The following is a 57,671-nucleotide window of genomic DNA, read 5'->3' as shown; positions in this document are numbered from 1 at the left end:
CCCTGGTGGCGCGCGGCGAGGTAGAAGTGCTCCAGCACGAGCCCGCCGGGGACGGGGCGCACGGTCACGGACCCGGCCACCCCGTCGTGGTCGTCGCGATCGCCCTCGACGACGATGACCGAGGTGTGCTCCAGGGAGAAGGAGTCCCGCAGCCGCTGCCGCACCCGGTGCTCGTCGTACCGCCCGAGCCGCACCAGATCCGCCCGCATCACGGCGGCCTTCAGCTCGGCCACGGGCTCCACGTCCGCCGCCGTGGCGGCCCGTAGCGTCCACCGCGGCTCCGGGCGGGTCCCTGGGCGGGTCCCCGGCCGCGTCTCCGGGAGCGTCTCCGGCCGGGTTCCGACGGGCGCTCCGGGCCGCCGTATCCCGTCCTGGGCCGGTGGCGCCTCTCTGGTCATGTCCGGATCCCGTTCTCTTCCCGTTCCCGTTCCCGTTTCCGATTCCGTTCCTGTTCGCCCTCGCCCTCGCTGTCGCGCCGGTCCGGCGGGGCGGACCGGAAGGGGCGGCCGGTCACTTGACTCCCGCAGATGATGTCATGCGCCCGGTGCCGTGCGTCTGCTCCGGAGTCCGCCGCCGCGTGAGCCGCCGTGTGAGCCGCTCCCCCTCGATGTCCACGTCGGGCAGCGCCCGCCCCAGGGAGCGCGGCAGCCACCATGCCCTCTCGCCGAGGATCGCCAGCACGGCCGGTACGAGCGCCATGCGGACGACGAACGCGTCCAGCAGGACCCCGATGCCCAGCGCGAAGCCCATTCCCTTGATGACCTGCATGTCCGCGAAGACGAAGGAGCCGAAGACGGCGATCATGATCAGCGCGGCGGCGGTCACGACCTGCGCGCCGTGCCCGAACCCGTGGATCATCGCCTGGACGGGCGGCCGGCCGTGCGCGTACTCCTCGCGCATCCGCGAGACGAGGAAGACCTCGTAATCCATGGCCAGGCCGAAGAGGATGCCGACCAGCAGGATCGGCAGGAAGCTGAGCACCGGCCCGGTGTCCTTGATCCCGAGGAGGCCGGAGAGCCAGCCCCACTGGAACACCGCCACCAGGGCCCCCAGAGAGGCCCCCAGCGACAGCAGGAAGCCGAGCGCGGCCTTCAGCGGTATGGCGATCGCGCGGAAGACCAGGGTCAGCAGGACCAGGGCCAGGCCCATCACCACGAGGCAGTACACGGGCAGGGCGGCGGAGAGCTTGCCGGCCACGTCGATATTGACCGCGGTGGCACCGGTGACGTCGATCTCCGTGCCGGTGCGCCGCTCGACCGGCTCACGGAGCTGCCGTATCCCGGCCAGCAGCCGCTGGGTCGCCTCCGTCTCCGGGCCGCTGGACGGCGTGACGCTGATCAGGGCCGCGCCGCCGGACTCGGCGGGAACCACGGGGGAGACCGCCGCCACGCCCGGCAGTTTCCCCACGGCCGAGGCGAACTCCTGGGCGGCGGGGAGCACGGTCCGCTTCCCGCCCTGGACCAGGACGACCAGCGTGCCGCTGTACCCGGGCCCGAACCCGTCGTCGACGAGCTGCTGGGCGCGGGCAGCGGAGGTGTCGGGGTCCTGCGTCCCGCCGAGGCCGAGCCGGAGATCCGCCGCCGGTACGGCGAGGATGCCCAGGCCCAGGAGGGACACGACGAGCACGGTCCAGCGGCGCCGGGCCACCAGCGCGGCCCAGCGCCGGCCCGCGCCAGGCCGGTCCGTACGGCGGTCGGCGCGTTCCGAGGCGCGTTCCGAGGCCCGTTCCGCAGCCCTTTCCGTGGCCGCCCACGCCGTACTGGACGCACTGGATGTACTGGACGCACTGAACGTACCGGACGTACCGGACGTACCGCTGATGACGGCGGCGCCCAGCAGACCCAACACGGCCGGCAGAAGCGTGACGGCCACCAGCACGGAGACGACGACGGTCGCGGCGGCGCCCAGCCCCATGACGGTGAGGAACGGGATGTTCACCACGGCCAGTGCCGCGAGGGCGATCACGACGGTGGCGCCGGCGAACACCACCGCACCCCCCGCCGTCCCGTTGGCGAGCCCGGCCGACTCCTCCGGGTCCATGCCGTCCCTGACCTGGATCTGGTGCCGGGAGACGATGAACAGGGCGTAGTCGATCCCGACGGCGAGCCCGAGCATCACCGCGAGGATGACCGATGTGCTGTCCATCGTGACGACGCTCGTCAGGGTCAGCAGACCCAGCACGCCGACCGCGACACCGACCAGCGCGGTGGCGACCGGGACGATCGCGGTACGGAGGGAGCGGAAGACGAGGACCAGGACACCGAGGGCGATCACCACCCCCACCGCCTCCCCGGGGCCGACCACCTTGATCTCGACCTCCGAGAAGGCGTCCCCGCCGAGCTCCACCGCCAGCCCCGTTCGCCGGGCCGCCGCGGCGATGTCCTCGACGCCCCGCCGCGTGGCCTCGGGCAGCGTGCCGCCCCGCTCGGTCGCGAAGGTCAGCCCGGCGATCCCCGTCCCGCCGTCCGCCGACACGGTGCCGGCGGAGGCGGCCGGGGCCACGGCCGACGCCACGCCGGACACGCCGGCGGCCTCGCGGACGGCCGTGCTCACCGCCCGCCCCGCGCCCCCCTCGGTGAGGCTCCGCCCCTCCGGAGCCCGGAAGACGATCGTCCCGGTGAGGCGACCGTCGTCGGCGGGGAACTCCGTCCGGACCACGTCGAGGGTGCGCTGCGCCTCCGTACCCGGGATGGTCGTCGCGGAGGCGAACGGCTTCATCAGCCCCACGGCGGCGGCCACCGCCACCAGGAGAAGGACGCACCAGGAACCGATGACGGACCATTTCCGCCGGTAGGCGAAACGGCCCAGGCGGTACAAGAGTGTGGACACGCGAAGACTCCCGGACTGTCAGGGAAGGAAAGAAGGAAAAGAAAGCGGGGAAGGGCGAGCTGCCCGCGTGCTCCACGCTAGGAACGGCGCGCGGTCCACCCTGCGGAAAAGGCCCCGTGCGACCGGTCTTCACATACAACTCCCATGGAGCGCCGCCGAGCGGTCGGGCATGCTCGAACGGGCCCGCCTCACCACGTACAACCGGGAGAGGCCTCACCACGTACAACCGAGAGAAGCCTCACCGCGTACAACCGGGAGAGGCATCACCGCGTACAACCGAGAGAGGCCTCACCACGTACAACCGGGAGAGGCCTCAACGCGTACGACAGAGGAGGCGTCACCCCGTACGGCCCGGGGAGGCGTCACCCCGTACCACCAGGAGAGACAGAGACATCCAGATGAGCGATCGCACGTCCCCGGGGACCGCCGCCCCGCAGGGCGAGCCGTCACCCCGGCAGGGACGGCTCCTGCTGGTCGACGACGAACCGGCGATCCTGGACAGCGTCGGCCGCTTCCTCCGCTTCATCGGCTACGAGGTCCGGACGGCCGCGACCGCGCAGGAGGCCCTGACGCGAGCGCGTGACTTCCTGCCCGAGCTGATCCTCCTCGACGTGATGCTGCCGGACGGCGACGGCATCGACGTGATGCGGCGCCTGCGCGCCGACGGCCTGCCGCACGCCGTCATCTTCCTCACCGCCCGCGACGCCCGCGCCGACCGGGTCAAGGGCCTCACCGCCGGCGGGGACGACTACGTCACCAAGCCCTTCGGGCTCGACGAGGTGGCGGCCCGTATCAGCGCCGTGCTGCGCCGCACCAGACGAACCGACCGGGCCGACCCGGTCCTGCGCGTGGCCGATCTGGAGCTCGACACGGCCACGTACGCCGTGCGCCGGGCCGGTACCGCGATCGACCTCTCCCGCACCGAGTTCCGCCTCCTGCGCTACCTGATGCTGCACGGCGGACGGGTCGTGCCCCGTGCCCAGCTCCTCGACCATGTCTGGTCCTACGACTTCGGCGGGGACGACACCGTGGTCGCCACGTACATCAGCTATCTGCGCCGCAAACTCGACCGGCTGGGGCCGCCGTTGGTCCACACCCAGCGCGGTGTCGGCTACCGCATCGGGGAGCCGCGGTGCTGAGCCGGATCGGCCGGTGGCCGCTGCGGTCCCGGCTCAGCGCTCTCGTCACCGCCCAGTGCGCGTGCGCCATGGCGGTCACCGCGCTCACCTGGGTCGTCAGCGGGGACCCGGCCGCCATCGTCATCGTCGAGGTGGCCGGGCTGGCCGGGGTGGCGGCGGGCAGCACCGTGGTCGTACGACGCGAACTGCGCCCGCTGGAAAGGGCCGCGGCCACCGCGGACGCGATCGCGGCCGGTGACTTCGGCCGGCGCCTCACCGAGGCCGTGCCGGCCGCCCCGACCGGCGAGGTCGGCCGGCTCGCCGAGGCGTTGAACCGGATGCTCGACCAGATCGAGGCGTCCCTCGCCGCGCGGGAGCACTCCGAGGCCCGTATGCGGCAGTTCGTCGCCGACGCCTCCCACGAACTGCGCACCCCGCTGCAATCGCTGCGCGGCTACGCCGAGTTGTACCAGCGGGGCGCCTTCCCCGACCGGGCCTCGGCGGACGACGCCGTGGCGCGGATGCTCGCCGAGATCCATCGCATGACGCGGCTCGTCACGTCCCTGCTCACGCTGGCCCGGTTCGACGAGGAGGACGAACCGGAGCTGGAGCCGGTGGATCTGAGCCGGATCGTCGCCGACTCCTGCCATGACGCCGCGGCGGTCGAACCGGCCCGCCCGTTCCAGCCGCGCGTGGAACCCGGTGTGACCGTCCTGGGCGACGAGGCGCAGTTGCGCGGCCTGCTGGCCAACCTCCTCGCCAACGTCCGCATGCACACCCCCACCGGCACACCGTGCCGCGTCGAACTCCGCACGGCCGGGGACGAGGTGCTGCTCCGGGTCGAGGACGAGGGCCCGGGGATCCCCCAGGACGCCGTCGGCCACGTCTTCGACCGCTTCTACCGCGCCGACAAGGGCCGCAGCCGCGCCCGCGGCGGCAGCGGACTCGGCCTGCCCATCGTCGCCGGCATCACCAAACTCCACCACGGCCGCCTGACCCTCCACAGCACCCCCGCCCACGGCACCCGAATAGAGGTGACCCTCCCCGCCCCCCACGCCCTCCCCCCGAAGCCCCGCCCGACCGATGCCCGAACCCCGTCATGACCCTTCACCGGACATCCGACGCGGTTGCCATGGGATTCAGGGTGATCGACCAGATGTCCCCCGGCTGAAATGGTTCGTCCTCTCCAGGATTCCGGAGCGTGACGATAGACGCCGGGGTTCGGCGGACGGAGAATGTTGCGTATTCTCCCTGGGATTTCGCTCGATCCTCGTCAATTCGGCATCCGCCCCCCGTGAGGAGGCGGCGTACGGTTTCGAAGGGTACGCGGCTCGAGAAAGCGCCGTATCGATCGATCAGAGGGGCGGGAACCAGGTTGCCGTTGTCCCAGGCGAGCCGGTGCACCTGCAGGGAAACTCCCGTGCACTTCCAGGCGCGGCTTCTGGTGAAATGCACCTCGATCAATCCGTAGTCGCGCCGCATCCTGGACTTCTTGACGTCGTCGACGTATTCATGGCCGAGTGCCGCCTCCCATTCCTCTGGATCCGACAGCAGGTTTGCCCCCATCAATTCGCCGCGAATCATTGCGGTCGTGTAGAATTCAAGATCGCTCATTCTGTTTTCCCCAGGGCTTTGATGAGGAAGTGGATTTCGGCTGCCCTGTTTGAAGCCATGCCGAGGGAGAGGGGCTTCCCCCAGGTCGTCGCCGGGCGGCCCGCCGCGTCGTACGCCAGGCGGGACAGTCGGGTCAGGTGCTCCACGGCGAGAGGCGGGTCATTCCGTGGGATATCCTTCCAGGAATTCCAGATCGTCGATCGTGGACATTCTCGCCACGCCGCTCTCGCTATTCACCAGGACGGGCCAGCAGTCCAGCATGACGTCCATCTCGTTCCGCGTGGAAATGTATTCAGGGGAGTTGTATGGAATCACCCAGTACCCCTTGAGGTGCTCGATGTTCTGTGTGTCGATGACCAGTTTCGAATCGTCTGGGTGGCGCTCCCGCACCATTACTTCTTGGGCGATTCGCGCGGCGTGTTCTTTTGAGATCATCAATTGACTCGCATCATGAGGTAAGTGGTCCAGTTGGCTACATGAGGGCCCCGCCCGTCACCGCGATGCGGAAAACCCCGGCGGCGTACCGGCGGCGAGGAGGAGCTTCTCCCACCAGGGCCAGGGGCCGGGCCCGGCGCCGGTGCCGGTGACGGTGGACCGGCCGCGCCGCCACGCCTGCCGCAGGGAGAGGCCCCGCCACACCTCGGCGGTGGCGGTGGCGTCCAGGTGCGCGGTCCGGGTGGCGATGTCGTCGCGGAGGGCGGCCAGGAGGGTGGGGCGGGTGCGGGGATGGGCGGCGGCGTAGAAGAGGGCTCGGCGCTGGCGCGCGTACCGCAGGGCGATCAGCCACGTCCATGGGAAGCGCAGCAGGCCGTACGAGAGGAGCACGGAGAGCGCGTCCCGGCCGTTGTTCTGGCTGCCGTTCGGTTCGTACGGGGCCGACTCGCCGTGCGGTGCGGACTGTCCGTACGGCATCCACTGTCCGTACGGGGCCGACTGTCCGTATGGGACCGACTGTCCGTACGGGGCCGACTTGGCCTGGGCCGCAGGGGCGAACGCGTAGGCGAGGACGGACTCCAGCAGCGCGAACCCGGCGCCGACCGCCCCGCCCAGGACGACGAAGTCCGTCAGGCCCCACTGGATCCGGCCACGCATCGCCCAGACCGCGAGGAGCAGAGGGGCGATCTTCACCAGTTCCTCGACGGGCGGGGCGGTCGTCCAGGTGACCGTCGCGAGCACCTCGCTCAGCCGTGATTCGTGCGCCGCCGCCAACTGCCGTGCGGCGAAAAGCTCCAGGAGAACGGTGACCACACCGCAGCCGTACGCCCCGACCCCGAAGGCCAGCAGCACCGTTGGCCACCCCGACGACCGCAGCGGCCACGACAGCAACAGCAGTTGCAGTACGCACCACAGAGCCGCGGCCGTCATCCAGAACGCCACGCGCCCCACCCCGTTTTACTTGCTTGAGTTTATTTGCTTGAGCGAATGTCGATGCGAACGGGACGGTACGGGTGGGGTGGGTGCGTGTCAAGATTTCTGTGGCCGATCTCCGACGGTCGCGGGGGAGTTTGGCGGAACCATGGAGTGGTGGTTCGTTGGAAGTGTCCGGAGGGTGGGTAAAGGGCACCTAAGCGGCCCGGGGCCACACGGTGACGTGAGGGTGGGGCGCGGGCGGCGGAGTGCGGAGCGGGAGCACGGAGCGGGAGTGCGGAAGCACGGTCACCGAAGCCGGGTGCCGGGAGCGCCGTGGGAGTGCGGCGGCCCGGGTCTGAGAGGGGACGGCCTTGACTGAGGGCCAGGGGGCGTTGCTGTGGCGTAAGAGCAGCCATAGTGGTCCAGGCGAGGACAGTGATTGCTGTGAGGTCGCTCTCCTCGCCGGGGAGGTCAGGGTCCGGGATTCGTGGAGACCGGATGCCGAGGTGCTCTCCTTCACGCCGGATGTCTGGCGGCCGACCCTGGCGGCCCTGATCGCCGGGTGGACCCATGAGTGACAGGGGCCGGGAGCGGGCCGGGGGAGCTGTGGGCCGGGAGTTCCGTCGGGGGCTCCGGGGGGTCAAGGGAGGCGGCGTGGCAAAGGGGCGCGCGGGGACCGGGGAGCTGAAGATCCGGGACGCCGAGAGGTCCGGGCAACTCCTGGGCGGAGACCATGGGTTCGCCGGGTACTGCGTGGTCGCCGGTACGGTCGCGGTGGCGTCCGGGGCGGGTGCCTCGCTGCTCGGCGGCAGTTGGGCCGTACGGCTCGCACTGTGGCTGGTGGTGCTGGTGGGGGTCGCGGCGGCCGCCGGGTGGTGGTGGGCGCGGGTTCCGGTCACGGCGCGTCGCTGGACGGTGGGCCTTCTGGTGCGTCCGGCTGCGCGGACCGCACCGACTCGAAGGCCCTCGTGAACGTCCTGACCAGGAGCGCCGCCCCGCTGACACCGCCGGTGACGCACGCCGCCGGATGGATCCCCATGAGGATCCCGGCGTAGGTCACCAGGGAGAGCGTGCCCAAGGAGAAGGCCGTCAGGAACGCGAGGTTGCGCAGGATGCGTATCGCGTCGTCCGCGCGGGCCCGGTTGCGGTGGATGAACTCCGCGTTCTCCCTCGCCCTTATCCGCTCGAAACGTGCGCTGGCCGCGTCGCTCCTCATGGCCTGCTTGACCACGGAGTAGTAGTCCGCCTGCCCGGTGGGCCCAGTCTCCGCCGGAGCGCGACGCGCGGAGCCGGCGGTCGGGTCCTCGGGGGGCCCGGACCGTCCGCCTTGTCCGCCTCGTTTTCGTCTGTTCGTCGCCATGGCTTCCTCTGGGCCCCCGTTGGCACGCTGAAGCGACGTCAGTCGCTGTGGAAGTTCACGATCAGGTCATCGAGCAGTGCGATCGTCTCGTCCTCGCTCAGAGCCTTGCTGCTCAGATCCTCGAAGCACTCCTGGTAGCGGGCGACCATGGCGCGGTTGTCCCGATTGGTGAGGACGCCCCCCGGCCCCGCCAGATAGAGGACGTCCTCGTCGTCCCGGAAGCCCAGGAGAGTGAAGCTGCTGTCCATGCTGTCGTGGGCGCCCGCGGTGAACGGGAGCGCCTGGAGGGTCAGTTGGCTCCCGGACGCCAGTTCCTTCAGATGTGCCAGCTCGCGGCGCATGACGGCCGCTCCGCCGATCTGGCGGCGCAGTGCGGCCTCGTCGGCGATCACGTGTACGGCGGGACCGCCCTCCTGGAAGATCCGCTCCTGCCGGGCGGCCCGCAGGTCGATGCTCTGCCGGGCCGTGGGCTTGGGCTCTCCGGTGTCGAAGAGCGCGGTGACGTAGTCCGTGATCTGGAGGAGGCCGGTGATCAGGCTCGGGTGGTACGCGCGGATGGAGTCCGCCGAGCTCTCGTAACCGAGGTGCTGGGCGAACGTCGGGCTGATGATGTCGTTGTACTCGGACCACCACGACTGGCCCTTGCTGCCCCGGGCCGCCTCCTCCAACTCCGCGACCACGTCCGGGTCGTCCACGCCGTACTCGCGGAGCATCGCGCGTAGATCCGTGACCGACAGGCTGACGGTGCCCGCCTCGATGCGGATGATCTTCGACAGCGACCACTCCAGCGCGTCCGCCGCGTCGCGCTGGGTCAGGTTCGCCTTGTCGCGGGCGCTCCTGAGGGCGAGGCGCAGTTTGCGGCGGTTGAGGCTCGGGTCCACGGCCGTGGGCATGGCGCTCCTTCGGTGTGCTGCCGGACAACGCCAGAACGCGATGTGTCGTGGCGGAGCCAGCGAATTCGGTAGGGCGAACCGCCCAACCCTATGGGACCGACTCGCATCGACACAGCCGGAAAGGCGCCATCAGGATGGGTAGTACCCGAATGACACATGGCTAATCAACGTGTGCTGACGGCCTCACTCGAAAGTGGTGCAGACCACATGCCGGGCCGGACGCCACGGGGCTGAAGTGCCGGGCGGGCGGGGAGTGGTGGAGGAGGCGAGGCAGGGAAGGGCGCGGGGCATATCGCGGTGCGCCCCGTCTCCCCTGGTCGCACCCCCGCGCTCGTATGCTCAAGGAATGACTACGAGCGCACCGCAGGGGCCCGGGAACATGCCGTCGGGCGAGGGCGATCGGCCGACCGTCAGCTCCATGCGCCGGGCCCTCAAACGGGCCAGGGACGGGGTGGCGCTCGACGCGGGTGAGGCCGCAGTGCTGTTGCGGGCCCGGGGGGAGGATCTCGCCGATCTGGCGGGGTCCGCCGCGCGGGTCAGGGACGCCGGGCTGGCGGCCGCCGGGCGGGGCGGGATCGTCACGTACTCCCGGAAGGTCTTCATCCCGCTCACCCGCCTCTGCCGCGACAAGTGCCACTACTGCACCTTCGTCACCGTGCCCGGCAAGTTGCGCCGCGCGGGGCACGGCATGTTCCTCTCCCCCGACGAGGTGCTGGACATCGCCCGGAAGGGCGCCGAACTGGGGTGCAAGGAAGCCCTGTTCACCCTCGGCGACCGGCCCGAGGACCGGTGGCCCGAGGCGCGCGAGTGGCTGGCGGCCGAGGGGTACGACGACACGCTCGCGTACGTACGCGCCATGGCCATCCGCGTCCTGGAGGAGACCGGGCTGCTGCCCCACCTCAACCCCGGGGTGCTCTCCTGGACCGACCTCCAGCGCCTCAAGCCCGTCGCGCCCAGCATGGGCATGATGCTGGAGACCACCGCCACCCGCCTCTGGTCGGAGCCGGGCGGCCCGCACCACGGCTCGCCCGACAAGGAGCCCGCCGTCCGGCTGCGGGTGCTCGAAGACGCGGGCCGTTCCAACGTGCCGTTCACCACCGGGGTGTTGATCGGCATCGGCGAGTCGTACGAGGAGCGCGCCGACGCCCTCTTCGAGCTGCGCCGGATCCAGCGCGCGTACCACGGCCTCCAGGAAGTCATCGTCCAGAACTTCCGCGCCAAGCCCGACACCGCCATGCGCGCCATGCCCGACGCCGAGCTGGAGGAACTGGCCGCCACCATCGCCGTGGCCCGCCACATCCTCGGCCCCGCCGCCCGGATCCAGGCCCCGCCCAACCTCGCCGACGCCCACGAGTACGCGCTCCTCATCCGCGCCGGCATCGACGACTGGGGCGGTGTCTCGCCCCTCACCCCCGACCATGTCAACCCCGAGCGCCCCTGGCCGCACATCGACGAACTCGCCGCCCGCACCGCCGAGTCCGGCTTCGAACTCCGCGAACGCCTCACCATCTACCCGGAGTTCATCCAGCGCGGCGAGCCCTGGCTCGACCCCCGCCTGCTGCCCCACGTCCGCGCCCTCGCCGATCCGGAGACCGGGCTCGCCCGTACCGACACGCTGCCCGCCGGGCTGCCCTGGCAGGAGCCCGACGAGGGGTTCACCGCCACCGGCCGCACCGACCTGCACCGCACCATCGACACCGAGGGCCGCACCACCGACCGGCGCGAGGACTTCGACGCGGTGTACGGGGACTGGGCGGCGCTCCGCGAGGCCGCCGCCCCCGGCCTGGTGCCCTCCCGGATCGACACCGACGTACGGAGCGCCCTCGCGCAGGCCGCCGACGACCCGACCGGGCTCACCGACGACCAGGCCCTCGCCCTGCTCCACGCCGACGGGCCCGCCCTCGACGCCCTCACCCGGATCGCCGACGCGGTGCGCCGCGACACGGTCGGCGACGACGTCACGTACATCGTCACCCGCAACATCAACTTCACCAACGTCTGCTACACCGGCTGCCGTTTCTGCGCCTTCGCGCAGCGCCGCACGGACGCCGACGCCTACACCCTCTCGCTCGACCAGGTCGCCGACCGGGCCGAGCAGGCCTGGGAGGTGGGCGCCACCGAGGTCTGCATGCAGGGCGGCATCCACCCCGACCTGCCCGGCACCGCCTACTTCGACATCGCCCGCGCGGTGAAGGAGCGCGTCCCGGGCATGCATGTGCACGCCTTCTCCCCGATGGAGGTCGTCAACGGCGCCTCGCGCACCGGACTTTCCATCCGTGAATGGCTGACGGCCGCCCAGGAGGCCGGACTCGACTCGATCCCCGGTACGGCGGCGGAGATCCTGGACGACGAGGTCCGCTGGGTCCTCACCAAGGGCAAGCTGCCCGCCGCCACCTGGATCGACGTCATCAGGACCGCACATGAGTTGGGTATCCGGTCCAGTTCCACCATGATGTACGGGCATGTCGACCAGCCCCGCCACTGGCTCGGCCACCTCCGTACACTCGCCAGCCTCCAGCGGGAGACGGGCGGGTTCACGGAGTTCGTCACCCTCCCCTTCATCCACACCAACGCCCCGGTCTACCTGGCCGGTATCGCCCGGCCCGGCCCGACCGACCGGGACAACCGCGCGGTCACCGCGATGGCCCGGCTGCTCCTCCACCCGTACATCCCCAACATCCAGACCAGTTGGGTCAAGCTCGGCGCGGAGGGCGCGGCGGAGATGCTCCGCTCCGGCGCGAACGACCTGGGCGGCACGCTGATGGAGGAGACCATCTCCCGTATGGCGGGCTCCCGTTACGGCTCGTACCGCTCCGTCAAGGACCTCACCGCCATCGCCGAGACGGCGGGCCGCCCGGCGAAGCCCCGCACGACGCTGTACGGGGAGGTCCCGGAGGAGCGGGTCAGGGCGGCGGCGGCATCGGACGGACATCTGCCGGAGCTGCTGCCTCTGCTGGCAGACTGAACCGAGGGGGGAAGCCTCAGGAGGCGGAAGTCCCGAGGAGCGGCAAGGCGGGTACGGGCGGTACGGGCGGTACGGACACACGCGGGTAACAGGTACACGCGGGTACAGGTACACGCGGGTACAGGTACACGCGGGTACAGGTACACGCGGCTACAGGTACACGGGGATACGGGGAGTACGTACGTGGCGCAGGCGCGGGCGGACCAGCCGTCGATGGCCGAACTGATAGCGCGGCGGCGCAGATTCGTAGGCCGGGCCGCCGAACTTGCCTGCTACCGCGAGAACTTCGGCTATCCGCCGGAGGACGAGCGGCACCGCTACCTGTTCCATGTGCACGGCAACGCGGGCGTCGGAAAGACGTCGCTGGTACGGGAGTTGGAGCAGGTCGCGCGAGAGTGCGGCGCGCTGACGGCGTACGTGGACGAGTCGGTCAGCAGCGTCCCGGAGGCGCTGGCCGTGATCGCGGACCAGTTCGACCGGCAGGGGTATCCGCTCAAGCGGCTCGACCGGCAGCTCGACACGTACCGCCAGCGGCGGCACGAGGCGGAGTCGGCGGCGGGTGCGGCCGCCGGCCTCGCCACGGGCCCCGGCCCGGGACCGGGCCTCGGATCCGGCCCCGGGCCGGGACCTGGACCGGGGCTCGGCCACGGCTCCGGGCCCGGCTACGGCTCCGGTGCCGGTTACGGTCCCGGCCCCGGGGGTGGGCCGCCCATCGGCCCCTCCGCCGGTGCTCCGCCCGCGCCCCCCACCCCCTCCGCCGGCTCCACCGCCGCCGTCACCGCCGGGGTGATCGGACTCCGGATGGTCCCGGTCGTCGGGGCGTTCGCCGACGCGCTCGACACCCAGCACCTCGCGGCCGGCGCCGACCGGCTCCGCGCCACGCTGAGCGCGCGCTTCCGCGATCAGGAGGACGTCCAGCTCGTCCTGCGGCCCGAGCAGGTGCTGACCCCCGTCCTCCTCACCGAACTGACCGCCGTCTCCCGTGACATCCCCTGGCTCGCGCTCTTCTTCGACACGTACGAACGCACCGCGCCCTTCCTCGACACCTGGCTCCGCGACCTGGTCAAGGACGGCCGGTACGGTGACTTCCCGGCCCAGGCCGTCGTGACGCTCGCCGGGCAGCGCCCCCTCGACACCGCCGTCTGGGGCGGCACCGGGGGCTTCGCGACCGCCCTGCCGCTCGCGCCCTTCACCGAAGGCGAGGCGCGCACCCTCCTCGCCGCGAAACGGGTCACCGACGAGGCCGTCGTGGAGGAGGTCATCCGGCTCTCCGGCGGCCTGCCCGTCCTCGTCTCCACGCTCGCCGAGAACCAGCCCACCGACCCGGTCGACGTGGGCGACCCCAGCGCCACCGCCGTCGAACGCTTCCTCAAGTGGGAGCAGGACCCCGTCCGCAGGGCCGCAGCGCTCGCCTGCGCCCTGCCGCGCCGCCTGGACGAGGATGTCTTCCGCGCCGTTCTGGCCGAGGCCCCCGCAGGCCACCCGGGCGAGGCGGGGTACACCGGACCTGCGGGTCCGGAACGGCCCGCGGCGGATGTGGCCGTCCTGTACGACTGGCTGCGGGACCTGCCGTTCGCCCTCCGCAAGGACGGCGGGGTCACCTACCACGGCGTGGTGCGCGCCCCCATGCTCCGCCTCCAGCGCACCCGCTCCCCGCGCGGCTGGCGCGAGCGGCACACCGCGCTCGCCGCCCGCTTCGCCCGCTGGCGGGCCGAGACGGAGAGCGAACTGCCCGCCGACGAGGTGTGGGAGAGCCCCGAATGGCGCGCGTTGCGCTTCGAGGAGACCTACCACCGGCTCTGCGCGGGCCCGCGCGCCGCGCTCCCCGGCGCGCTGCGCGACGTCATCGAGGCGTGCCGTTTCGGCGAGGGCCCCGCGGAGGCCCGCCGGGCCGCGCGCGTGCTGGCGGAGGCCGGTACGGACACCGGTGACGAGACGGCCAGGGAGTGGGGCCGCCGGCTGCTGGCCGCGCTCGACGACGAGGAGGCGGGCGTACGGGCCGCCCTCGGCGTCCTGCTCGACCGGCCGGGCCTGGACACCCCGGGCCGGGCGGCGGCGCACCGGGTACGGGGCGCGGAGCTGCGCGAGGCGGGGGAGTACGAACGGGCGCTGGCCGAGTACGGCCGGTCGCTCGCCCTCGATCCGGACGAACCCCGCGCGTACTACGGCCGGGGCCTCACCCACGAGTCCGGCGGGGCCCATGAGGAGGCCGTGGCGGATCTGCGCCGTGCCGACGAACTCCTCCCGGACACCCCCTGGATCCAGAGCGCGTACGGAGAAATGCTGCGGATCGTGGGCAGGTACGAGGAGGCCGCCGCGCTGCTGGACCGGGCTCTGCTGCTCGACCCGACCGACGATTTCTCGCTGGCCTCCCGGGGCGCCACCCACCACGCCCTGGGCCGGCACGAGGCGGCCCTCGCCGATTTCGACCGCGCCGTCGAGCTGGACGGCGAGTTTCTGTGGGCGCTGGTCCGCAGGGCCCGTCTGTTGCTCCGGGCGCTGGGCGAGACCGAGCGTTCCTTCGCCGACCTGGACCGCGCGGCCGAACTGGCGCCGGACAGCGCCTGGATCGCCTCCGAGCGGGGTGAGGCGTACCGGATCGCCGAGCGGGACGAGGACGCGGACCGGGAGCTGACCCGGACCCTGGAACTCGACCCGGAACACGCCTCGGCGCTGGCGAGCCGGGGGTATGTGCGGCACCGGCTCGGGCGGGACACCGAGGCGCGCGCCGATTACGACCGCGCGATCGAACTGGACCCCGAGTACGCCTGGGCGCTGGGCCACCGGGCCGTACTGCGCCAGGAAGAGGAGGACACCACCGGCGCGCTGGCCGATCTCGACCGCGCCGTCGCCGCCGACCCCGACCTCCTCTGGGTCCGGCGGGAGCGCGGGGAGGTCCGGCTGGCGGCCGGGCGGTACGAGGACGCCGTCGCGGATCTCACCGAGGTGCTGAACCGGGAACCCGGCGAGACCTCGACGCTCTTCGTACGCGCTCTGGCCCACTACATGGGAAGCCGCTACGGTCAGGCCTTCGCCGATCTGGACCTGGTCCTGGAGCTGGACCCGGACCACCGTCAGGCGCACTACTGGCGGGGCAGGACGGCCCTGGCGGCGGGCCGCCCGGAGCAGGCGTACGCCGATCTCGTACGGCGCGTCGAGCTCTCCCCGGACCAGGGGGAGGACGCGGACCCGGCCCGGCGAGTCCTGGCGGGCGTGTGCTCGGTCCTGGGGCGGCCCGAGGAAGTCCTCCGGTGGCTGGCCGCGTTGACGGTCCCCGAGAGCGACGACGCGCAGCTCCGGTGCGAGGCGCTGCGCCGTACGGGGCGGTGGGCCGAGGCCCGTGCGGTGGCCGAGCGGTACGGCCCTGAGGCGCCGGTGTTCGGAGCCTTCCAGCGCGCCATGACCGGCACGGTGGCCGAGGGGGCGGACGCCGGGAAACCGCTCTGGCGGGAGGTGGAGGGACTGCCGTCGGAGGGAGTGGACCGCCCGGAGGAGATGGCCGTGTTCGCGGGCCTGTTCGGTGCGGTCGTACGGGGGGAGTGGGCGGCGGTGGACGCCGCGCTCACCACGCTGCTCGGCCTGGAGCACGACTGGGACGACCTCGCCGACTTGTTCCTCCACCTCGAAGAGGTGAGCCACGCCCCCGGCATCGACACCGCCCGACTCGCGCCCCGCCTCGCCCGCGTCGCCGCCGCCCGGGACGCCTTCGCCGCGCGGTGGGCGTGAGTCGCGACCGAAGACCCGGACGTGAGCCGCGACCGAAGACACCGACCGAGGACCCGGACGTGAGCCGTGACCGAAGACACCGACCGAAGTGACCCGCCCCGCTACTTTCGTCGGATGCGGGGCCCCGTCCGCCCTCCGTAACGTCACCGGTATGACCGCCGAGCCCGTACGCCCGTCCCCGCCGCCCGTACCGCCCGCACCCCCGTCCCCCACCGGAACCGCCGCCACCGGAACCACCCCCACCGGCCCCGCGCCCGGCGGCGGAACCGGATCCCTCAAGCGCCTCGCCGACGTCGACGCGCTCCGCGGCGTCGCGCTCTTCGGCATCCTGATGGTCAACATCCCGTTCTTCGCCAGCGGTTACACGCTCCTCGACGTCCCCGACCCGGCCCGGGACGCCTGGCACGACCATCTGGCCTCCGGGGTCGTCGAGTTGCTCTTCCAGTCGAAGTTCTATCTCCTCTTCGCCTTCCTCTTCGGCTACAGCTTCACCCTCCAGCTCGACTCGGCAGCCGCGCGCGGCCACTCCTTCCGGCCCCGCTTCCTCCGCCGCCTCGGCGGGCTCTTCCTGATCGGGGCCGCCAACGCGGTGCTGCTCTTCTACGGCGACATCCTGATCACGTACGCCGTCCTCGGCCTCGTCCTCTTCTTCCTGCGCGGGATCTCGCCGCGTACCGCGCTCCGGACCGCCGGGATCATCACCGGGGCCATCGTCTTCCTGATGCTGGCCCTGGGTGTCGTCGTGGCCGTGTTCGACGACTCCTCCGTCACCCTGACCGCCGCCCAGCGCGCCGCCGAGCTCGCCGAGGGGCGGGAGACGACCGAGGCGATGCGGGGCGGGTTCCTCTCCGTGCTCGGGGAGCGGGTCTCCACGCTGCCGCTCACCATTCCGCTCACCCTCTTCTTCCAGGGGCCGCTGGCCTTCTCCGCCTTCCTGGCCGGGCTCGCCGCCGGCAAGCGCCGCGTGCTCGACCACACCGCCGCCCCGGACCCGGAGCGGTACCGGCGCCGGCTGCGGACCCTCCAGTACGTCGGCTTCCCGGTCGGGCTCGCGGGCTCCGCCGCCGTCGTCCTGGCCGGCTCCGACAACCTCCTCGCCAGCGCCGCGCTCTTCGGCACCGCGCCCTTCCTCACCGCCGCGTACGTCGCCACCCTGCTCCGCGTCTTCCGCACCCGGCGCGGCGGCCGGTTCGCGGAGGTGCTGGCGCGGCCGGGGCGGATGGCGCTCACCAACTACCTGAGCCAGTCGCTGCTCTGCGGGCTGATCTTCACCGGGATGGGCCTCGGGCTCGTCGGCCGGGTGCCGTACGCCGGGGTGATCGGCGTGGCGCTGGCGATCTTCGCCGTACAGGTGGTGTGGAGCGCCTGGTGGATGCGGCGGTTCCGGATGGGCCCGGTGGAGTGGGTGCTGCGGGGCATCACCCACCTGGAGCGGCCCGCGCTGCGCATCGCGCGGCCCGCGCCGGGGGCCGGGGCCGCCACCCCGTAGCCCGGTTCCGTAACCTCCCCTTCATCTTCGTCACGGATACAGTGCTGGGCAGTCGCTCAAAGGCACATCCGAGGACGGACGGGCCCTACGGGACCGGCCCTAGGGATCTGGCCCTACGGGGCCGGCCCTACGGGACAAGCCCTAGGGGGAGGGGGAGAGGCGTGAGCGCACCGTCCGGAGCCATCTGGGGCCGGGCCGAGCAGCAGGACTTCCGCAGCCGGGTTCGGGGCGGGCTCCTCGGGGGTGCCGTCGGGGACGCGCTCGGGGCCGGGGTCGCGACCCTCGGGCTCGACGAGATCCAGGCGGCGTACGGGGCGGACGGCGTGACCGATCTCGTCCCCGCGTACGGGCGGCGCGGGGCCGTCACCGCCTCCACGCAGCTCACCCTCTTCACCGTGGACGGTCTGATACGGGCCCAGGTGCGCCGGGACATCGGGGCCTGGCACCCGCCGACCGATGTGCACCGGGCGCATCTGCGCTGGGCGGCCACCCAGCGGGAGTGGGGCCCCGACCTGCGGCGCAAGGACAACGGGTGGCTGGCGCAGGAGGAGTGGCTGTACGTACGGCGCGACCCGACCATCTCCTGCCTCACCGGCTTCGGCGACGAGATCATGGGCACCCTCGACCGGCCCAAGAACCCCATCGCCCGGGACGCGGGCGCCCTCGTACGCTCCGCGCCGTTCGGGCTGCTCGTCGGGTGGGAGCCGCAGCTCGTCTGCCAACTCGCCCTGGAGTGCGCGGTCCAGAGCCATGGCACCCCCGGGGCGTACATCTCGGCGGGCGCCTTCGCCGTGATCGTGCACGAGATCGCGCGCGGCGGGACGCTGGAGGCGGGCGTGGAGCGGGCCTGTGTGCTGATCGGGCGCTCCTCGGGCCACGAGCCGGTGACGGCGGCGCTCCGGCAGGCGGTGGAGCTGGTACGGCGCGGGGTGCCGGGCCCGGAGCAGATCGGCGCGCTCGGCGACGGGCGCACCGCCGAGTCGGCGCTCGCCGTCGCCGTCTACTGCGCGCTCGTCGCCGAGGACATACGGCAGGGGCTCCGCCTCGCGGTCAACCACGACGGGCCCTCCGCCACCACCGGCACCCTCTGCGGCTCGCTGCTGGGCACCCTGCACGGGGAGACGGCCCTGCCGCCCGCCTGGCTGGCGGAGCTGGAGGGCCGGCCCACCCTGCTGGAGATCGCGGACGACTTCGCGATGGAGCTGACGCAGGGGCCGAGCCTGCACCGCCCCGGCGTCACGGAGTCGGGGTGGCTGACCCGCTACCCGCGCGGTTGAACCCGTCGCCCTGCCCGTCGTTCTCCGCGTCGCCGTCGGTGCCGGGGTCGCCGTCGATCCGGCCGATCAGGGCGTCCCGCTCCGGGGTGTCCTCCGGCTTGAGGTAGCCGATCACGACGTACAGGACCAGCGAGACGGCGAGCGGTACGGAGACCTGGTACTGGAGCGGTACGCCGCCCTCCACGTTCCAGTTGATCGGATAGTTGACCAGCCAGAACGCCAGCAGCCCCAGCGCCCAGCTCGTGAGCGCCGCCGTCGGGCCGGAGCGGCGGAACGGCTTGAGCATGCCGAGCATGAACGGGATCGCGATCGGCCCCATCAGACCGGCCACCCACTTGATGACGACCGTGATGATGTCCTTGAACGTCGGCGAGTTGACCTGGGTGGCGATCGCCATCGACAGCGCCAGGAAGGAGATGGTCGACAGCCGCGCCGCCAGCAGCGCGGCCCGGTCCGACCAGGTGCGGGCCGCGCGCGAGAGCACCGGCGCGATGTCGCGGGTGAAGACCGCCGAGATGGCGTTGGCGTCCGACGAGCACATGGCCATGGTGTGCGAGAAGAAGCCGACGATGACCAGGCCCAGCAGCCCGTGCGGCAGGAGCTGTTCGGTCATCAGGGCGTACGCGTCGGACGCGTCCGGCTTCTGGGCCTCGACCAGGAGCGGGGCGCACCACATCGGGAAGAACAGCACCAGCGGCCACACCAGCCAGAGCGCCGCCGAGAGCCGGGCCGAGCGGGTGGCCTCCCGGGCGTTGGCGGTGGCCATGTAGCGCTGGGCCTGGTTCCACATGCCGCCGTTGTACTCGAAGGTCTTGATGAAGAGGAACGCGAGCAGGAAGGTGACGGTGTACGGCCCGGCGGTCGGCGACGCGTGGCCGTCCGGGAGCTTGTCCCACACCGTCCACAGGGAGCTGACGCCGCCCAGTTTCGCCATGACCGCGACGAGCATCGCGATCCCGGCGAAGAGCTGGATGATGAACTGGCCGAGTTCGGTGAGCGCGTCGGCCCAGAGCCCGCCGACGGTGCAGTAGACGCCGGTGATGACGCCGGTGATGAGGATGCCCTGGTTGAGGGAGATCCCGGTGAAGACGGAGAGCAGGGTGGCGATCGCGGCCCACTTGGCGCCCACGTCCACGATCTTCAGCAGCAGCCCGGACCAGGCGAGGGCCTGCTGGGTGCGGAGGTCGTAGCGGTGTTTGAGGTATTCGAGCGGGGAGGCGACCCGTAACCGGGAGCGCAGCCGGTTGAGCCGGGGCGCGAAGAGCTTCGCGCCGATCGCGATCCCGACCGCGATGGGGAAGGACCAGGTCACGAACGAGGTGACGCCGTAGAGATAGGCGATGCCGGCATACCCGGTGAACATGACCGCGCTGTACCCGGACATGTGGTGCGAGATCCCGGACAGCCACCAGGGCATCTTGCCGCCCGCGGTGAAGAAGTCGCTGACATCGCCCACGCGCCTGTGCGACCAGAGCCCGATGGCGACCATGACGCCGAAGTACGCGATGAGCACGATCCAGTCGAGACTGTTCATGTCACCCCTCCAGGGGTCCGCCGGATGAACGTCGGAGCCACTTCGTCAGAGGGCGCGTTCCGGTCGGCGGTGACCCCGTGCGGGAGCGGGGACTTGGGGATTGAACCGTCCGGCGGGGCGACGGGTCAAGGGTGCGGACAGGGCCGTGTGGTCACGGACATGAACGGGGGTCAATGTGCCGAACGGTTTTGCCCGTTCTTGACCTTCCGTGCCCTGTCGTACGCGGGATGGCGCACACACGATGAGCGAGTACTTCGTCAGTGGGCTCATCGGACTCGTGACACGGAACGGCGCGGAACAGCGCGGAACAGCGCGGAACGGCGAACGGCCGCGCGGGATGCGGGTCCCGCGCGGCCGGGCACGGCCGAGCCCCCTCGGCCAGGACGGCGGACCGGTCGAGAGGGCTCTGTCTGTCGTGCGTGTGGTGCTTGTACTGCCTGTGGTGCTTGTACTGCCTGTGGTGCGGGCAGTGCCTGTGGTGCCTGTGGTGCGTCGACGCGTTGTGGAGCGGCGGACTCAGGCGAGGCCGTCGGCGTCCGCGCCCATTTCCCGCACGAAGGTGTTCCATGAGCGGGAGACGAAGGAGATCGAAGGGCCCTCGGGGGCCTTCGAGTCCCGCACGGAAATGGCCTGGACGACCGGGGACTTGACCTCTACGCACGCGCCGTTTCCGCCGGAGTACGAGGACTTCGTCCACGTGTCCGTAGCGCCCTGAAGGATTGCCATATTCGCTCCGGTTCAACATGTGAGGGGGAATAGCGCCAACTCCTGCTGGCAAGATCGACGCTACTCGCCTCGCGTGACGAGCGGTATGCGCGTTCACTCGTCCGGATGGTCTATGACCGAATAGCCTTACGGTTGAGGGTTGTTCGGTTGTATACTTCCTCCGCCTCTCCGTGTAAAAGTGGATCAGCCCGTCATTTCCGGACGTGATGGACGTGCCGGCCGCGCCCCCGCCACCACCCTCCCCGCGTGGCTCAGCGGGCGTACCCCTTCGCGATATCGGCGATGTACTGCCGGGTCTGATCGGCGTTGAGCGCCTGCGCGCGCAGGTGTTCGTACATCACGCTGTACCGCTGTACGTCATTGGCCTTCTCCAGATAGAGATCGCTCGTCACGCCCTCGATGTAGACCACGCTGGAATCCGACGAGTCCGGGAATTCGAGGATCGCGTAATGCCCGGTGATCCCCGGGTGCGCCCCCATGTCGAAAGGCAGTACCTGCACCGTCACATGGGGCAGCCGCGACTGCTCCACCAGGTGTTCGAGCTGCTCCCGCATGATCTGCCGGTTGCCGACGACCCGGCGCAGCGCCGCCTCGTCGACCACGGCCCAGAGCCGCAGCGGGTCCTCCGGCGCGCTGATCCGGTCCTGGCGCCGCAGCCGTACGCCGACCCGCTTCTCCACATCCGGTACGGCGGACTCCGGCAGCGCCCCGTTGATCAGCGCCTCGGCGTACGGACGGGTCTGGAGCAGCCCGGGGACCACCTGCGGCTCGAAGACGCGGAGCGAGGCGGCGTCCGTCTCCAGGCCGATGTAGACGGAGTACGGGATGTCGCCGAAGGCGTGCCACCAGCCCTGCTGGCGGGAGTCCTTGGCCATTTGCATAAGCGAGTCGACGATCCGGCGGTCCTCGACCTCGTAGACCCCGCAGAGATCCCGCACATCGCGCTGGCTGATCGACCGCCGGCCGTTCTCCAGCCGGCTGATCTTCGACTGGGAGACCAGCAGCCGCTCGGCGACCTCCTCGGCCGTCATGCCCTTGAGTTCGCGAAGCCGGCGCAACTCCTGGCCCAATCTGCGTCGCCTGACGGTGGGGTTGACGTTGGACGCCACGGGAACTGCACCTCCGGCTGTATGGCTGTTCTGGCTGTACTGGGGCTGTACTTTGGCTGTTCTGGCTGGTTGTAGCTGTACGTATCTACTGCTCAGCAGACTGCCACCAAAGGCCCCGCCCGCGCTGGGAAATGGCGACAGAGGTGATTGAGCCGTTCTGCACACCGGCCCGCACGCCCCTGCCCGCGCCCTGGCGCCGGTGCGGGCGCCGGGAGCGTCCCGAGCGGCCCGGCGGGGCGGATCGGGCCTCTCCGGGGCGCTGAGGCCCCTTGCGGGGCGCCGGTCGTACGGGGCCGCCGGGGCGGGGCGGCGCCGAGTGGCCGATACCCGACCGGGCCGGTACGCAACCGATACGTGACCGGCCGCGTACCGGCCGCGGCCGATGGCACGACCGGTGCCACGACCGACGGCGCGACCGGTGGCACGACCGACAGCGCGACGCGCGGGGCAGCCGGTGGTGCTGGCTGCCCCGCGCGTCCTGTGCGGCTCCCGAACCGGGTCTGGGGACTTCGGCGCGGCGGACTGCTGAGGTGGTGCTGAGGGTGGTGCTGGGATGGTGCTCGGCGGTGCTGGCAGTGCTGGCGGTGCTGCTGAGGTCGTGCATGTGGTGCCACCGCCGGCGGTGGCACCGGCGGTACCGCTGCCGGCGGGTCCGTGCTCAGTGAGCCGGAACGCGCGCCATGCCACCGCGCTGCGGCTGCATGGGCACACCACCGACCTGCCGGGTCCCGGCGGGCGGAGCGCTGGGGGCGCTCTGGGCCGGGTTGCGGCGGGCCGGCGCGCCCACCCCGTTCTGGACGTCCATCACGGCGTGCGCCACGAGACCGCCCATCGGGTCGTGCCTGATCAGGTCCCGGAGCCGGGAGCGCGAAGAGCGCCCCTCGTTCCCCGGGTAGAGGTGCTTGCCGAGGCCGACCGCATGGGCCAGCGCGGCGAGCGCCGCGGTCCGTGGGTCCGGCGGAACGCCGGTACGGATCGCGCTGTCCAGCCGGGCCCTGATCTCCCGGCTGATCGCCGTGTCCGTCGCCTGATAGCGAGTCGTCGGCAGCACCCCGCACATCTGGCCCGCGACGGCATGCACCATGCCGCACCGCTCCAGATGCGAGAGATAGGTCTGGCGCAGCCCCAGCCGGGGCCCGCCGATCCAGTGGACGGCCCGAACCGGGCTGCCGCGTCTGCGCAACAGCTCCAGTGCGGAGTCCAGAGTCGGATCTCCGGTCGGCCGTGGCATCACCACGGCGATACGATCCCCGTCAGGGGCTATCCGGCCTGCCAGAGCCAGCTCTACTAGCTGTGCTCCGGCCAGGCCGAGGTCGAGCGACTGCGGCTGCGCTGTGGTACCCGTGGCCGGGTCCAGAGCGAGCAACAGAAGCTCCTCCGGAATTGTTCTGCGGCTCCTGCCCATCCATGCCTCCCCGCGTGGATGAATGACAGGGTGACCCCTCTCACAATGGTCTGTCGAGAGTGCCTGGGTGTTTTGTATGGGAACCGTTATGTATGTCGTTCTCGTCTAGCACGTGGGCCGAGGTCTCAGAGCAGGACACTGATAGATGCTTCGGACAGTGCGATACGTCGGATGAGAACTGAAGGAGACACGGTGGCGGGCGAGTCCCCCGGTAAGTCGGATCAGCTTAAGTCGTCGGGGGAGACGGCTCCCGGCGAGCGTGACCCGAGGCTTGCGGTCTTCCGCGCATCGGAGTCCGGTTCCGGGTCCTCCGAGGCATCCGGGGCCTCCGGGTCCTCGGGATCCTCTGGATCCTCCGGGGTCTCCACGAAGGTTGCGACCGCGAACGGCGCGGAGGGCTCCCCGGAGGAGGGCTCCGGGGACGCGGACGGCGACCGTATAGCGGTCGACAACCGGACCATGACGCTGAAGGGCGCCGCACGGGCGCCCGAGAACGAGAAGAAGGCCGAGAAGAAGGCCCAGGGTAAGACCGAGGGGGAGGCCGGGGCGAAGCCCGAGAGGGCGCCTGAGGGGCCCTCTGAGGCCGCCGGGACACCTGAGCCGCCGGAGGCGGCCTCGGACGCCCCCCGGGGCGCCGGGAAGGCGGAGGAGCCCGCCCAGTCGGCGCCCGCCCCCGCGCCCGAGAAGGAGCAGGAGAAGCACCCCGGCAAGGACTCCGGCAAGGACTCCGGCAAGGACTCCGACGAGGGCTCCACCCCCCAACAGCCCGCGAAGAAGGCCGAGTCGGGGAAGTCCGAGCAGCCCGCGAAGCCGGAGCAGCCCGCGAAGTCCGAGCCGTCCGCGCAGGCGGAGTCCGCGAAGACGGAGCCCGAGCAGACGCCCGTCGACACCGCGACCGCCGTCTTCAGGACGCTCCCGAAGCCCTCCACCGACCAGCCGACCACCGCGCTCACGCGCCCCAAGTCGCTGGACGACAGCAAGGGGGAGAAGGGGGAGAAGGCGGAGAAGAAGGAGGCGGCCGAGGACGGTGCCGGGAAGGGCGCCGAGTCCCCGTCGGAGCGTACGAGCACCTTCGTACCCCTCCGCCGTGACGACCTCCCCGCCCCGTCCGCGAAGCAGCCCGCCAAGCCCGCGACGCCGTCGGCGCCCCCCACCGCCTCACCCACCACCCCCGCCAAGCCCGTCCTCCCCACCTCGCCGCCCCCGCCAGCCCCGTCGGGGATCCCCGAGGCCGAGCGGACCCGGCAGCAGCCGCTGCCGCCGATGCCCCCGCTCGACCTGCTCGCCGAGCTGACCAACAAGCCCGCGCCGCCCGAGACCCCGGTCCGTACGATGGTCCGCCGGGTCAAGATCTGGACCCCGCTGATCGCGCTCGTGGCGATCATCTTCGCGGTCGTCCAGACCGTACGGCCGCTCCCCGCCCCCACCCTCGCGCTCACGGCCGACTCCGAGTACACCTTCGAGGGCGGAAAGCCCTCGCTGCCGTGGCCCGGCGAGGGCCAGGGCCAGATGGCCGTGGTCGGCCTCGGCACGATGGACAGCTTCGGCGAGGAGAAGCCGGCCCCGATCGCCAGCGTCACCAAGTCGATGACGGCTTACCTGATCATGAAGGACCACCCGATGAAGGTGGGCTCCGACGGCGCCACCATCCCCGTCGATGCCAAGGCGGAGAAGGAGGGCGGTTACGACCAGACGGCCAACGAGTCGACGCTGAACACCATCAAGGAGGGCGACAAGCTCTCCCAGAAGGACGCTCTCAGCGCCCTCATGATCCCGTCGGCGAACAACGTGGCCCGGCTGCTCGCCCGCTGGGACGCCGGTTCCGAGGCGGAGTTCGTCAAGAAGATGAACGCCGCCGCCAAGGAACTCGGCATGACCAACACCACGTACACCGACCCGTCGGGGCTGGACGCCACCACCGTCTCCACCGCGGCGGACCAGGTGAAGCTGGGCATCGAACTCGTCAAGATGCCGGCCCTGATGGAGATCACCAAGCTGCCGAGCTGGACCGACCCGTCCGGCAAGGAGTGGCGGAACTACAACACGCTGGTCCCCTACAACGGCGCGATCGGCATCAAGACCGGCACCACCACCACGGCCGGCGGCAGCCTCCTCTTCGCGGCGAAGCAGGAAGTCGACGGCACGGACCAGTACATCGTCGGAGCCGTCCTCGGCCAGCACAAGCCGGCGATCATCGACACGGTCAACGCGGTCAGCAAGGACGCCATGGTCGCGGCCCAGGAACTCCTCGAATCGAAGACGGTCGTGAAGAAGGGCACCGTCGTCGGGTACGTGGACGACGGCCTCGGCGGACGGGCCCCCGTCGTCTCCACCAAGGACCTGAAGGCGGCCGGCTGGTCCGGGCTGAAGGTCTCCGTGAAGCTGACGGACGGCGGCAAGCCCCTCCCGCACACCGCGAAGGCGGGCACCGTGGTCGGCCAACTCACCGTAGGCGAGGGCCCGGGCAAGGTCACCGCCCCCGTAGCCCTCCAGAACGACCTGGCCGAACCGGGCTTCGGCGCGAAACTGACCCGCATCGGCTGACCCACCCCGATCCGGCCAATACGCCGACAAGTGGCCCCGGTGCACGCGCCAGCGCACACCGGGGCCACTGCCGTACTCGCCGTATTTGCCGTACGCCCGTACTGCCGCTACGCCCGTACTGCCGCGCAGCGGGCCCGGAGCGGCTCTTCGTCCTCAAAGATCGCCGGCCAGGCGCAAGTCAGTCGTGGGCGCGCAGGGCGGGGTAGTCGGTGTAGCCGGTGGGTCCGCCGGTGTACATCGCGTACTTGGCGCGGACCGCGTTGACCGGGGCGCCGGTACGGAGCCGCTGGACCAGGTCGGGGTTGGCCAGGAAGGGACGGCCCAGTGCGATGAGGTCGGCGCCCGCGGCCAGGAGGTGTTCGGCGGCTTGCCGTCCGCCGTCGGCGGGGATCTGTTCGGCGGGCAGGACCGGGTTGGCGATCAGGGTGCCGGTCCAGATCTCACGCAGCCGGGCGAAGAGCGGCTGCGCGGGGTCGGCGAAGGCGAGGTGGAGGTAGGCCAACTGCTTGCCTTCGTTGGCCTGCACCAGGGCGGGGTACAGCTCGTCGGCGTCGGTGTCGGTGATGCCGTTGACGGTGTTCCCGGGGGAGATGCGCAGGCCGGTGCGCTCCGCGCCGATGGCGTCGATGACCGCGTCGACGACCTCGGTGGTGAAGCGGATACGGTTCCCGATGCCGCCGCCGTAGGCGTCGGTGCGCTGGTTGGTGTTGGGCGCGAGGAACTGGTGGAGCAGGTAGCCGTTGGCGCTGTGCACCTCGACCCCGGCGAATCCCGCGTCGACGGCGCGGCGGGCGGCGGCGGCGAAGTCGCTGATGGTCTGCCGGATGTCGGCGGACGTCATCGCGCGCGGAGTGACCGCAGCCTGGAGCCCGGCCGGGGTGTGGATGGGCTCGGGCAGCGGGACCGGCGAGGGGGCGATCGGGGTGAGGCCGCTGTTGTCGGGGTGGCCGACGCGTCCGCCGTGCTGGAGCTGGAGGAACATCGGGCCTCCGCCGGCGGCCTGGACGGCCTTGGTGACCCGGCGCCATCCGGCGGTGTGGGCGTCTGTGTGCAGGGCGGTGATGTTCGGGTAGGTCCGGCCGACCGCGTTCGGCGTGGAGGCCTCGGCGATGATGGCCCCGGCGGTGGCGCGCTGGGCGTAGTACTCGGCCATCAGCGGGGTGGGCGTGCCGTCGCTCTCGGCGCGGTTGCGGGTCATGGGGGCGATGACCAGGCGGTTGGCCAGCTTGTGGCGGCCGAGGAGGGCGGGGTCCAGGAGGGGGGAGGTCGTCGTTCCGTGCGTCATGCGGCTACCGTAGAAGTTGACATCCATGTGAGAATCAAGCGGAAATGATGTGATCTGCGTCATGCGAATCGGCGAGCTGTCCCGGCGCACCGGCGTCAGTGGGCGCTCGTTGCGCTACTACGAGCAGGAGGGCCTGCTGTCGGCCCAGCGGACCCCGGGCGGACACCGGGAGTATGCCGAGGCGGCGGTGGCCCGGGTGCGGCGGATCCAGGAGCTGTACGCCGCCGGCCTGTGCAGCTCGAAGATCTCCAAGCTGCTGCCCTGCATGCGCGACAGCGACGGCGGTCCGGCCGAGACGGCCGACGAGTTCCTGGTGAGCGAGCTGACGGTGGAGCGGGCCCGCATAGACCGGATGATCGAGGACCTGCAACGCTCCCGCGGCCTGCTGGACGCCATCATCGACAGCGCCGCCGCGCCGCGCCAGAAGAAGCGTCAGGAGACGGGCCCGGTTTCGCAGTCCTGAGAGGACGTCTCACGTGGCAGGTTTCGCCCGGCCGGCATCATGCCGCTCGGACATCACGTCACGCGGGACAGTCTTCTATGCCTTGACCGATGCGGCCGATCGGGCGGCCTGCAACCGGGGCAGCGGTTCCGGGGACGGCCGGCGAAGCCCTCGCCGAAGTACCTGGCCTCGACGCCGGCCACGTGTTTGACCAGGCCGGGGAGGAGGACGTGCGGCGTGCCCTCATCGGCGGGCCGCCCGTACCCGTACGCCATCCCGGTGCGCCGCCGCCGGAGCGCGTCCGCGCCCTCGCCGCCGAGGTGCGGAATGCCCGGCGCCTGTGACGTCCTCGTCGTGCTAGCGTCGCGAAACGGACATCTGTTGGGCACCGCCCGGTCGCGCGACGGTGGGACGGGACGACGTGGGGAGCCGCAGTGACGAGCGTTGAGCCGGTGCGCGCCGACAGCGAGAGCGCCGCCGGTGCCGGTGAATCCGCTGAGCCGCGAATACACCTGCCTCCGGGCGGTCCCCCGGAGGAGGCGACTCCGGACGGACCCCCGGCCCCGGACGCGACCGTGACCGAGCCCGTCACCCCGACCGGGACCCCGGCGGCAGAAGGGACCCCAGGCGGCCCCCCGGCCCCGGACGCCACCTCGCCCGTCACCCCGGCCCCGGAAGAGCCCCCGGCCCCAGGCGGGACCTCAGATGGAAGCCCGCCCGGGACCCCGGACGCGACCGCGCCCGTCACCCCGTCCCCGGACGCGACCGCGCCGGTCACCCCGGCCGCAACCCCGCCCGCGCCCCCGCCCCCGCCCCCAGGCGTCCGGGGATGGGCCAGGCGTCACCCGGTACTTCTCACCACCCTCTTCGCCGCCGCCGTTCATCTCCTCTGGTTCTTCTTCTTCGCGAACAGCGGTGGTGACATCGCCGCCCAGGACGCCTGGGCCGAGTTCGTCGGGCGGCATCCGGATTCCGCGTACAACCTCGCCTGGTACGGCGGGATGCACCCCGTCTCGTACAGCGTCGTCTCGCCCTATCTGATGTCCGTCCTCGGCGTCCGGTCGACCATGATGCTGGCCGGGACCGCCTCCGCCGCGCTGCTCGCGCTGATCCTGGTCCGCGTGCCGGCCGTCCGTAACCCTGTGGCGTGTTCGCTCGCCGGGGTCTTCGCGTTCCTCTGCAACGCGCTCTCCGGGCGCGTCACCTACGGGCTCGGCACGCTCTTCGCGCTCGGCGCCGTCGCCGCCGTCTTCTGCTGGCCGCACCGCTGGCGGTACAAGCGGTGGCTCAAGGGCGTCGCCGCCGCGCCGCTCGCCGCGCTCGCCACCGCCGCCAGCCCGGTCGCGGGGCTCTTCCTCGGGGTCGTGGCCGCCGCGCTCTTCCTCAACAAGCGCCGCCCGGGTGCCTATGCGCTCGGGCTCGCGCCGGCGGCGGTCGTGGCGCTCTCCGCCTGGCTCTTCCCGTTCTCCGGCACCCAGCCGATGTCCGTCGGTACCGCCTCGCTGCCCTTCCTCTTCTCCGTCCTCGTCTTCGTCCTCGTGCCTCGCGACTGGCGTACGGTCCGGGTCGCCACCGCCGTCTACGGCTCCGGCGTGCTGCTCACGTATGTGATCGACTCGCAGATCGGCTCCAACGTCTCCCGGCTCGTGATGATCGTCGGCGGGGTGGTGCTGCTCGCCGCCCTGCCGTACGCGGTGCCGCGCAGCCGCCGCTGGTACGCCCTGCTCCTCGCCTTCGCCGGGCTGAACTTCTGGATCGGCTTCAAGGGCGTCGACGACATCGTACGGACCGCCCCCACCGCCTCCTGGGCCCGTGAACTGGCGCCGCTCGTCAACGAGTTGCAGGTACGGGGCGCCGACAAGGGGCGGATCGAGGTGGTGCCCGCCAGCAGCCACCGCGAGTCGTCAGCGCTCACCCCGTACGTCAACCTCGCCCGGGGGTGGAACCGCCAGGCCGACATGGAGCGCAACCCGCTCTTCTACGACGACACCCTCACCGCCGCGTCCTACCGGGACTGGCTGGACCGCTGGGCCGTCGACTACGTGGTGCTCCCCGCGGGCCGGTTCGACAACGGCGCCGCCCAGGAGGCCGAACTCGTCCAGCAGGGCCTGCCCTACCTCACCCCCCTGTGGAGCGACGAGAACTGGCGGCTCTTCGCCGTCGAGAACCCGAAGCCGCTCGCCGACCCGCCCGCCACCGTGGTGCGCGCGGGCGCCGAGGAGGTGACGCTCCGGGTCGACGCGCCGGGCCAGGTGCGGGTCAGGATCCCGTACTCGCCGTGGCTCGCCCTCGTCGGCGAGGACGGCAAGCGGGTGCTGCCGCCGCAGGAGACCACCGCGTCCCAGGCCGACCCGGAGAGTCCCAAGTCCTTCACCAACCTTCACGGCTGCCTCTTCCGGAGCGTCCCGACCGCCCAGGGCGACGAGTGGACCGAACTCCTCGCGCCGCGCGCCGGGGTCTACCGGCTGGCGGCCCCGTACAACCTCCCGCGCGGCACGGAGTGCCCGGACGAACTGAAGCCGCCCGCCCCTACGGGGTGACCCGTAGAGGGGTGACCCTTAGGGGCGGGCGGTTTTCACTGGCTCGACTGGCTCGACTGGCTCGACTGCCAGAAGCGCGTCGCCCTCAGAGGCGCTTCGCCGCGCGGAACAGGGCCGCGTAGAAGCCGTTCCCGTCGAGCCGGGAGGTCCCGCCCTGGTCGCCCATGGTCGGGCCGTTGACCTCCTTGCGGCTGGAGATGAAGATCTGGTGGCCGTCCGTGTCGGTGCCCAGGTAGATCCCCGCGTGGTCCAGCCGGTTGCCGGTCCGCTTGTCCATCCAGAAGAAGATCAGGTCGCCCGGTTGCAGCTTGCTGGTCGAGTCGGGGCGGGTGTAGCGCGGCTCGGGGCCGTGCAGCTTGTAGATGTCCACGCCGACCTTCGAGCGCGTCATGCCGTTGGCGGTGCGCGGCAGTCCGTCGCCGACCTTGTCGGTCGCCATCAGCGGGTAGCGGGCGCGGTAGCCGTAGACGGTCCGCACGAAGCCCGAGCAGTCGATGGCGCGGTAACGGTCCTTCTGCGGCTGCATGGTGGTGCCGTCGCGGAAGGTGTACGGGATGCCGAGGTAGTCGTAGAAGTCGGACTGCTCCAGGCGGTCCCCGGCGACGCTCTCGTTGACCGGGCCGAAGTCGGCGTCGCCCGCGTACGAGACGCCCTCCTCGTCCTTCTTGACCGGCGCGCCCTCGATGTACTGGAAGGCGAACGCGAAGATGTCGTCCTCCTCGCTGCCGTAGAACTCCTTGAACCAGTCCTTGAACCACTTCTCCTTCTCGGCGCCCTCCTTCCACGCCTCCGGCATCAGCCGTACCCAGTCCTCCGTGACGATGCGGGACTTGGTGTTGGTCGGCTCGCTGAAGGTGCGGCTGGGGCCGGTGAGGGTGGCGGTGCGCGCGCCGTCGGTGAAGGTCGCCAGGATGTCGCCGTCGCTGCCGCGCAGCACCGAGCGGGCCGGGCTCTTCAGCCGCTCCCAGGTCTGCTCGCCGGTCTCCTTGCCGCCGTTCTCCAGCTTGCCCGGCGTGTCCGTGATGGCCTGGACGGCGGGCGCCTTGGCCTGCTCGTCCTTGCGGAGCTCCACGGTGAGGTAGGCGCTGCCGGCGAGCAGCGCGAGGACCGTGGTGGCGTGCAGGAACGGGCGGCCCCGTTTCTTCTTCTTGGGCTGCGGGCCGGAGGAACCCGGACCGGGCGGCGTACCGGGCGGCGTACCGGGCGGTGTGGCTCCGGCGGGGCCCGGCCCCGTGGGGTGCGTATCGGCGGGCTGCGTACTGGCACTCATGACGTATCGGCTCCCGTGGATGGGCGGTTCAGGCTGACGGCAGTGCGCCGAGCAGGATGCCGGCGGTGAGGACGACGTAGGCCATGAGCGTGACGCTGCCGGTGGCCAGGATGGTCGCGCCCTTCGGCTGGCGTACGAGCTGGTACGCGATCAGACCCGGGACGATGAAGCCGAGCGTCTGGTTGGCGTACATGAGGGGGAACTCCAGGGACAGCACGATCATGACGGTGCCCTGGAGGAGCACGCCGATCAGCACGACCGCTGAGAACAGGCGCTTGCCGTAGAGGATGACGTAGCGCTGGACGAGCAGCGTGCACACGTACGTGAGGACAGTCACGCCGACGACCATGGCCGCGCGCTGGAGGTCCTCGACGAGGGTCAGCGCCAGCCACCCCGGCGTGATCATGCCGCCGGGGGAGAGGTTGGTGGTCAGGTAGCAGATCAGGGAGAACATCAGGCCCAGGCCGATGCCGATCGCGGCGATCTCGGGGGTGAGGACTGCGGGGATCAACGGAGTTCTCCTGGGTTCTGCCGCGGGGTCTGGTGGGGCGAGGGGGGTTCGGTGGCGTCGTACGGGGCGGTGGCGTCGTACGAGGTGGTGGCGTCCTGCTCCGGCATCAGCACCGGCTCGAACGCGCCGCGCGGGCGGTCGGGGCCGGGGTCGGAGTCGGCGGCGGGCCGCTGCTGGTACCGCTGCTCGTACGCCTCGGGGTAGGGGCGGAACGGGTCGAGGCGGGGCGCGTACCGGGGCAGCGCCAGCGTCTCGTCGTGGCGCGGCTGTGGTACGGCGGCGGACGCCTGCTCCTGGTGGGCCGCCGGGGCCGGGGCGGGGACGGCCGGGAGGGCGGCCGTCTCGCCGTGGGCGGGCCCGGCGTCGTACCGCTGCCCGGGGAGGGCGGGTACGGCGGGCGCGTCGGATACGGCGGGGGAGGCGAACGGGTCGGGTGCGGCCGGCTCGCCACCGGCCCACCCGGCACCGTTCCGCTGCTCCGGTACGGCGCCGACGCGCCCCGTGTCCCCGGCGGCGGCCGGGCCCGTACCACCGACGCCACCGACAGCACCCGCACCCGCGCCCGCAACCGGATCCGCGCCCGCGCCCGTACCGCCGCCCGGAAGCTCGTCCTCCGGGTCCGGGGTCTCGTCCGGGGGCAGCTCCGCCAGGTGCTCCAGGAGCACTTCGCCCTGGCCGTGGATGTTGCCGATGGCGACCAGCGAGGACTCCGGGCCCAGGGTGTCCAGCAGCTCCCGCATGAACTCCTCGGGGTCGCGCTTGTCGCCGCCGAGGTCGACCGCGCGCGAGCGCCACTCGGCCGGGATCGCGTCGATCGCGCTCTTCGCCGGGTGGCCGATGACGAAGACCTTCTCCGGCTGGAGGTCGGGGATGATCTCGCCCATCTGCCCGTTCCGCTCGACACGGTCGGGACGGCAGTTGATGACCACGTTGAGGGGGCGTGCGATGGCCCCCAGGTCGAGGAGCTGGTTGATGTTCATCAGGGTCGACTCGGGGTCGTTCGCCGCGAAGACGTTGGCGAACCGCAGCCGCTTGCCGTCCGGGGTGAGGTACCGCTCCACGGAGAGGACCCCCGGGTCCGGCGGCGCGTCGTACATGCCCTGGAGCGCGGTCTCCCGCTCGACGCCCATCAGTTCGGCGACCTTGAGCGCGATCGCCACGTTCTCCTTGAAGGTGAACCAGCTGAAGCCGCGCAGCTCCTCGTCGGTGACGGTCTCCGGGTCCGCGTAGATCAGTTGGCAGTTACGGGCGTCCGCCTCCTCCTGGAGGATCGCGAACCGGTCCTTCTCCGCCGTGACGCAGATGCCGTCCTCCGGCATGGAGCGCGAGAGCGAGCGCGCCACGTCGTCCAGGGTCGGGCCCATCTCCGCGAGGTGGTCCTCACGGACGTTGCAGAGCACGCCGATCGTGGAGCGGATCAGCTTGGACTGGTTGATCTCCTGGAGCGCGGGCATGACGGCCATGCACTCGATGACCAGCGCGTCCGGGCTGTACGCGGCGGCCCGCCGCACGATCCCGATCTGTTCCACCACGTTGGCGATGCCGAACTTGCGGTAGACGGGCTCCTCGGTCGCGTCCGGGTGGATGAAGCGCGCCGCCGTGCCGGTGGTCTTGGCGACCGTGACCAGGTCGCCGCCGCGGAGCGCGCCCGCGCAGAGCCGGGTGATGGAGGACTTGCCGCGGATGCCGTTCACCAGCACCCGGGTGGGGATGCGGTTGAGGTTGGTGTAGTGGCGGCGCTGTTCGACGACCCCCGCCACCAGGAGGATCGTGCTGCATATGAGCAGCACGAAGTAGAGGAAGAGCACGGTCGGTCAGTTCCTTCCGGCGAGGGCGGACGGCGCGCCATCGCGCTTGCGTTGCTCCTGGAGCCGCTGGCGCAGCAGCTCCAGGGAGCGGGCGATGGCGCCGACCTCGTCGTGGTGGCGCGGGTAGAGGACGGTGCGGCGGTCGCCGTCGGCGAGCTTCTCGGCCTGGTCGGCGAGGTCGCGGAGCGGACGGACGACGATGATGTGGAGCCAGCCGAGGCAGGCGACGGCGGCCGTGACGCCCAGCAGGCCGGCCAGGACCGTACGGTTCTGGGCGCTGTACTCGGGGATGGCGAGGCCCGACGCGGGCTGCCAGCTCACGATCGACCACTTGAGGTCCTTGGCCACGCCGCCGCCCGCGAAGGGCGCCGCCGCCGCGATCTGGATGGTGCCGCCGCTGCGGTAGAGGACGCTGCTGGGCTTGGCGCTGAGGCCGACTTGCTGGTTGGTGCCCTCGACGAGCGAGTCGAGCCGCTTGGACGGCAGGCTCTCGAAGGCCAGATAGCCGGTGTTCGATCCGATGACCCGGCGGTCGGCGTCGACGATACGGACCTGGCCGAGGCCGGGCCGCTTCAGCAGCGAGTTGAGGAAGTCGACCCGGAACTCGCCGACGACGGTGGCGCCGTCGCGCCCCGGCAGCTCGGCGTACCCGGCGACGTTCGGCTTCTTGGAGTCCGTGCCGAGGATGGCGAGCGGCTGGTAGGCGGGCGCGTCGCCGGTCGTGTCGCCGGTCGCGTCGCCGGTCCCGGTGCCGGAACTGTCACTGGTCCCGGTGTCGGTTCCGTCACTCGTTCCGGAATCGGCGCCGGAACCGTTACCGGCTCCGCCGCCCTCGGGGTGCTGGGGTGCGTCCCCGGCCTGGGCGATGACCTTGCCCTCGGGGGAGAGCACGTACATCGACTGGTACCGGGGGTGCTCGCGCATGGTCCGCCGGAGTACGTCGGAGATGGCGTCGGGCTCGGTCTTGTCGCCGATGAGGGTGGCGACGGAGACGATGTCGGCGTGGCCCTCGTTGAGGGCGCGGCGGACCCGGTCGGCGAGGGTGTCGGTGCGCTCGCGCTGGTCGGCGACGATCTGCTGCGGTACGACGACGGAGTTGCCGGCCCGGTTGAGCAGCAGCATCATCGGCGCGGCCCAGATGAGCAGCAGGATGCCGCCGGTGGCGAGCAGGGCGCGGGCCCCGACGCGGCGGCCACGGCGACGGCGCGGGGCCTTGCCGTCAGGGGCGTCGGCGCCGGGGGCCCGTACGGGCGCGGGCGCGTCGTCGGCGGTCTGTTCGGGGGTCTCGCCGAGGAGCTGGCGGCGCAGCCGGTCCAGGGCCCGCCCGATGCGGTGGGCCTCGCCGAAGCGGGGCACGGTGACGGGGCGGGTCAGGTCGTCGCGGGTGAGCCGGCGGCTCTCCAGGAAGAGGCGGATCAGGGGGCGCTGGACCGTACCGAGGAGCAGGGCGACGGCGAGCGCGCCGATCACGAGGAGCGCGCCGGCCGAGATCAGCCCGAAGAGCGGGCTGTTGACGCGGCTGGTGTTCTCCGGGACGGTCACCAGGGCGACGACGGAGAGGCCGAGGCCGGTCGCGTTGGTCGACTCGCCCGGCTCGGGCGCGGCCAGCGAGGCGTACCCGGCGACCGGGCGCTCACCGCTGATACGCGGGCCCGTCATCGAGCCGCTGACGCCGAGGAAGCCCCCGGAGCCCGGCTCCTTGGAGGTGACCGGGTTCTTCTCGGACTCCTTGGCGCTGCGCTTGGCGAAGGTCTTGAGCTGCTTCTTGAGCTGCTTGACCTCCTGCTCGACCGTGTCGGACGGCACCTTCTCCGGGGTGGGGATGCCGTCGCTGCTGAGGACGGTGCCGCCGGCGTCGACCACGGCGATGACCCGGAACTTGCCGAGGCTGACGCCGGGGACCTTCAGGCTGTTCGAGGTGACCAGGAGCTGCTGCGGCTGCCCCTCCCAGGAGAGCAGGGCGAAGGTGAGCAGCCGGGTCTCGCCGTTCTTCAGCCGCACCATGCGGGGCGCGAGCCCGTCGGCCTCGGAGAGCTTCTCCCGGTCGATGGCGAGCAGCGGTACGTTCTCGCCGCGCGCCGCCAGCAGCTTGCCGGACTTGATCTCGACGACGGCGGAGCCGCGCCACTTCTGGTAGACGCTGCCGAGCTTGTCGAGGACGGTGTCGGCGGAGACCGGGGCGCCCGCGTTGAAGAGCTGCGCGGTGCGGTTGAGGTCGGTGATCGACTCGTCGAGCGAGGCGCGCAGCGCGATGGCGCCGTCCTCGGCGAAGTGCTGCTGAGAGGTGAGTACGGCCTTGGGGAGCGCGTCCCGCTCGGGGTTGCCGAGGCCGAGCGCGGTCAGCCCGGCCAAGGCGAGCAGCAGGGCCGAGAGGACCGCGATCGGTGGGCGGATGCCACCCAGGAGCGACATATCGGCCCGTCTGCGGACCTTGTGCCGCCGCTTCGCAGACGAAACGGCCATGCGGGTACCTCTCTCAGTGGTCAGTGAACGGTGATGCGGGTGGCGCGGGTGGCGCGGGTGATGCGGGTGGTGCGAGCGATGCGAGCGATGCGGGTGGTGATGCGGGTGGTTCTGGTGGGGCGTACGGAGCGACGGTGGGCGCACGGAACCAGCCGCTGTGCCGGGGAGGAGTGGGCGTGCCGACACCGTGGCCGTACGCCCGTGGTCATGCCCCCGTCACGGTGGAGCCTTCCATCGCGATAGGAGGACTGGCCGGGTTATCGAATGGTTGTGTCAAATCTGAACAATAGCTGTGTGATCTGAGTTACAAGATGGCGCCCATGTGGGTAAGAGACCAGGTCGCGGCCGCACGAGGAGCCCCACGGCGGCCCCCCGGGGGAAGAGCCGTGCGGGTTCTTTCACGGGGTGCTCACATAAAGGCTTGGGCGTTCCCGAGGGCTTTCCGCATTCTTTTCGGGGCGGCCACTATGGGGAGAAGGGCCCGGTGCGCGGGGGCCGTTCCGGGGGCAGACGGGCGCGACGGCCCGGCTGCCCCTACAGTCACTCAGACCTTCCCCGCCCGGCTACTCCTGCCCGGCTACTCCTGCCCGGCTACTCCGGCAGGTTCTGAAGGGCCCTCAGCCCGTCCTTCTCCGCGCCCCGGTTGAGCATCGTCCCCTGCGTGCGCTCGAAGGCCAGCCGGTAACGGGAGATCTGCTCCTCGGTGTACTTCTTGCCGTCCACGCCCTTGCCGTCCCTGAGCGCCTGCGCCGGGTCGATCAGCCGGTAGTCCGTGACGGAGTCCGGGGGCAGCGAGTCGGGGTCCTCGTGGTCCTCCGGGTCCGGCGGGGTGTCCACGAAGGTCGGTACGTACTCCGCCTTCACATCCCACTTCCCGGCATTTTTGGTGAAGGTGAACCAGCCGATGACGCCCTCCTCGGACGTCCCGCTGGGCACCTCGTGCCGGGCCACCTGGTTGCCGAGGCCGTACGCGATCCAGGTGCCGTTGACCTTCTCCATCGGCTGTACGACATGGGCGTGGTGGCCGATCACCAGGTTGATGCCGGTCTTCGAGGCGATCCGCCGGGCGAGCTTCAACTGCGCCGTGCTCGGCTCCGGCTGGTGCTCGCGCCCCCAGTGGATGCTGAGGATGACGACATCGGCGCCCGCGTCGCGCGCGGCCTTCTCGGCGGCGGCGATGGCCTTGAAGGAGGTCTTGTTGACCAGCCAGGGCTTGTCGGCGGGGACCTCGTGCTTCACGAAGCCGAAGGCGAAGGAGATCTGCGCCACCTTCACGCCCTTGACGTCCATGATCAGCGGAGTCTCGGCCTCCGCCTTGGTGCGGGCGGACCCGGTGTGCTTCAGGCCGGCCGCGTCGAGCGTGTCCAGCGTGCGCTTCACGCCCGCCGCGCCGTGGTCGATGGTGTGGTTCGACGCCGTCGAGCAGGTGTCGTACCCGATGTCCTTGAGCGTGGTCGTGATGTCCGGCGGGATCTGGAAGTTCGGGAACCCCTCGTAGGGGCCGCCCTTCTTCGCGATCACCGGCTCCATGTGGCAGATCGCCAGGTCCGCCTTGCTGATCACCGGCTTGACGCCCGCCATCAGCGGGCCGAAGTCCAGCGCCGTACCGTTGCCGCCCGGCGCCTTCGCGTCCTTCGCCGCCTGCTCGATCAGCGGCGGGTGGATCAGTACGTCCCCGGCCGCCGCCACCGTGAACGAGGGCCCGTCGCCCTTCACCGAGGCGCTGCCGTCCGCCCCGCCCGAGCCGTCACCGTCTCCCGTGCCGAGCACCGAACACCCGGCGACGGCGGTCACCAGGGTGAGGACGGCTGCCGCGCGGAGCGCGGTGCGCGCCGTGGTGCGCGCGGTCGTACGCGCCGAGGCGCGCAGGGTGGTGACCCGGGAAAGAGGGAGGTCCGAGGGGTGCGATTTCTTCACCCCGGTATTTTTACCCGACTATGACACGATCCCCGACCGTGAAGATAACAATCATGGCAAGCCTGCTGGCCGGGGCCTTGATCGCCGCGATCGTGCTGATCGTCCCTCCGCTGCTGGGTGGCTCCGACACGCCGTCCCCGTCCCCTTCGGGGACCGATGGGCCCCGTACCAACCAGGTCGACCTGGAGCGACGTATCAGCGACTTCACCACCGAACAGGTCGCGGACGCCCGCTACTTGCCACCGAACCGAACCCAGCGCACCACCGTGGCCGAAGGCGTGGCGCTGTACCTGGACGGCAAGCACCAGGAGGCCGAACAGAAGCTGGCCGAGGTCGACTTCGGCGTCCGGATCCTCCAGGACACCGGCGAGTCCGGCGAGTCCGGCGGAACCGGTGGGGCGGGCGAGTCCAGCGGGGCGGGCGGGACCGGCCGAAGATACGCGGAGATAGCGGACAAGGCGGGCGAGAACGTACGGGGCTGGGGCCGCGTCTACATCTCCCTCGACGCCCCGCCCGCCTACTCCGTCCAGGTCCCGCACCCCGTCGCCGACGCCTTCAGCGACCTCCTCGGCGTCGGCGTGCTGCGCGGCACGCCCGGCGGGATCCTGGTGATCGCCGGGACGCACCGCGCCGCGGGGGAGGGCAAGACCGCCGACATGGCGCACCGCAGGGACAGCGTCTTCCACGCCGTCTGCGCCGAGCTGGTCGGCCGCAAGCTGCCCGGGATCCAGGTGCACGGCTTCGCCGACAGCAGCTCGCCCGAGCACGACGTGGTCGTCTCCACGGGCGCCGGCGACCTGGCCCGCCCCCAGGCGATCATCCTGGCCAACGCCCTGCGGGACAGCGGCTTCAAGCCCTGCCGCGCCTGGCGCGCGAAGTGCCCGCTCGCCGGCCGTACGAACAAGCAGGGCGTCCTCGCGGCGGACGAGGACGTTCCGTTCATCCACGTGGAGGTCAACCGCACCCTGCGCACCGACCCCGAACTCCGGCGCGGTGCGACGGAGGCGATGACGGCGGCGGTACGCGAGTGGACGCGGTAGCCCCCCCGTCCGGCGCGGCTCAGGGGAGGGCGCGGCTCACGGGACGGCTCGACTCACGGGACGGCTCGACTCACGGGAGGGCGCGGCTCACGGAAGGGTGCGGCGCACCGGGAAGGCGATGTCGCACACCTCGTCGGTGGCCGCGGCGGTGTCCCACCGCGCGAAGTAGACCTCGCGGCAGGGCCCGGCGACCGTGAGCCCCTGGGCCGCGATCCACTCCTCCACCGCCGCGTAGGCGGCGAGGAGCCGCGGATACCCCACCTCGGCCTTGGTGATCCGGACGTACGCGAGCCGCCGTGCGGGCTCGACCCGGACGGTGGGCCGGTGCTCGCGGGGCGCGGCGGCGGCGTACGCCCGCGCCGCCGCCGGGTCCGCCACCGGAACACACGCCTCCGCGGGCCCGTCGCTCTCGCTGTCCAGGCCGATCTCGGCGAGGTACGCGACGAACGGGGCCGCCGCCACGCCCCCGCACTCCCCGGTGGCCGCGGCGGTCAGCCGGCCGAGCGCGGCCGGGATCCAGGTGGGCAGTTGGTCGGCGAGCAGATGCCGGCGCTCGGTGAGTACGGCCTGCTCCGGTACGTCCATGGTCCTGACGTCGTACATGTGGGTGCTCCTGCCGGACAGTAGGGCACGGAGATGGGCGGCCACGGCGCTCCGTACGGCGTGGCGCTCCTCGACGGCGCTCCAGTACGCGGCCACCTCGGCCGCCGCCCGCTCGCCCGGCAGCGCCACCACCTCGGCGATCCGCGCCAGCGGCATGTCGAGCTGCCGGAGCAGCGCGACCAGCCGGGCCCGCTCGACCTGGCCGGTGCGGTACCAGCGGTAGCCGGTGGCCGCGTCGACCCGGTCGGGGGCGAGCAGACCGAGCCGGCCGTACAGCCGGAGCGCCTTCGGCGAGAGCCGCGAACGTGCCGCGAACTCGCCGATCGTGATCAATTCCACATCGTCCACGAGGCTCATCCTCCGTCACCGGGCCCGCTTCGGCCCCGGCGGCAGGAGGGTGTGCCCTGACCTTGGGACAAGGTCAATCCGGCACCGGAAGCTGTGGTTCCGGCGGGGCCGGGGCAGGCGGTGCATTGGCAGACCAATCGAGCCTCGCGGCTGTTTCGACGCTCCGGGATCGGCCATAGTGAGGTGACATGAGGTGTCAACGGTGCGGGAATGGCCAGGGAGTTCCGCTGCCGGGGGAGCAATGCCCCATGTGCGGCGCGATCGCCGAAGGGCCCCAGGGCGTACCGGGTACGACAGGTATGACAGGTATGGCGGGTATGACGGGCGGCCTGGACCATCAGGGCCGCCAGGCCCGCCAGGGTCAGGAGGGGCGGCAGGGCCGGCAGCGCCCAGAGGGCCAGCAGCGCCAAGAGAGCCAACAGGGCCAACAAGGCCGGTCGCAGGCGTATGAGACCCCCGAGGCGGGCGACGACCGCTGGGTGTCCAGGACGATGATGCCGGGCGCGGGCGACGACGACTTACCGCGCCCGTCCGGCCGAAAATCCGGCGCCTCCGACAAACCCCGTACGCCCCGTGGGTCCCGTGGGGCCCGTACTCCTCGTGCCCCGCGCGGATCGCGCGGATCGCGCGGCGCCCGAGGGCTCCGCGCAAGGGGCTCGGGCGGCTCCGCCATCTCCGGCGGCCCGGATGTCTCTGGCACCTCCGGCATCTCCGACGGTTCTCGCGTCGCCGGCATCTCCGGTGTCGCCGGCGGCTCCGCGCCCCGGCCGGGCCCGTTCGGGCCGGCGTCCGGGCCGTCCGCGCCGGCCGCGCGCAAGCGGCTGCTCGGTACGGTGGCGGTGGTGGCCCTGGGCTGCCTGGCCGTGACGGTCGCCGTCGTGGTCAACAACGCGGGCGGCGACGACGGAAGCGACCTCTCCGGTTCCGGCCGGCCGCCGCGGGCCGACGCCCCGGAACTGCCGGGCCTGGGCGGCGGTTCGGACACCCCGAGCACCATCCCGGGCGGCGGCACGGGCGAGGCGGGCGGCGCCGCGCCCGGCACCTCGGCCCCGCCGTTCCCCAGACCGACCCCCTCCGGCTCCCCTTCCCCCGCCCCCTCCGGCGCGGCGGACGGCCCCGGCGAGGGGGAGTGGGCGGGCCCCGGGTGCACGACCGGCTCGTACCGCGAACACGGCCGCTTCGAGAACGGCAAGGCGGCCTGGTACACCGTCAAGACGGGCGGCTACAAGGGGAGTTCCTGCGACGGCAGGTTCTCCTCCGTCCCGATGTCCGGCAGCCCGTACGTGGACGGCCACTCCAGCGCCGTCTGGTCCTGGAAGCTCGACGCGTCGTACGAGAAGTGCGCCCTGGCGGTCTACGTGCCGGACAGCGGGCGCGACGCCGATGTCGCCGGTGACCCCACCGTCTACCAGGTGCTCGCCGATCCGGCGGACGCCGCCTCCGGTTACGCCACCTTCGGCGTACGGCAGACCGCGCACCGGGGCAGCCTGGTCGAGGTGGGCAGCCATGAGGTCAAGGGCGGGACGTTTTCCGTACGGATGGTGGACCGGGGCCAGGACTGGGGCAGCGAGGAACGGTTCGGCGCCCACCACGCGGCGGCGCAGATGCGGGTCACCTGCACATAGCCGCAGGTGACACGCAGTGCCGCCCACTCGACCCCAGCACCCCCCACCCCAACACCGCCCGACCACATCACATTTGACTAACCTTCAATTATCCGACGACCCCTCCGAGCGCCTTGTTTCCGCCAACCCACTTGTGGAAAGGTGCTCCTACTCCTGCTCCTGGAATTCCGGGCTGCCGGCCGCACGGGGGCGCGCCGCCCATGCCGAACAGGTATGTACCAGCCGAGGGTCTGCTTTTCCGGCCAGGACTTCCGCGTGTCACTTTGTGCCCTGGAAGGAAGTAAATCTCCGTGCACACCCCGCCTCCCCCGTGCCCGGCGTACCCGCCCCGTTCCGCGTTTCCGGCCCCGCTCCCGCCCCGCCAGGCGCCAAATCGCCAAAAACCCACCCCCACCCCCGAATCCGAATTCGCTTCCGGTGAATCGGACGAAACCTTACTGGCCGCTCTCCGCGCGGCGGCGGGAACCGGGGACACATACCCCGTGGCGGTGCTCATGGCGCGCCACTGGGAAGCGGTGCACGGCTATGCGGCGGTCTGTCTCGCGTCCCCCGCGCAGAGCGCGTCGGTGGTCGCCGCCGCCACGTTCCGGCAGGTGTTCGAGACGCTGGGCCGGGCCGGCGCCCCCATAGCGCTGCGCCCCCAACTCCTCGTGACCACAGGCGACATGGTCCGTTCCTGGTCAACGGCGGAGCCCATCAAGGAGCTCCTCCCGGAACTGCGGAAACCGGTGGTGGCGCGCGGGATACGCGCCGCGCGGGTGCGGGGCGCCGACCACCGTAAGCTCGCGGTCCGCTCTTTCCGGGCGATGTCGGTAACGGCCCAGTGCCTGCTCTGGCACACCGAGGTCGAGGCCGAACCCATATCCGTACCGGCCGCATTGCTCGCGCTCGACACCGAAACCGCCCAGGCCGATCTGGAACAGGCGCGTGAGGAATTCCGCAGAGGGTGTCTGCGGGCCCATGTCGAAATGGCCCCGAAGCCGGAATGCCGGTATTACAACCGTCTGCTCGATGTCCCGATTCGCCGGGGCGGGGCGCTCCTTCCCGACGTACGGAACCATCTCGCCGTATGTCCGCACTGCCGGGACGCCGCCGACCAACTCGCCCATTTCAACGGCAAGCTGAACGTTCTGCTGGCCGAGGCGGTACTCGGCTGGGGCGCCCGCCGCTATCTCGACCTGAGGGCCGCCACCGCCCGTACGCCCGACCCCGAGGCCGTCCGCCCCGTACGTCCCACGGGCCGCCACTCGGCCCCCACCCGCCGCCGGGTCCGCCCGGCTGCCGCCGCGCTCAACCACCTGACCTCCCTCCCCCCGGTCCCCTCCCGCCTCCTCCTGGCAAGCCTGGGCGCCGGCTCGGTGGCCGTACTCGCGACGGCCCTGGCCGTCAGCCTCTGGCCCGGCACCCCCGCCCGCGAGGATTACGGAGCCGCCGCGTCCAGCAGTGCCTCCACCCCCGACCCGGCCCACTCCGGCTCGGCGGGCGCGGGCCACCGCATCCCGGCCGACCCCACCGGCATGGCCACGGACGCCCCGAACCTCCGGCTCCGCAACGCCGCCGGCGGCCTCTGCCTGGACATCCGCGACGCCCGCATCCGCCCCGGCGCCGAGACCGCGCTGGCCGAGTGCTCCTCCGTCATCACCCAGCAGTGGTCGTACGAGAACGACGGCCGCCTGCGCAGCGCCGCCAACCCCGAGCTCTGCCTCAACTCCCACGCCCCGGACGGCACCGCCTTCCTCTCCCGCTGCACCACCTCCGCCGCCCGCGCCGACGACATCCGCTACGACCTGACGATCCAGGGCGCCCTGATCCCCCGCTGGCAGGAAACCCTCGCCATGGCCCCGGCCTCCGACACCCCCGACGCCGACCTGGTCACCCGCCCGAGGGACGACTCCCCGGAACAACGCTGGCAACCCGACCCCATCACCCCACCACCCCCCACAACAGAAACCCCCCAAACCACCAACACCCACCCCCGCACCCCCAACGCCCCCAACCCCCTCACCGACCCCAACCCCCTCACCGAACCCAACCCCCTCACCGACCCCAACGAAAAAAGCCCCCCTGTGATCACCCGATAACACAGAGGTACGCTTCAAGAGTCCAGGTCCGGCTACCAAGGGGGATGAATGGAAGCGGAGTTGATGGCACTCGCCACGGCGGGCGCCACGGCCTTCGTACAGCAGATGGCGACGGACTCCTGGGCCCAGGCCCGCGCCCGCATCGCCCGCTTCTTCGCCCGCCGCGCCGACGCCGAGGACGGGGTGGTCGAAGGCGAACTGGAGACCTCCCGCGAAGAACTCACCGCGGCGCTGGCCTCCGACGACGAACAGACCGCCGCCGACGTGGAAGCGGCATGGCGCCTCCGCCTCCGGAGAACCCTGGCCGCCAACCCCTCCGCCGCCGCGGAACTCCGCACCATCCTGAACGACCTGACACCCCCCACCCCCGAAGAGCGCCCCATGAACGTCCACAACACCATCAGCGGGGGAGTGCAGCACGGCATGGTGATACAGGCAGGCAACACAGGCCCGATCACCGGCGGCACACCACCCCCCGCCCACGACTGAAAACCGACCCGCCCCCGAGCCCGCCGAGGGCACCGCTCACGGCGCACGCAAAAGGGCCAGTTCAAGAGGATCACGCCTCTGAACTGGCCCTCAGTCCTGTGCCCTCGGCAGGATTCGAACCTGCGACACCCGCTTTAGGAGAGCGGTGCTCTATCCCCTGAGCTACGAAGGCCGGGGCTTGTGGAAAACCTTGGAGAAAACCCAAGAGCGGATCTTCAGCCGAGGCGTACAAGCCCGCTGGTCAGTGGGGGTGCGTTGATGCTTGCGACGGTTTCCCGGGCAGACATCTGGCGCGACCTGACCGCTGACGTTAACAGCCTAGCGGATCGGAGCGGAGGGGAGGCGTGGAGTACCCGGGTGAAGCTGCCGCTGGTAGGTGACCTGCGGGTCTGCGTGTCGTGGGGATGGGCGTGTGGCTTACTGGGGGAGCGAGTGCCCTGATTGTCCGTTCTGTCGATGGTGTGGAGCTTGCGGCGGTCTCGGGCGCCGGGCGGTACCCGCCGACCGGTCGTGGGCGGTCTCCTGGCGTCAATTGCTGTGGAGGCGCGGATCGCTGCAGGGGCTGGGCCGGAGCTGGTGAACGGGGACCGTGTCGCCTGCACGGCACCAGCGATGATTCCGCTGAAGCCGCGGCCGCCTCCGTCCGGTCGCGGGCCGCTGGATGGGGCCGCTCAGGACGGTCAGGTCGCGACTCGGCCCTTGGTCAGCCTTTGCGGGCGTTGATCCCGTCGGTCAGCTGCGGGACGATGTCGAAGAGGTCCCCGACGACGCCGTAGTCGGCCAGCTCGAAGATCGGAGCCTCGGCGTCTTTGTTGACGGCCACGATGATCTTGGACGTCTGCATGCCGGCGCGGTGCTGGATCGCGCCGGAGATGCCGTTGGCGATGTACAGCTGGGGCGAGACCGACTTGCCGGTCTGGCCGACCTGGTTGGTGTGCGGGTACCAGCCGGCGTCGACGGCGGCGCGCGAGGCGCCGACGGCCGCGCCGAGGGAGTCGGCGAGTGCCTCGATGATCGCGAAGTTCTCGGCGCCGTTGACACCCCGGCCGCCGGAGACCACGATCGCGGCCTCGGTCAGCTCGGGGCGGCCCGTCGACGCACGCGGCGTACGGCTGGTGACCTTGGTGCCGGTGGCCTTGTCGGAGAAGGCGACCGACAGCGCCTCGACGGCGCCCGCGGCCGGGGCGGCGTCGACGGCGGCCGAGTTCGGCTTGACCGTGATGACCGGGGTCCCCCTGCTGACGCGGGACTTGGTGGTGAAGGACGCGGCGAACACCGACTGGGTGGCCACCGGGCCCTCCTCGCCGGCCTGAAGGTCGATGGCGTCGGTGATGATGCCGGAGCCGATGCGCAGCGCCAGACGTGCGGCGATCTCCTTGCCCTCGGCGGAGGACGGGACCAGCACGGCGGCCGGGGACACCTGCTCGTAGGCGGTCTGGAGGGCGTCGACCTTCGGTACCACCAGGTAGTCGGCGTACTCCGAAGCGTCGTGGGTGAGGACCCGCGCCGCGCCGTGCTCGGCGAGCGTGTCGACGGTGTCGGTGGCGCCGTCTCCCAGCGCGACGGCGACGGGTTCGCCGATGCGGCGGGCCAGTGTCAGCAGTTCCAGGGCGGGCTTGCCGACGGCGCCGTCCACGTGGTCGATGTAGACGAGGACTTCAGCCATGGGAGTGTTCTCCTGCGTAATGAAGTTGGTGGGCAGTCTGCGTGGGTGAGCCCTTAGATGAACTTCTGGGTCGCGAGGAACTCAGCGAGTTGTTTGCCGCCCTCGCCCTCGTCCTTGACGATGGTGCCGGCCGTGCGCGCCGGGCGCTCGTTCGCGGCCTCGACCGTGGTGAACGCACCCTCCAGGCCGACCTCCTCGGCCTCGATGTCCAGGTCGGACAGGTCCCAGGACTTCACCGGCTTCTTCTTGGCCGCCATGATGCCCTTGAAGGACGGGTAACGCGCCTCGCCGGACTGATCCGTCACGGACACGACCGCCGGGAGGGACGCCTCCAGCTGCTCGCTCGCCGCGTCGCCGTCACGACGGCCCTTGACCGTGCCATGGGGGCCACCCTCGACCGAGACCTCGGAGAGCAGGGTGACCTGCGGGATACCGAGGCGCTCGGCGACCAGTGCCGGCACGACACCCATCGTGCCGTCGGTCGACGCCATACCGGAGAGGACCAGGTCGAAGCCGGCCTTCGCGATCGCCTTGGCCAGGACCAGGGAGGTGCCGATGGCATCGGTGCCGTGCAGGTCGTCGTCCTCGACGTGGACGGCCCTGTCGGCACCCATGGACAGGGCCTTGCGGAGCGCGTCCTTGGCGTTCTCGGGGCCGATGGTCAGCACGGTGACCTCGGCGTCGCCGTCCCCGGCGTAGTTCTCCGCGATCTGGAGGGCCTGCTCGACCGCGTACTCGTCCAGCTCGGAGAGCAGACCGTCCACGTCGTCCCGGTCGGCGGTCAGGTCATCGGCGAAGTGCCGGTCGCCAGTGGCGTCGGGCACATACTTCACACACACCACGATCTTCATGCGTCGACGCCTCCGCGCTTGACGAGCTGGCTCGCGATGACGTTGCGCTGGATCTCGTTGGTCCCCTCACCGACGATCATCAACGGGGCATCGCGGAAGTACCGCTCGACATCGAACTCGGTGGAGTAGCCGTAACCACCATGGATACGGACCGCGGTGAGGGCGATCTGCATCGCGGTCTCGGAGGCGAACAGCTTCGCCATACCGGCCTCCATGTCCACACGCCGGCCCGCCTCCGCCTCCCGGGCGGCGTACAGGGTGAGCTGGCGGGCCGCGGTCAGCGATGTCGCCATGTCCGCCAGGTAGTTGCCGATGGACTGGTGCTGCCAGATCGGCCTGCCGAACGACTCCCTGTCCTGCGCGTAGGCGAGCGCGTCCTCCAGCGCGGCGCGGCCGACCCCGAGGGCGCGGGCGGCGACCTGCAGCCGTCCCGTCTCCAGGCCCTTCATCATCTGCGCGAAGCCCTTGCCCTCGACGCCGCCGAGCACGGCGTCGGCCGGGGCACGGTAGTCCTCGAAGGACACCTCGCAGCTCTCCACGCCCTTGTAACCGAGCTTGGGCAGGTCACGCGAGACGGTCAGGCCGGGGCCGTGCTCGACCAGAAGGATGGACATGCCCTTGTGAGAGGGACTTGCCTCCGGATCCGTCTTGCACAGCAGGGCGATCAGCTGGGAACGGCGCGAGTTGGTGATCCACGTCTTGGCCCCGTTGATCACGTACCCGTCGGCCTGAGCGCGGGCAACCGTGCGCATCGCCTGAAGATCCGAGCCGCCGCCCGGCTCGGTCAGGGCCATCGTCGCCCGGACCTCACCCGTGGCCATCCTCGGCAGGTAGCGCCGCCTCTGTTCCCCGGTGCCGAAGTGCAGCAACAGCTTGGCGACGACGGTGTGGCCGCCCATCGCGCCGGCCAGGCTCATCCAGCCGCGCGACAGTTCCTCGGTGACCAGGACGTAGCAGGGAACGGAGACGGGGGTGCCGCCGTACTCTTCCGGGACGGCGAGGCCGAAGATGCCGAGCTGCTTCATCTGCTCGATCAGCGCTTCGGGATAGGTGTTGGTGTGCTCCAGCTCCCGGACGACGGGCTTGACCTGTTTGTCCACGAAGTCGCGCACCGTGCGGACGATGAACTGCTCGTCCTCGGACAGGATGTCGAGAGTACTCATGCGGTGATGCTCCCTGGAGTGGATCGTGGTCCGGGCGGGCCGGTGTCACAGGTGGTGGTCGGCTCGGAGAGCGGCGATGTCGTCCTTGCCGTACCCCAGTTCGGTCAGAATCCGGTCGGTGTGTTCCCCGGCTGCGGGGACCGCGCCCATGCGCGGGGTGCTGCCGGTCAGGTCGGTCGGCGGCAGCAGTGCCGGGACCATCGCGCCCGACGGGACGCGGACGTCCCGCCAGCGCTCACGCCCGGCGAGCACGGGGTGCGCCAGGAAGTCCTCGATGTCGTTCACACCCGCGTTGGCGATGCCTGTCCCGTCCAGCACCTTCATCACCTCGGCACTGAGGGACTCGGCGAACCGCTCGGCCATGATCGCGTTCAGTTCCTCGCGGTGGGCCACGCGGGCGGCGCCGGTGGCGAAGCGCGGGTCGTCGACCAGGCCGGGTGCGTCGAGGAACCGCTCGCACAGGGCGGTCCATTCGCGTTCGTTCTGGACGGAGAGCAGCACGTCCTTGCCGTCGGCACAGGTGAAGGCGCCGTAGGGGGCGATGGTGGCGTGCTGGGTACCGGCCCGCGGGGGCTGGATGCCGCCGAAGCGGGTGTAGTACGCGGGTTGGCTCACCCACTCCGCGAGCGCCTCGAACAGGGAGACCTCGACGGCTCGTACGGCACCGGTGGTGGCCCGGGTGAGCAGGGCGGTGAGGATGCCCGAGTAGGCGTACATGCCGGCGGCGATGTCGGCGACGGAGATGCCCACCCGGGCGGGCCCGTCCGGGCTGCCGGTCAGGGAGACCAGGCCGGTCTGGCACTGCACCAGCAGGTCGTATGCCTTGCGGTCGGCCCAGGGGCCGGTGGTGCCGTAGCCGGAGAGGGTGCAGGGGATGAGAGAGGGGAAGCGCTCCGTGAGGGAGGCGGCGCCGAAGCCCAGGCGGTCCGTCGCGCCCGGAGCGAGGTTCTGCACGAACACGTCGGCTCGGCCGAGCAGCCGCTCCAGGACCTGCCGACCGCGCTCGGACTTCAGATCGAGGGTCAGGGACTCCTTCGACCGGTTGAGCCAGACGAAGTAGCTGGACTCGCCGTGCACCGTGGTGTCGTACCTGCGGGCGAAGTCGCCGCCTCCTGGACGCTCCACCTTGATGACCCGGGCGCCGAGGTCGGCCAGCTGGCGGGTGGCGAAGGGGGCGGCCACCGCCTGTTCGAGACTGACGACCGTGATGCCGGAAAGCGGCAGGGCTTCAGTGGACGCGGCCATGGGGGTGACCTCCAGGAGGGTTTCTGGTCCCGTACCGGGAGTACCATCATGAAGACTCATGTCATCCAGAGTGAAATAGCAATCCGTGATCCCGCCATGCCGGGTGGGGATGGTGCCGGAGGAAGAGACCGTGGATGTCAAACAGCTCAAGGCGCTCGTCACCGTCGCCGAGGTCGGCAGCGTCACCCGCGCCGCCGAGCTGCTGCACCTGGTGCAGCCTGCGGTCACCCGGCAGATCCGCACCCTGGAACAGGAACTCGGAGTCCCGCTCTTCGAGCGCACCCGCCAGGGCATGCGCGTCACGGACGCCGGGGCGATCATGGTGGACCGGGCCCGGCGCGCCCTGAACGAGCTGGAGAGGGCCCGCGCCGAAGTGCGGCCGGTCCCTGGCGCGGTGACCGGCATCGTCACGGTCGGCCTGCTGGAGAGCACAACCGACCTGCTCGCCACAGCACTCGTGACCGCCGTGACCCGGGACCACCCGGGCATCGAACTGCGGCTCATGACGGCCTATTCCGGGCACCTCCAGCAGTGGCTCGACGACGGCGACCTGGACCTGAGCCTGCTGTACAACCTGGACAGCACACCTTCGCTCAACGCCCGCCCGCTGGTGCGCGAACACCTGTGGGCCGTCGCTCCCGCAGCGGACGGACTGCACGCCGACCGGCCCGTCCCGTTCACCGAGGTCACCAACCACCCGCTCGTCATGCCCGCCTCCGGTCACGCGCTGCGCGCCCTCATCGACGCTGCCGCGGGCCGTGCCGGGGCCGAGTTGCGCGTCGCCGTCCAGACCAACTCCATGTCGGTGCAGAAGCGGCTGGTCCTCGCCGGACACGGCTGGACCGTCCTGCCCGGTGTCGGTATCGCCGAGGATGTCGCCGACGGCACGCTGAGCGCCGCGCCGCTGGTCGAACCCGATGTGCGGCGCTCGATCGTCCTCGCCACGCCCAGATACGGCCGGACACCGCCCGCCGTCGAGGTCGTCGCCCGGGAGTTGGTGCACCAGATCCATTCGGCGGTGGCCCAGGGCAGATGGCTCTCCGCGCAGCTCCCGGGGCCGACGGCGCCGCCGAAGCCCAGTAACCCGTCAGTACGGCCCGAGGGGCACTCATGACCAACACCAACGCCAAGACCGACACCGACTCGCCGCGGCAGGCCTTCGCGCGCGCCGCGGACGGCACCACACTCGCCTGTCAGAGGCAAGGCACCGGCTTTCCGCTCGTGCTCCTCGCCGGGCAGGCGAACAACCACCACTGGTGGGACGGCATCCGCGCGGACTTCCACGCCACACACAGCACGATCACCCTGGACTACCGGGGCACAGGTGCCAGTGCCAAGCCCCGTCACGACTATTCCACTGAGCAGTTCGGGGACGACGTGATCGCCGTACTGGATGATCTGGGTATCGGGCGTGCCGATGTGTACGGCACCTCCATGGGCGGCCGGGTGGCTCAGTGGATCGCCGTACGCCACCCGGAGCGGATCCGGCGCCTGGTCCTCGGCTGCACCACGCCGGGCGGCCCGCACGCCGTCGAGCGGGATGCCTCGGTACGGCGGGCCCTGGCCCAGCCCGACCCGGAAGCCGCCCGGCAGGCCCTGATCGACCTCATGTACTCCCCGGCCTGGCGCGCCACCCACCCGGGCCCCTACGCCACCCTCGGTGACCCCGGCATGCCACCGCACGCCCGCCACGGCCACCTGCTCGCCAGCAACCGGCACGACGCCTGGGATGCCCTGCCCGCCGTCACCGCGCCGACGCTGATCCTCCACGGCGACCAGGACCGTATGGCGCCGCCGGACAACCTTCCCCTGCTCGCCGCCCGGATCCCCGACACGCGCACCCATCTCTTCCGGGGAGCCCGGCACGCGTACTTCGAGGAGTGCAGGGCCGAGGCGAGCACACTGGTCTCGGCATTCCTGGGAGGTGAGGTGTAGCCATACCGGCACGGCATACCGGGATCACGCCTTTCTATTGTTCTGCGCCATCCATCAGCACTCATGATGTGCGCCATGAGCCAGACAGCCACTTCCGCGCCGCCCTCCTGGCAGGAGGACGTTTTCTCCTCGTTGAAGAAGCGGGGCATCCAGCAGATCGCCTACGTACCGGACGCAGGCCACTCCCACACCATCCGCGAGGCCCAGCGCGACCCCGCCATCCATGACGTGGTGCTGACCACCGAGGAGGAGGGCGTCGCTGTCGTCAGCGGTGCCTGGCTGGGTGGGCAGCGCGCCGTCCTGCTGATGCAGAGCAGCGGCGTCGGCAACTGCGTGAACATGTTCTCGCTCCCGCAGATGTGCCAGTTCCCCTTCCTGACGCTGGTGACGATGCGCGGCGAGTACGCCGACTTCAACCCGTGGCAGGGCCCCATGGGCCGCACGACCCAGCAGGCACTGGAACTGATGGGGATCACCGTGCTACGGGCGGACACGCCCGACGAGGTCCGCCAGACGGTCGAGGCCGCGCTGGATTCGGTCTTCGAGGCGGGTGAGCGTGTCGCCGTGCTGCTCGGACAGAAACTGATCGGCCGCAAGAAGTGGGAGCGCAACTGATGACCGCCACCGCCGAGGTACGTCTCGACCGGCGCCGCTTCGTCGCGGACCTGATCGTCCGCCTCCCCGAGGACACCCTGGTCGTCACCGGACTCGGCTCTCCCAGCTACGACGTGTTCGCCGCCGGCGACCGGCCCACGAACTTCTACCTGTGGGGAGCGATGGGCGCCGCCGCGCCGCTCGCCCTCGGCCTGGCCCTCGCCCGGCCCGACCGGCCGGTCGTCGCGCTCACCGGAGACGGCGAACACCTCATGGGCATCGGCGCGCTGGCCACCATCGGAGCCCAGCTTCCGCCCAATCTGACCCTGGTCGTCCTGGACAACGCCCACTTCGGCGAGACCGGCATGCAGCCCAGCCACACCGGCCTCGGCACCGACCTCGTCGCCGTCGCCCGGGGCTTCGGCATCCGCGACGCCGTGCGGATCAGCGACCTCGCGCAGACGGACGACCTGGCCGCACGCATCACGGCGCGTACGGCGACGACGTACGCACACGTCCTCATCGCCACCGACGAACCGCCCCGTGCCCTACCACCTCGCGATGGTGTGGCCAACAAGAACTCCTTCCGTGCCGCGCTCGGGCTGAGCACCTTCTGATCAGGCGGATTCCCCATGCAGCGCTACGAGTTGTTCATCGACGGCGAGAATCGTAAGGCTGAGGGTGACGCCTGGTTCCCTACCGAGAACCCCTATCTGGGCACCCCCTGGGCCGAGATCGCTCAGGGCACAGCGCGCGATGTCGACGACGCCGCCCGCGCCGCCCACCGGGCCCTGCACACCGGCCCCTGGGCCGAGCTGACCGCCAGCGCCCGCGGCGCCCTGCTGAGACGGCTCGGCGACACCATCGCCGCGCACGCCCGTGAGCTTGCCGAGGTCGAAGTACGCGACAACGGCAAGCTGTTCACCGAGATGCTCGGGCAGGTCGCCTACGTCCCGCAGTGGTTCCACTACTACGGCGGGCTCGCCGACAAGGTCGAGGGGACCGTGCTCCCCTTGGACAAGAAAGGCTACTTCGCCTACACGAAGAAGGAGCCTGTCGGGGTCGTGGCGGTCATCACGCCATGGAACTCTCCGTTGTTGCTGCTGGCCTGGAAGCTCGCTCCGGCCCTCGCCGCGGGCTGCACGGTCGTGGTCAAGCCCTCGGAGTTCACCTCCGCCTCCACCCTGGAACTGGCCCGGCTCTTCCACGAGGCGGGGCTGCCGCCGGGCGTGTTCAACGTCGTCACCGGGTTCGGCCGGGAGGTCGGTGCCGCGCTCGTCGAACACCCCCTGGTCCGTAAGGTCGGCTTCACCGGCTCGGACGCCACCGGCCGTCATATCAACCAGGCCGCCGCCCGCGACTTCAAGCATGTCAGTCTCGAACTCGGCGGCAAGTCCCCCAACATCGTCTTCGCCGACGCCGATCTGGAGGCCGCGGTCAACGGCGCCGTCTCCGGCATCTTCGCCGCCACTGGGCAGACCTGCATCGCCGGATCCCGGCTCCTGGTGCAGCAGGACGTCCACGACGAGGTCGTCGGCCGCCTGACGGACCTCGCGGGCACGGCCCGTATGGGCGATCCGATGGACCAGGACACTCAGGTCGGGCCGATCACCACACCCGCCCAGTACACCAAGGTCCTCGAATACATCGACATCGCGCAGCGGGAAGGCGCCCGGCTCGCCCTCGGTGGCAAGGCCGCCGAACGCGGGGGCCTGTTCGTCGAGCCCACCGTTTTCACCGACGTTCACAACGGCATGCGCATCGCCCAGGAGGAGGTCTTCGGCCCCGTCCTCGCCGTCATCCCCTTCCGGGACGAGGACGAGGCCGTCGAGATCGCCAACGACAGCCGCTACGGCCTCGGCGCAGGCGTGTGGACCGGCGACATGGGACGAGCCTTCCGCATGGCCGACCGCATCCGCTCCGGCACCGTCTGGGTCAACACCTATCGCGCGGTCAGCTATCTGGCCCCCTTCGGCGGCTTCAAGGACTCCGGCCTCGGCCGCGAGAACGGCATCGACGCCATCAACGACTACCTCGAGAACAAGAGCGTCTGGATCAACACCGGCGCACCCACCGGCAACCCCTTCGTCCTGCGCTGAGAGGACCCGCAGGCCGCTTTCCCCACCGCGACAACGAGCAACGGAGCTTCCTATGTCGCAGAGCCGCACTCCCTCCGCCACGGCACACTCCCGCGTCACCGCCAATGTCGTCCGTGGCTGTCTGGGCAATCTGATCGAGTGGTACGACTGGTTCGCCTACGCCACCTTCAGCATCTACTTCGCCTCCGCATTCTTTCCCGAGGGCAACCAGACAGCCCAACTCCTCTCCACGGCAGCCGTCTTCGCCGTCGGCTTCCTGATGCGCCCACTGGGCGGCTGGGTGCTCGGCGCCTATGCCGACCGGTACGGCCGCCGCCGTGCCCTGACTCTGTCGGTCACCCTGATGAGTGCGGGCTCCCTCACCATCGCGCTCACCCCCGGCCACGCCACCATCGGCCTGTGGGCCCCCGTCCTCCTGGTCCTGGCCCGGCTGCTCCAAGGCCTCTCCGTGGGCGGCGAGTTCGGCTCCAGCGCTTCCTATCTCGCCGAAATCGCCCCTCCGGGCCGGCGCGGCTTCTACTCCAGCTTCCAGTACGTGTCCATCGTGCTGGGCCAGCTCGCGGCCCTGCTCGTGGCGATCATCCTGCAGAACACCCTCACCGACGGCCAGCTGCAGAGCTGGGGCTGGCGCATCCCCTTCGTGATCGGCGCCGTGGCCGGGCTGGCCGTGATGTATCTACGCCGCACCATGGAGGAGTCTCAGCACTTCCGGCAGGAGAAGGAGAAAGCCGGCGCACCGCACGAACGCAAGGGAATCCACTCCCTGTTCACCGAGTACCCGCGCCAGCTGCTGGCTGTCTTCGGACTCGCCATCGGTGGCACCGTCGCCTTCTACACGTACACCACCTATCTCCAGAAGTACCTGGTGAACACCGCGGGCATCCCGAAACCGACGGTCTCCGTGATCGGCTTCGCCGCCCTGTTCGTCTACATGCTGCTCCAGCCCGCCGCGGGTGCCCTGTCCGACCGGGTCGGCCGCCGCCCGGTCATGTTCGCCTTCTCCATCGGCGGCATGGTCCTGACCGTTCCACTGATGACCACCCTCGGGCACACCAGCAGTCCATGGCTCGCCTTCCTGCTGATGACTCTCGCCCTGACCTTCCTGAGCGGGTACTCGGCACTGGCCGCCATCATCAAGGCCGAGATGTTCCCCACCAAGGTCCGGGCCCTGGGAGTCGGCCTGCCGCACGCCCTGGTCACCGCCACCTTCGGCGGGCTGACCGAACCGATCGCGCTGGCCCTGAAAAAGGGCGGCCACGAGAGCGTCTTCTTCTGGTACGTCACCGCCTGCATAGCCCTGACCTTCCTGGCCACCCTCGTCGTCCGCGAACCCTCCCGGGCTTCCCTGCTGGAAGAGACGGGAACGGTCCCCGCAGCACCGGCCTCGCCCAAGACCGCTCCACTGACCTGACCAACCGGCGACACAGAGACGACGATACCCATGCACCCCACGCTCGCCTCCCACGTGGAGGCATGGCACCCCGAACCGGACACCTGTGCGGACGACCTGACGCCGGGACCGACAACGGCCCTCTCCGCACTGCTGGACCTCCCCGGCACCACCGCCAAGCCCGGCGACCCCCTGCCGCCGCTATGGCACTGGCTGTACTTCCTGCGCTGGGCACCTCAGCGGGACCTCGGCCCCGACGGCCACCTACGCGACGCCCGCTTCCTGCCGCCCATCCCCGAGCGCCGCCGGATGTTCGCCGGTGGCCGGTGCGAGATCACCGCACCCCTGCGCCTCGGCGAGCCCACCGAGCGCGTCAGCAGCCTCGCCGCCGTCACCCCCAAACAGGGCCGCAGCGGCGAACTGCTCTTCGTCACCGAACGCCAGGAGTTCCGGCAGCACGGCAGCACCTGCCTCGTCGAGGAACAGGACATCGTCTACCGGTCGGGAGAGGGCTCCACGCCCCGGCACCCGGGCATACCCGGAAAATCGCCCGCTCCGGACCCCGAGGGCCCCTGGCAGCTGCCTCTTCAGCCGACCGAGACCCTGCTCTTCCGGTTCAGCGCGCTCACCGCCAACGCCCACCGCATCCACTACGACACCCCGTACTGCCGTGACGTGGAGGGCTATCCCGGCCTCGTCGTGCACGGACCGCTGCTGGCCCTGCTCATGATGGAACTGGTCCGCCGCAACGCCCCGGAGCGGCGGGTGCGCTCGCTGTCCTACCGGCTGCACCGGCCGGCCTTCGTGGGCGAGCGCCTGCTGGCCGACGGCACGCCGTCCGAAGGTCGCGGGGCCCGGCTGCGCGTCGCCACCCACCGAGAGACGCGCCATGCCGCCGCCGAGGTGACCTTCGCATGAGCCGACCGGACATCGAGCGCATCGCAGCCGCGCGCACCCTGCTCTTCGTCCCCGGCGACCGCCCCGACCGGTTCGCCAAGGCGGCCGCCTCAGGCGCCGACCTGGTCATCATCGACCTGGAGGACGCCGTCGCCCCTGCCGACAAGGAAGCGGCCCGCAGCCACGCCGGCGCGTGGCTCGCGCGCGGCGAACGCGCCGTCGTACGCGTCAACCCACCCGGCACGCCCTGGCACGAGGCCGACCTCGCGACGGCCGCCGAGCACGCCTGCCCGGTCATGGTGCCCAAGGCCGAGCAACCGGAGACCCTCAAGCAGATCACTGCCGGCACCTCCGCCCGCTGCCCGCTGATCCCGCTGATCGAAACGGCCCTCGGCATCGAACGCTCCCCCGAACTGTGCGCCGTCCCCGGAGCCGTCCGCGCCGCTTTCGGCAACGTCGACCTGGCCGCCCAGCTCGGCGTGGCCCCCGACGACCACACGGCCCTGACCTACGCCCGTTCCCGGCTGGTCCTGGCCTCCGTCGCCACAGGCGCCCACCCTCCGATCGACGGCGTCACCACCGCCATGAGGGACCCCGACGCCCTGCACGAGGACACGGCACACGCACGGCGCCTGGGGTTCACCGGCAAGTTGTGCGTTCATCCGGACCAGGTCGCGCCTGTGGCGGCGGCGTTCACTCCCGCACCCGACGAACTGCGCTGGGCGCGACGCGTCCTGGAAGTCGGCGAGTCGGTCACCACGCTCGACGGGCAGATGGTCGACCGGCCGGTCCTCGAACGCGCGCGCTCCGTGCTGGCCCGCGCCGGAGAACCTCGTACCGCACACTGACGCCGATCCCGCCGGGCCAGATCCCGCACCGGGGCACGTTACGGCGCGGGAACCGGGGCGGACGTTCATGGAGAGCACCGCCCACGCCCGGGACACGTCTGGACACGTCTGGACACGACAGCGGTAGTACGTCGAAGTGCCGCTCAGCCGGCAGGCCGATCTCTCGGCCTGCCGGCTGAGCGCTGTCCAGTTCGGGGACGGTACAGCCCCACCAGGGGCAGCCGGGATGTTCGGATCACCCATGCGATCGCTCGGCCTGTTCCGCACCGCTCCCCAACTACGCCAAGTCCTCCGGAACCACCGATGTCCTGACGGACTCAAGGAGGAGCTGGGCGACGTCCACCACCTGGAGCGACTCCTTGGCCTGGCCGTCGCCCTTCTTGCTGTTGACGGAGTCCGTCAGCATGACGAGGCAGAACGGGCAGGCCGTCGAGACGATGTCCGGGTCGAGGGAGAGGGCCTCGTCGACGCGCTCGTTGTTGACGCGTTTGCCGATGCGCTCCTCCATCCACATCCGCGCGCCGCCCGCGCCGCAGCAGAAGCCGCGTTCCTTGTGGCGGTGCATCTCCTGCTGGCGCAGGCCGGGAACGGCGGACATGATCTCGCGGGGCGGGGTGTAGAC

General features: G+C 71.1%; 46 protein-coding genes and 1 tRNA gene (1 of these 47 running past the window's edge). 23 read left to right on the top strand and 24 right to left on the bottom strand.

Features of this window, described 5'->3' with window-relative positions:
* Together AB0O07_RS16760 and AB0O07_RS16755 are read right to left on the bottom strand one after the other, a co-directional pair.
* Positions 1-233 carry the beginning of a GNAT family N-acetyltransferase gene (locus AB0O07_RS16760; protein WP_365633273.1) on the bottom strand. Its footprint begins 295 nt before the window's first position, so only the first 233 of its 528 coding nucleotides appear in the window; its start codon is at positions 231-233; the stop codon falls past the left edge of the window.
* A 277-nt stretch (positions 234-510) separates the two neighbouring features.
* Positions 511-2,829, bottom strand: a complete 2,319-nt coding sequence (locus tag AB0O07_RS16755) for an MMPL family transporter (protein ID WP_365633270.1) — start codon at positions 2,827-2,829, stop codon at positions 511-513.
* Positions 2,830-3,227: 398 nt separating this feature from the next.
* Between AB0O07_RS16755 and AB0O07_RS16750 the strand changes: the two genes are divergently transcribed.
* Together AB0O07_RS16750 and AB0O07_RS16745 are read left to right on the top strand one after the other, a co-directional pair.
* Positions 3,228-3,968, top strand: coding sequence for a response regulator transcription factor (locus tag AB0O07_RS16750; protein WP_365633267.1), 741 nt, complete (start codon positions 3,228-3,230; stop codon positions 3,966-3,968).
* Positions 3,962-5,050, top strand: a complete 1,089-nt coding sequence (locus AB0O07_RS16745; RefSeq protein WP_365633265.1) for a HAMP domain-containing sensor histidine kinase — start codon at positions 3,962-3,964, stop codon at positions 5,048-5,050. The genes AB0O07_RS16750 and AB0O07_RS16745 overlap by 7 nt, the downstream gene beginning before the upstream one ends.
* 4 nt (positions 5,051-5,054) lie before the next feature.
* Here the strand turns inward: AB0O07_RS16745 and AB0O07_RS16740 are convergent, their stop codons facing one another.
* The 3 genes from AB0O07_RS16740 to AB0O07_RS16730 form a co-directional block, all read right to left on the bottom strand.
* Positions 5,055-5,561: a hypothetical protein gene (locus AB0O07_RS16740; RefSeq protein ID WP_365633262.1), complete on the bottom strand. Its 507-nt coding sequence runs from the start codon at positions 5,559-5,561 to the stop codon at positions 5,055-5,057.
* 159 nt (positions 5,562-5,720) lie between these two features.
* Entirely contained in the window at positions 5,721-5,996 is a 276-nt protein-coding gene (locus AB0O07_RS16735; protein WP_365633259.1) for a YrhB domain-containing protein, read from the bottom strand.
* A gap of 57 nt (positions 5,997-6,053) precedes the next feature.
* Entirely contained in the window at positions 6,054-6,926 is an 873-nt protein-coding gene (locus tag AB0O07_RS16730; RefSeq protein WP_365633256.1) for a PrsW family glutamic-type intramembrane protease, read from the bottom strand.
* A 356-nt stretch (positions 6,927-7,282) separates the two neighbouring features.
* Between AB0O07_RS16730 and AB0O07_RS16725 the strand changes: the two genes are divergently transcribed.
* Together AB0O07_RS16725 and AB0O07_RS16720 are read left to right on the top strand one after the other, a co-directional pair.
* On the top strand, positions 7,283-7,489 hold the full coding sequence (locus AB0O07_RS16725; protein ID WP_365633253.1) for a DUF397 domain-containing protein: 207 nt from the start codon (positions 7,283-7,285) through the stop codon (positions 7,487-7,489).
* Positions 7,490-7,565: 76 nt separating this feature from the next.
* Complete coding sequence (locus AB0O07_RS16720; protein ID WP_365633250.1) at positions 7,566-7,883, top strand: hypothetical protein; 318 nt, start codon at positions 7,566-7,568, stop codon at positions 7,881-7,883.
* Here AB0O07_RS16720 and AB0O07_RS16715 read toward each other — a convergent pair.
* Both AB0O07_RS16715 and AB0O07_RS16710 read right to left on the bottom strand, forming a co-directional pair.
* Positions 7,807-8,271, bottom strand: coding sequence for a hypothetical protein (locus AB0O07_RS16715; RefSeq protein ID WP_365633248.1), 465 nt, complete (start codon positions 8,269-8,271; stop codon positions 7,807-7,809). The two genes, AB0O07_RS16720 and AB0O07_RS16715, sit on opposite strands and share 77 nt — an antisense overlap.
* A gap of 38 nt (positions 8,272-8,309) precedes the next feature.
* Positions 8,310-9,164 (bottom strand): helix-turn-helix transcriptional regulator, encoded by an 855-nt coding sequence (locus tag AB0O07_RS16710; protein WP_365633245.1) that lies wholly within the window; start codon positions 9,162-9,164, stop codon positions 8,310-8,312.
* Positions 9,165-9,510: 346 nt separating this feature from the next.
* Between AB0O07_RS16710 and AB0O07_RS16705 the strand changes: the two genes are divergently transcribed.
* From AB0O07_RS16705 to AB0O07_RS16690, 4 genes are all read left to right on the top strand, one after another.
* Positions 9,511-12,129, top strand: a complete 2,619-nt coding sequence (locus AB0O07_RS16705) for a bifunctional FO biosynthesis protein CofGH (RefSeq protein WP_365633242.1) — start codon at positions 9,511-9,513, stop codon at positions 12,127-12,129.
* Between the two features lie 183 nt (positions 12,130-12,312).
* On the top strand, positions 12,313-15,855 hold the full coding sequence (locus AB0O07_RS16700; RefSeq protein ID WP_365633239.1) for a tetratricopeptide repeat protein: 3,543 nt from the start codon (positions 12,313-12,315) through the stop codon (positions 15,853-15,855).
* Between the two features lie 151 nt (positions 15,856-16,006).
* A complete protein-coding gene (locus tag AB0O07_RS16695) occupies positions 16,007-17,344 on the top strand; it encodes a DUF418 domain-containing protein (RefSeq protein ID WP_365633236.1) in 1,338 nt (445 codons plus the stop codon).
* A gap of 161 nt (positions 17,345-17,505) precedes the next feature.
* Positions 17,506-18,621 (top strand): ADP-ribosylglycohydrolase family protein, encoded by a 1,116-nt coding sequence (locus AB0O07_RS16690; protein WP_365633233.1) that lies wholly within the window; start codon positions 17,506-17,508, stop codon positions 18,619-18,621.
* Here AB0O07_RS16690 and AB0O07_RS16685 read toward each other — a convergent pair.
* The 4 genes from AB0O07_RS16685 to AB0O07_RS16670 form a co-directional block, all read right to left on the bottom strand.
* Positions 18,581-20,155, bottom strand: a complete 1,575-nt coding sequence (locus tag AB0O07_RS16685; RefSeq protein ID WP_365633231.1) for a sodium:solute symporter family protein — start codon at positions 20,153-20,155, stop codon at positions 18,581-18,583. The two genes, AB0O07_RS16690 and AB0O07_RS16685, sit on opposite strands and share 41 nt — an antisense overlap.
* A 516-nt stretch (positions 20,156-20,671) precedes the next feature.
* Entirely contained in the window at positions 20,672-20,881 is a 210-nt protein-coding gene (locus AB0O07_RS16680) for a DUF397 domain-containing protein (RefSeq protein ID WP_365633228.1), read from the bottom strand.
* 251 nt (positions 20,882-21,132) lie between these two features.
* Positions 21,133-21,990, bottom strand: coding sequence for a helix-turn-helix transcriptional regulator (locus AB0O07_RS16675; RefSeq protein ID WP_365633225.1), 858 nt, complete (start codon positions 21,988-21,990; stop codon positions 21,133-21,135).
* Between the two features lie 658 nt (positions 21,991-22,648).
* Positions 22,649-23,395 carry a GPP34 family phosphoprotein gene (locus AB0O07_RS16670; RefSeq protein ID WP_365633222.1) on the bottom strand — a complete coding sequence of 249 codons (747 nt, stop codon included), beginning with the start codon at positions 23,393-23,395 and terminating at the stop codon, positions 22,649-22,651.
* A gap of 459 nt (positions 23,396-23,854) precedes the next feature.
* Here AB0O07_RS16670 and AB0O07_RS16665 point away from each other — a divergent pair, with 459 nt between their 5' ends.
* Positions 23,855-25,939, top strand: a complete 2,085-nt coding sequence (locus AB0O07_RS16665; protein WP_365633219.1) for a D-alanyl-D-alanine carboxypeptidase — start codon at positions 23,855-23,857, stop codon at positions 25,937-25,939.
* 178 nt (positions 25,940-26,117) lie between these two features.
* Here the strand turns inward: AB0O07_RS16665 and AB0O07_RS16660 are convergent, their stop codons facing one another.
* Positions 26,118-27,224 (bottom strand): alkene reductase, encoded by a 1,107-nt coding sequence (locus tag AB0O07_RS16660; protein WP_365633216.1) that lies wholly within the window; start codon positions 27,222-27,224, stop codon positions 26,118-26,120.
* Between the two features lie 61 nt (positions 27,225-27,285).
* Between AB0O07_RS16660 and AB0O07_RS16655 the strand changes: the two genes are divergently transcribed.
* Together AB0O07_RS16655 and AB0O07_RS16650 are read left to right on the top strand one after the other, a co-directional pair.
* Positions 27,286-27,687: a MerR family transcriptional regulator gene (locus AB0O07_RS16655; RefSeq protein WP_365633213.1), complete on the top strand. Its 402-nt coding sequence runs from the start codon at positions 27,286-27,288 to the stop codon at positions 27,685-27,687.
* A gap of 554 nt (positions 27,688-28,241) precedes the next feature.
* Positions 28,242-30,206 (top strand): MFS transporter, encoded by a 1,965-nt coding sequence (locus tag AB0O07_RS16650; RefSeq protein ID WP_365633210.1) that lies wholly within the window; start codon positions 28,242-28,244, stop codon positions 30,204-30,206.
* An 85-nt stretch (positions 30,207-30,291) separates the two neighbouring features.
* On the opposite strand, the gene AB0O07_RS16645 is transcribed toward AB0O07_RS16650, so the two are convergent.
* The 5 genes from AB0O07_RS16645 to AB0O07_RS16625 all read right to left on the bottom strand — a co-directional run bounded on the left by AB0O07_RS16645 (position 30,292) and on the right by AB0O07_RS16625 (position 38,175).
* The gene (locus AB0O07_RS16645; RefSeq protein WP_365633207.1) at positions 30,292-31,476 is read right to left on the bottom strand and encodes an NlpC/P60 family protein; all 1,185 of its coding nucleotides are present in this window, start codon (positions 31,474-31,476) and stop codon (positions 30,292-30,294) included.
* 28 nt (positions 31,477-31,504) lie between these two features.
* On the bottom strand, positions 31,505-31,987 hold the full coding sequence (locus AB0O07_RS16640; protein WP_365633205.1) for a poly-gamma-glutamate biosynthesis protein PgsC/CapC: 483 nt from the start codon (positions 31,985-31,987) through the stop codon (positions 31,505-31,507).
* Positions 31,984-33,795, bottom strand: coding sequence for a poly-gamma-glutamate synthase PgsB (pgsB, locus tag AB0O07_RS16635; RefSeq protein WP_365633203.1), 1,812 nt, complete (start codon positions 33,793-33,795; stop codon positions 31,984-31,986). Before pgsB ends, AB0O07_RS16640 begins: the two co-directional genes overlap by 4 nt.
* A gap of 6 nt (positions 33,796-33,801) precedes the next feature.
* Entirely contained in the window at positions 33,802-36,258 is a 2,457-nt protein-coding gene (locus AB0O07_RS16630; protein ID WP_365633199.1) for a HAMP domain-containing protein, read from the bottom strand.
* Between the two features lie 591 nt (positions 36,259-36,849).
* A complete protein-coding gene (locus AB0O07_RS16625) occupies positions 36,850-38,175 on the bottom strand; it encodes a CapA family protein (protein WP_365633196.1) in 1,326 nt (441 codons plus the stop codon).
* 53 nt (positions 38,176-38,228) lie between these two features.
* On the opposite strand from AB0O07_RS16625, the gene AB0O07_RS16620 reads away from it, so the two are divergent.
* A complete protein-coding gene (locus AB0O07_RS16620; RefSeq protein ID WP_365633193.1) occupies positions 38,229-39,215 on the top strand; it encodes a hypothetical protein in 987 nt (328 codons plus the stop codon).
* Positions 39,216-39,302: 87 nt separating this feature from the next.
* Here the strand turns inward: AB0O07_RS16620 and AB0O07_RS16615 are convergent, their stop codons facing one another.
* A complete protein-coding gene (locus tag AB0O07_RS16615; RefSeq protein WP_365633190.1) occupies positions 39,303-40,175 on the bottom strand; it encodes a MerR family transcriptional regulator in 873 nt (290 codons plus the stop codon).
* Between the two features lie 299 nt (positions 40,176-40,474).
* Here AB0O07_RS16615 and AB0O07_RS16610 point away from each other — a divergent pair, with 299 nt between their 5' ends.
* The 3 genes from AB0O07_RS16610 to AB0O07_RS16600 all read left to right on the top strand — a co-directional run bounded on the left by AB0O07_RS16610 (position 40,475) and on the right by AB0O07_RS16600 (position 44,361).
* Positions 40,475-41,791 (top strand): adhesin, encoded by a 1,317-nt coding sequence (locus AB0O07_RS16610; protein ID WP_365633187.1) that lies wholly within the window; start codon positions 40,475-40,477, stop codon positions 41,789-41,791.
* A gap of 482 nt (positions 41,792-42,273) precedes the next feature.
* Complete coding sequence (locus AB0O07_RS16605) at positions 42,274-43,872, top strand: RICIN domain-containing protein (protein WP_365633184.1); 1,599 nt, start codon at positions 42,274-42,276, stop codon at positions 43,870-43,872.
* A 48-nt stretch (positions 43,873-43,920) separates the two neighbouring features.
* A complete protein-coding gene (locus AB0O07_RS16600) occupies positions 43,921-44,361 on the top strand; it encodes a hypothetical protein (RefSeq protein ID WP_365633181.1) in 441 nt (146 codons plus the stop codon).
* Positions 44,362-44,460: 99 nt separating this feature from the next.
* Here the strand turns inward: AB0O07_RS16600 and AB0O07_RS16595 are convergent.
* The 5 genes from AB0O07_RS16595 to AB0O07_RS16575 form a co-directional block, all read right to left on the bottom strand.
* Positions 44,461-44,533: transfer RNA gene (locus AB0O07_RS16595), tRNA-Arg, on the bottom strand.
* Positions 44,534-45,064: 531 nt separating this feature from the next.
* Entirely contained in the window at positions 45,065-46,027 is a 963-nt protein-coding gene (locus AB0O07_RS16590; RefSeq protein WP_365633178.1) for an electron transfer flavoprotein subunit alpha/FixB family protein, read from the bottom strand.
* A gap of 53 nt (positions 46,028-46,080) precedes the next feature.
* A complete protein-coding gene (locus AB0O07_RS16585; RefSeq protein WP_365633175.1) occupies positions 46,081-46,878 on the bottom strand; it encodes an electron transfer flavoprotein subunit beta/FixA family protein in 798 nt (265 codons plus the stop codon).
* Entirely contained in the window at positions 46,875-48,041 is a 1,167-nt protein-coding gene (locus AB0O07_RS16580) for an acyl-CoA dehydrogenase family protein (RefSeq protein ID WP_365633172.1), read from the bottom strand. The genes AB0O07_RS16585 and AB0O07_RS16580 overlap by 4 nt, the downstream gene beginning before the upstream one ends.
* A gap of 45 nt (positions 48,042-48,086) precedes the next feature.
* A complete protein-coding gene (locus AB0O07_RS16575; protein ID WP_365634225.1) occupies positions 48,087-49,286 on the bottom strand; it encodes a CaiB/BaiF CoA-transferase family protein in 1,200 nt (399 codons plus the stop codon).
* Between the two features lie 130 nt (positions 49,287-49,416).
* On the opposite strand from AB0O07_RS16575, the gene AB0O07_RS16570 reads away from it, so the two are divergent.
* From AB0O07_RS16570 to AB0O07_RS16535, 8 genes are all read left to right on the top strand, one after another.
* Positions 49,417-50,400, top strand: coding sequence for a LysR family transcriptional regulator (locus AB0O07_RS16570; protein WP_365633169.1), 984 nt, complete (start codon positions 49,417-49,419; stop codon positions 50,398-50,400).
* Entirely contained in the window at positions 50,397-51,221 is an 825-nt protein-coding gene (locus AB0O07_RS16565) for an alpha/beta fold hydrolase (RefSeq protein ID WP_365633166.1), read from the top strand. The genes AB0O07_RS16570 and AB0O07_RS16565 overlap by 4 nt, the downstream gene beginning before the upstream one ends.
* A gap of 75 nt (positions 51,222-51,296) precedes the next feature.
* Positions 51,297-51,836 carry a phosphonopyruvate decarboxylase gene (locus tag AB0O07_RS16560; protein WP_365633163.1) on the top strand — a complete coding sequence of 180 codons (540 nt, stop codon included), beginning with the start codon at positions 51,297-51,299 and terminating at the stop codon, positions 51,834-51,836.
* The gene (locus tag AB0O07_RS16555) at positions 51,836-52,432 is read left to right on the top strand and encodes a thiamine pyrophosphate-dependent enzyme (RefSeq protein WP_365633160.1); all 597 of its coding nucleotides are present in this window, start codon (positions 51,836-51,838) and stop codon (positions 52,430-52,432) included. Before AB0O07_RS16560 ends, AB0O07_RS16555 begins: the two co-directional genes overlap by 1 nt.
* Before the next feature lie 15 nt (positions 52,433-52,447).
* Complete coding sequence (locus AB0O07_RS16550) at positions 52,448-53,914, top strand: aldehyde dehydrogenase (RefSeq protein WP_365633157.1); 1,467 nt, start codon at positions 52,448-52,450, stop codon at positions 53,912-53,914.
* Positions 53,915-53,966: 52 nt separating this feature from the next.
* Positions 53,967-55,325 carry an MFS transporter gene (locus AB0O07_RS16545; protein ID WP_365633154.1) on the top strand — a complete coding sequence of 453 codons (1,359 nt, stop codon included), beginning with the start codon at positions 53,967-53,969 and terminating at the stop codon, positions 55,323-55,325.
* 30 nt (positions 55,326-55,355) lie between these two features.
* Positions 55,356-56,222, top strand: coding sequence for a hypothetical protein (locus AB0O07_RS16540; RefSeq protein WP_365633151.1), 867 nt, complete (start codon positions 55,356-55,358; stop codon positions 56,220-56,222).
* A complete protein-coding gene (locus tag AB0O07_RS16535) occupies positions 56,219-57,049 on the top strand; it encodes a CoA ester lyase (protein WP_365633148.1) in 831 nt (276 codons plus the stop codon). The genes AB0O07_RS16540 and AB0O07_RS16535 overlap by 4 nt, the downstream gene beginning before the upstream one ends.
* A gap of 277 nt (positions 57,050-57,326) precedes the next feature.
* Here the strand turns inward: AB0O07_RS16535 and AB0O07_RS16530 are convergent.
* Positions 57,327-57,671, bottom strand: a 345-nt coding sequence (locus AB0O07_RS16530) for a heterodisulfide reductase-related iron-sulfur binding cluster (RefSeq protein ID WP_365633145.1), incomplete at its 5' end; no start/stop codon positions are given.

The sequence above is a fragment of the Streptomyces sp. NPDC093085 genome (assembly GCF_040683935.1).
Taxonomy (GTDB): Bacteria; Actinomycetota; Actinomycetes; order Streptomycetales; family Streptomycetaceae; genus Streptomyces.
Note: the sequence above shows the minus strand (reverse complement) of the source record. Positions and strands in the feature narration are given on the sequence as shown.

What these genes read in the sequence shown, in the direction of transcription:
- AB0O07_RS16620 (WP_365633193.1), top strand. Translation starts at nt 38,229, where the DNA reads ATGGCAAGCCTGCTGGCCGGGGCCTTGATCGCCGCGATCGTGCTGATC.
- AB0O07_RS16560 (WP_365633163.1), top strand. Translation starts at nt 51,297, where the DNA reads ATGAGCCAGACAGCCACTTCCGCGCCGCCCTCCTGGCAGGAGGACGTT.
- AB0O07_RS16535 (WP_365633148.1), top strand. Translation starts at nt 56,219, where the DNA reads ATGAGCCGACCGGACATCGAGCGCATCGCAGCCGCGCGCACCCTGCTC.
- AB0O07_RS16540 (WP_365633151.1), top strand. Translation starts at nt 55,356, where the DNA reads ATGCACCCCACGCTCGCCTCCCACGTGGAGGCATGGCACCCCGAACCG.
- AB0O07_RS16555 (WP_365633160.1), top strand. Translation starts at nt 51,836, where the DNA reads ATGACCGCCACCGCCGAGGTACGTCTCGACCGGCGCCGCTTCGTCGCG.
- AB0O07_RS16630 (WP_365633199.1), bottom strand. Translation starts at nt 36,258, where the DNA reads ATGGCCGTTTCGTCTGCGAAGCGGCGGCACAAGGTCCGCAGACGGGCC.
- AB0O07_RS16705 (WP_365633242.1), top strand. Translation starts at nt 9,511, where the DNA reads ATGACTACGAGCGCACCGCAGGGGCCCGGGAACATGCCGTCGGGCGAG.
- AB0O07_RS16610 (WP_365633187.1), top strand. Translation starts at nt 40,475, where the DNA reads ATGGCGGGTATGACGGGCGGCCTGGACCATCAGGGCCGCCAGGCCCGC.
- AB0O07_RS16545 (WP_365633154.1), top strand. Translation starts at nt 53,967, where the DNA reads ATGTCGCAGAGCCGCACTCCCTCCGCCACGGCACACTCCCGCGTCACC.
- AB0O07_RS16730 (WP_365633256.1), bottom strand. Translation starts at nt 6,926, where the DNA reads ATGACGGCCGCGGCTCTGTGGTGCGTACTGCAACTGCTGTTGCTGTCG.
- AB0O07_RS16645 (WP_365633207.1), bottom strand. Translation starts at nt 31,476, where the DNA reads ATGAGTGCCAGTACGCAGCCCGCCGATACGCACCCCACGGGGCCGGGC.
- AB0O07_RS16550 (WP_365633157.1), top strand. Translation starts at nt 52,448, where the DNA reads ATGCAGCGCTACGAGTTGTTCATCGACGGCGAGAATCGTAAGGCTGAG.
- AB0O07_RS16590 (WP_365633178.1), bottom strand. Translation starts at nt 46,027, where the DNA reads ATGGCTGAAGTCCTCGTCTACATCGACCACGTGGACGGCGCCGTCGGC.
- AB0O07_RS16600 (WP_365633181.1), top strand. Translation starts at nt 43,921, where the DNA reads ATGGAAGCGGAGTTGATGGCACTCGCCACGGCGGGCGCCACGGCCTTC.
- AB0O07_RS16660 (WP_365633216.1), bottom strand. Translation starts at nt 27,224, where the DNA reads ATGACGCACGGAACGACGACCTCCCCCCTCCTGGACCCCGCCCTCCTC.
- AB0O07_RS16670 (WP_365633222.1), bottom strand. Translation starts at nt 23,395, where the DNA reads ATGGGCAGGAGCCGCAGAACAATTCCGGAGGAGCTTCTGTTGCTCGCT.
- AB0O07_RS16680 (WP_365633228.1), bottom strand. Translation starts at nt 20,881, where the DNA reads ATGGCAATCCTTCAGGGCGCTACGGACACGTGGACGAAGTCCTCGTAC.
- AB0O07_RS16735 (WP_365633259.1), bottom strand. Translation starts at nt 5,996, where the DNA reads ATGATCTCAAAAGAACACGCCGCGCGAATCGCCCAAGAAGTAATGGTG.
- AB0O07_RS16665 (WP_365633219.1), top strand. Translation starts at nt 23,855, where the DNA reads ATGACGCTGAAGGGCGCCGCACGGGCGCCCGAGAACGAGAAGAAGGCC.
- AB0O07_RS16750 (WP_365633267.1), top strand. Translation starts at nt 3,228, where the DNA reads ATGAGCGATCGCACGTCCCCGGGGACCGCCGCCCCGCAGGGCGAGCCG.
- AB0O07_RS16615 (WP_365633190.1), bottom strand. Translation starts at nt 40,175, where the DNA reads ATGAGCCTCGTGGACGATGTGGAATTGATCACGATCGGCGAGTTCGCG.
- AB0O07_RS16695 (WP_365633236.1), top strand. Translation starts at nt 16,007, where the DNA reads ATGACCGCCGAGCCCGTACGCCCGTCCCCGCCGCCCGTACCGCCCGCA.
- AB0O07_RS16685 (WP_365633231.1), bottom strand. Translation starts at nt 20,155, where the DNA reads ATGAACAGTCTCGACTGGATCGTGCTCATCGCGTACTTCGGCGTCATG.
- AB0O07_RS16565 (WP_365633166.1), top strand. Translation starts at nt 50,397, where the DNA reads ATGACCAACACCAACGCCAAGACCGACACCGACTCGCCGCGGCAGGCC.
- AB0O07_RS16580 (WP_365633172.1), bottom strand. Translation starts at nt 48,041, where the DNA reads ATGAGTACTCTCGACATCCTGTCCGAGGACGAGCAGTTCATCGTCCGC.
- AB0O07_RS16740 (WP_365633262.1), bottom strand. Translation starts at nt 5,561, where the DNA reads ATGAGCGATCTTGAATTCTACACGACCGCAATGATTCGCGGCGAATTG.
- AB0O07_RS16710 (WP_365633245.1), bottom strand. Translation starts at nt 9,164, where the DNA reads ATGCCCACGGCCGTGGACCCGAGCCTCAACCGCCGCAAACTGCGCCTC.
- AB0O07_RS16585 (WP_365633175.1), bottom strand. Translation starts at nt 46,878, where the DNA reads ATGAAGATCGTGGTGTGTGTGAAGTATGTGCCCGACGCCACTGGCGAC.
- AB0O07_RS16655 (WP_365633213.1), top strand. Translation starts at nt 27,286, where the DNA reads ATGCGAATCGGCGAGCTGTCCCGGCGCACCGGCGTCAGTGGGCGCTCG.
- AB0O07_RS16715 (WP_365633248.1), bottom strand. Translation starts at nt 8,271, where the DNA reads ATGGCGACGAACAGACGAAAACGAGGCGGACAAGGCGGACGGTCCGGG.
- AB0O07_RS16575 (WP_365634225.1), bottom strand. Translation starts at nt 49,286, where the DNA reads ATGGCCGCGTCCACTGAAGCCCTGCCGCTTTCCGGCATCACGGTCGTC.